This is a genomic window from Burkholderia sp. FL-7-2-10-S1-D7, from assembly GCF_001524185.1.
Classification (GTDB): domain Bacteria; phylum Pseudomonadota; class Gammaproteobacteria; order Burkholderiales; family Burkholderiaceae; genus Burkholderia; species Burkholderia diffusa.
The window spans coordinates 1-57671 of record NZ_LOWY01000070.1; the positions used below are offsets into that span (position 1 = coordinate 1).

The following is a 57671-nucleotide window of genomic DNA, read 5'->3' on the forward strand; positions in this document are numbered from 1 at the left end:
ATCACGCCAAAAGTTAACATCTCAGCGCAGCGTTTACAACCAATCCTTCCCTAAAATAAAAAATGCCGTTCAGCTGCGTAACTGAACGGCATTACGCCTTCCGGCGGGTTTTTTTCCTGGAACAGGCGCTGATTAACGCTTGTTGACGGCGTCCTTGAACGCCTTGCCAGCCGTGAACTTGACCGTCTTGGCTGCCGGGATCTTGATGGTTTCGCCCGTCTTCGGGTTGCGGCCCGTACGTGCTGCGCGCTTGCCCGAACCGAAGCTGCCGAAGCCGATCAGCTGAACCGCATCACCCTTCGACACGGCTTTCTTGATGACTTCGAGCAGCGTGTCCAGCGTTTCGCCGGTTTGAGCCTTGCTGGCGCCCGTTTGGGCGGCGACGGCGTCGATCAGTTCCTGTTTGTTCATTAAGGTTCCTTTTTCAGGTTAGGTTTGACACGAACAGCGCGAACGCGCCGATTATACGTGCGCGAACCGTGCCGTCGAGAGTCAGACTCCGACGGCACAGCGCCGAATCCTGGCCCGCGCGACGTGCCGTCCGGCTTGCCGGTGGCCACCCCGCGGTACGGCGTTGCTATGATAGCGCAGCGCAAACCCAATAACGACAAGGGTTTCAAAGATTTTCATCGGTATTTCGCCGAATGAATCGTCGATTGCCCGTTTTTTGACCTGCGCCAACCGGGCAGGATACGCAGCCGGGTCCGCCGTCGCGCAACGCCGTTGGTTTTTGCCAACGGACCGCCGGACGCCTCCGCGCAATCCCTTGCCGGGCTTGGCTGCCACGTTTTTTGTTTCGCATGCCAGACCGACTCGTTCCCGCCACGCTCGCGTTTCGCGACGACGGCATCCTCGTCTCGCCCGAGTACGGCGACATCTATCACAACGTCGCGGGCGCGCTCGCGCAGGCGCGCCACACGTTCATCGCGGGCAACGCGCTGCCCGCGCGCTGGCAAGGCCGCCGCACGTTCACCATCGTCGAGACCGGGTTCGGCGCGGGCGCCAACTTCCTCGCGACCTGGGCCGCCTGGCGCGACGATCCCGCACGCTGCGAGCGGCTGCATTTCGTGTCGTTCGAGAAACATCCGTTTTCGCGCGACGACCTGCGCCGGGCACTGTCCCATATAGTTGCGAACACAACCATCTCGACAGAAGCGGAAATGCTCGCCGATGCGTGGCCGATGCTCGTTCCAGGTTTTCATCGCCTCGAATTCGACGCCGGCCGGGTCGTGCTCACGCTCGCACTGGGCGACGCGCGCGAGATGCTGCCGAAACTGGTCGCACGCGCCGATGCGTTCTATATGGACGGCTTCGCGCCCGCGAAAAACCCGGATCTCTGGTCGGTCGATGTGTTCCGCGCACTCGCACGCGTCGCCGCCGAAAATGCGACCTTCGCGACGTATTCGAGCGCGGGCGCGGTGAAACAGGCACTCCTCGAAGCGGGTTTCACGTACCGCAAGATCGCCGGGTTGGCCGGCAAGTTTGCGATGCTCGCAGGCGAATATGCCCCGCGCTGGCGGATGCGCCGGCACGAACCGCCACGCGCATTGCCGGTTGCCGCGCGCGATGCGATCGTGATCGGTGCGGGCCTGGCTGGCTGCGCGATCGTCGAACGGCTCGCCGCACGCGGCTGGAACGTCACGCTGATCGAGCGGCACGCGCGGATCGCGAGCGACGCATCGGGCAATCCTGCCGGTGTATTTCATCCCCTGATGACGCGCGACGACAACGTCGCGAGCCGCCTCACACGCAGCGGTTTCCTGCATGCGCTCGCACGCTGGCGCGCACTCGAGCAGGCGGGCCATGCGTTCGCGCGCAGCACGCGCGGGATGATTCACCTCGCGGAATCGGCCGACGATTTCGTGCGCATGCGCGATGCGTTCGACGCGCTCGGCGCACCGTCCGACTATGTGTCGCTGCTCGACACCGACGCCGCGCGCGCGCATCTGAACCTGCCCGTCGCACATGGTGGCCTGCTGTTTCCGCACGGCGGCGCCGTATGGCCGGCAGGGCTCTGCGCCGCGCAAGTCGCGGCGGCAGGTGAGCGCGTGAAACTGCTGGCCGGCACCCAAGTCGATCGACTCGAGCGTGATGGCGACACGTGGCGCGCGGTCGACGCGACAGGCGCAACGCTCGCCGCAGCGCCGGTCGTCGTGCTTGCGAACGCGGGCGATGCCGTGCGTCTCGCCGGCCTGCAGCATGTCTCGCTGCAGCCGGTGCGCGGCCAGTTGACGCTGCTGCCGCCCGGCAGCACGGCACCGCTGCCGTGCCCGGCGATCGGCGACGGCTATGCGGTGCCGCTCGACGACGGCACGCTGCTGATCGGTGCAACGTTCGAACCCGACGACCTCGATCCCGCGATGCGCCCCGCCGGACATATCGAAAATATCGAGCGCGTACGGCATCTGCTGCCCGGCCTGATCGGCGAGCTGCCGGACGTCGGGACGCTGCGTGGGCGCGTCGCGTTTCGCTGGGTCGTCGCCGACCGTGTGCCGGTGATCGGCCCGCTTGCCGACGAAGCGCAGACCCTCGCGAACGCACGCGCACTGAGCGGTGCGAAGGCGCGCGACCTGCCTCGCACCGCGGGCCTCTATGGCGCCTTCGGCTACGGCTCCCGCGGCCTGGTGTGGGCGGCGCTCGGCGCCGAGCTGATCGCGTCGCAACTCGAAGGCGAGCCGCTACCGCTCGAGCGTGAACTCGCCGATGCCGTCGACCCGGCCCGGTTCCTGATCCGCGCGCTGCGCGGCCGCCAGATCGGCTGATCTCGTCAGCCAAATCCTCACAGTGCTTTGATTTTTTCGCGCAAGGTTATCCACTCGATGCTGTGGATAACCGCGCGGAATCCACGCGCGGTTCGTGTGTAATCACAGTGGACGTCAACTGGGCAACTCGGCACAGCCATTGAGCGGCCCGAAAGTTGCTCAACTCAAACCTCTGTGAGCAAACAGCCTGTGCAACGGGTTATGGCTATGCCAACGCTTTGATCTTGTTGCGTAAACCGAAGTTATCCACAGAACTGTGCAAGCCTTGTTAACTTCTACTACGTATATATACAAGTAAACAATTGAAACCAAAAACCTGTGGTGCCTCACAGGGGCGCGAGTCGAGTCGATCGGTTCCGGAGCGAAAAAGCTGTGGCACAATCGGTGTCCTTCGCGTTCGTTCGGCCAGGCGCCGGACATGCTTCAATGGAACGGTCGGCACGATTTCGAATCTGAATCTTCGAGACTGCGCAGTCCGTTCACACACCAGGCCGACAATCCAGATCGGCAGCCTGAACGACAGTTCCGCCGGACGGCGGAAAAAGGCGGATCCCATGTCCCGCCGTCGTCGACCACAACAATCACATTCGGGGCGATACCCGGCCGGCGTGCATCTCTTTTCTGACGCTTGACCCCGCGCCGCTGGCGATTGCTTCCAAAGGAGAAGTCACCACGATGAAGTCGGCGTTCTCATTCCTGCCCAACTGGCCGCTCGCACCGGATGCCGTGTTCTGGGCCGGGCTCGCGTTGTTCGCGGCCGGTCTGTGCGGCGAGCTGTGCTACCGCGCATGGCGGTTGCCGCGCATCACCGGCTATGCGGTGATCGGCCTCGTCGCCGGTTCGTTCGGATTCGGCGTGATCGACGCGAGCACCGACGAAACCTCTCGGCTGCTGATCGACGTCGCGCTCGGCCTGCTGCTGTTCGAGCTCGGCAGCCGTCTCGACCTGAAATGGATTCGCCGCAATCCGTGGCTCATTGCGTCGAGCCTTGCCGAGGCGACGCTGACATTCGTGCTCGTGCTGTTCGTGATGCTCGCGCTCGGCGTGTCGGGCATGGTCGCGCTCGTGCTGTCGGCGATCGCGATCGCGACGTCGCCGTCGATGGTGATCCAGCTCAAGACCGAACTGCGCGCGGAAGGGCAGGTGTCGCAGCGCCTCATCACGCTGACCGCGCTGAACAGCGTGTACGCGATCGTGCTGACCAAGCTCGTCACGAGCTGGCTCCACCAGGAGGCGTACGGGAACGTTTTCGCGACGATCCTGCAGCCCGTCTACCTGATCGCCGGTTCGTTCATCGTCGCGTACCTGGTCGCGCGTGCGTGCAATTACCTGTTCCGCCACATGACCTCGACGATGCGCGACGAGCATTCGTTCGTCGCGCTGTTCGGGCTCGTGATGCTCGCGATCGCGGTGGCGCAGGCGCTGAAGCTGTCGACGCTGCTCACGCTGCTGCTCGCCGGCATCATCGTGAAGAACCTCGAAGCGCGGCCGCAGCTGTGGCCCGAGCATTTCGGCACGGCCGGCTGGCTGCTGACGGTGGTCCTGTTCGTGCTGACGCTCACGTCGTTCACGTGGGGCGACATCGCACTCGGCGGGCTGCTCGCGATCGTGCTGATCGTCACGCGGCTCGTTGCGAAGCTGGCCGGCGTCGTCGCGTTCGCGAAGCCGAGCGGCATCGGGATGAAGCAAGGCATCGCGCTCGGCATCGCGCTCACACCGATGTCTGCGCTGTCGTACCTGCTCGTCGACGACACCTACCAGCTCTATCCGAATTTCGACCCGCACCTGCGTGCGATCGTGATGTGCACGATCGTGATCCTGCAGCTCGTCAGCCCGTTCGTCGTCTACCGCTGCCTGTCGGCGGTCAGCGAACGCAGCGACGGCAACTGATTTCCGGAAACTGCCATGGCACTCGAAACTTTCGTCAATTCCGAACCGTTCACGTTCGGCGTCGAACTGGAGATCCAGGTCGTCAACACGCACAACTACGACCTGACCAAGGCGGCATCCGACCTGATGCGCCTGATCCAGGGCGAGACCTTCCCCGGCAACATCACGCCCGAAATCACCGAGAGCATGATCGAGCTGTCGACCGGCATCTGCCATACGCACGACCAGGCGGTCAGCGAGCTGCACGCGATCCGCGACGTGCTCGTGAAGGCGGCCGACCAGCTCAACGTCGGGCTCGCCGGCGGCGGCACGCACGCGTTCCAGCAGTGGAGCGACCGGCAGATCTACGACGCGCCGCGCTTCCAGTACATCTCCGAGCTGTACGGCTATCTCGCGAAGCAGTTCACCGTGTTCGGCCAGCACGTGCACATCGGCTGCCCCGATCCGGACAGCGCGCTGTTCCTGCTGCACTCGATGTCGCGCTTCATTCCGCACTTCATCGCGCTGTCGGCGTCGTCGCCGTTCGTGCAGAACGTCGACACCGGCTTCCATTCGGCGCGCCTGAATTCGGTGTTCGCGTTCCCGCTGTCGGGCCGCGCGCCATTCGTGCTGACCTGGGACAGCTTCGAGGAGTACTTCACGAAGATGGTCAACACGGGCGTTGTCAACTCGATGAAGGACTTTTACTGGGACATCCGGCCGAAGCCCGGCTTCGGGACGATCGAAGTGCGCGTGATGGACACGCCGCTGTCGGTCGATCGCGCGGCCGCGATTGCCTGCTACATCCAGACGCTCGCGCGCTACCTGCTGACCGACCGGCCGCTGAAGCTGTCGGAGGACGACTATCTCGTCTACACATTCAACCGTTTCGAAGCGTGCCGCTTCGGGCTCGAGGGCACCTGCGTCAATCCTCAGACAGGTGAGCGCCGCACGATCGCGGAAGACATCCTCGACACGCTCGACCGGATCGCGCCGCATGCGGCCGCGCTCGGCTCGCGCGCGGCGCTCGACGAGATCGGCGCGCTCGCGAAGGCGCGCGTGAATGACGCATCGTGGTTGAGAACCGTTTTCAAACAGGAAAAATCGCTGAACGAGACGGTCCGTCAGCAGTGCCTGCGCTGGCGTGAATGAAAAAATGTTTTGCAGATTACAGGCTCGACCGCGCGCCGATTCGCTGAACGCCGTTCGACGCCGATTCGCGCGCAGCGCGTCGCCAGTCGTCCTGAAAATCTGTGGATAACTTGATATTCCGCTTCAAAGTCAATGCTCTGCGGGATGGATAACCCGGTGGATCGGTGCCGTCGGCACGATGGCCGATTCGAACAGGAAAATGTTTGCGCGTTCGGTTGTGGGGTCGGCGGAGATTGCCGGCACAACGAAAAAATCCGGTTATCCAGCGATTTTCCACAGATTGAAGGGGATAACTTAGCTGTGCGATTTTCCGCTCTCGCTTAGAATGTCGGCTTTGCGGACACCGGAATGACCCGTGTCTCACCGGTCGCCGCGAACGCGACCGCCGCGTGTGCCTCGCGACGGCCGTGTCGACGCTCTTCAAAGAGCGTCTGTTTTGAGATAGACATTCGATCTCCACACTACGGCTGCTCGGCGATCCGGGCGGCGGCAAAGCGAAAAGACTATGAGCGAAGGCGTTTACGGGAATCAGGCTTCGGGACGTGTGACCCACAGCTTGCTGCGGTTGAGTACGGCCATGCGAAGCCAGGCATGGGATTGGGCGGAAGGTGCAGGCCTCACGCCGACGCAGGGCGAGATCCTCGTGCTGCTGCTGCAACGCAAGGGCCCGATGCGGCTCGGCGAGATCGCGCGCGAGACGCAGCTTACGGCTGCGACCACCAGCGACGCGGTCAGCACGCTCGAGACGAAGGGGCTCGTCGAGAAGCGTCGCGCACTGGACGACGGCCGCGCGCTCGCCGTGCGCCTGTCGGCCCGCGGCCGCACCGCGGCGAAGAAGGCGCTGCAATGGCCTGAATTCCTGACGAAAGCGGTCGGCAAGCTCGGCGCGGACGAACAGGGCGCGCTGTACCGCGCGCTGCTGAAGACGCTGCGCGAGCTGCAGGTGGCCGGTGCGACGCCGCCGCAGCGCATGTGCCTGACGTGCGCGCATTTCCAGCCGGGCAAGCAGTCGAAGAAGACCGTGCATCATTGCGCGGCGCTCGATCTGTCGATGGCCGACAGCGATCTGCGTCTCGACTGTTCGGTGCACGAAGAAGCCGACGCGGCGACGCAGAAGAAGACCTGGAAGGTGTTTGCCGGCTGACGTCCGTCGATCGACCGGGAGGCCGATGGTGAACGCTGTGATGAACGCTGAAGTGGTGGCGATCCGCCACGTGCATTTCGAGGACCTCGGCAGCTTCGAGCAGGTGCTCGGAGAGCGCGGGCGGCGGGTGCGATACGTCGACGTCGGATCGTCGCGCGTCGAGGCGCTCGACGCGCTCAAGCCGGCGCTGCTCGTGATGCTCGGCGGGCCGCTCAGCGTGTACGAGGACGCGCAGTATCCGTCGATCGCGCCGCTCGCGGCGCTCGTGCGCCAGCGCATCGATGCCGGACTGCCGATCCTCGGCATCTGCCTCGGGGCGCAGTTCATCGCCCGCGCGCTCGGTGCGCGCGTCTATCCGGCTGCGCAGAAGGAACTTGGCTGGGCGCCGCTGACGCTCACCGACGCGGGCCGCGCGTCGCCGCTGCGCCACCTCGACGGCGCGGCGACCTCGATGCTGCACTGGCATGGCGATACGTTCGACCTGCCGGGCGGCGCGATCCATCTTGCATCGACACCGGCGTGCCGCCATCAGGCGTTCGCGTGGGGGCAGCACGTGCTGGCGCTGCAATGTCATCCTGAAATCCGCACCGACCGCTTCGAACCCTGGCTGATCGGCAACGCCGGCGAAATCGCGTCGACGCCCGGCATCGACGCGCGCCAGTTGCGCGCCGACACCCTTCAGCACGGTCCTGTGCTGGAGACGGCCGCGCGACGCATGTTCGGCGAGTGGCTCGACAGCGTCGGGCTTTGATCCCGGGCGAGCGGCACCACGCATGACCGGCCCGCGGGCATTGCGGGTCGGCGCACCGCCGCACGCCGCGTGCGCGCTGCCGCGCGGCCGGCTGCACGCCGGCCCTGCCTGACCATCCGCTTACTGCCGAACCCGCTACGAGCAGGCTTCGAGCCCGCATGCTACGCTGATCCGCTCTTTCCCTTTCCTGGCGAGCGGTATCCATGACTGCGTTGTTTTCTCCTTTCACGCTGCGCGGCGTGACCCTTCCGAACCGGATCGTGATCTCCCCGATGTGCCAATACTCGGCCGAGCGCGGCGAGGCGACCGACTGGCACATGATTCACCTCGGCCATCTCGCGTTGTCCGGTGCGGGCTTGCTCTGCATCGAAGCGACCGCCGTCGAACCCGACGGGCGCATCACGGCCGGCGACCTCGGCCTGTGGGACGACGTGACCGAAGCGGCGCTCAAGCCCGTGCTGGCGGCGATCCGCAAGCATTCGCCGGTCCGTGTCGCGATGCAGCTCTCGCATGCGGGGCGCAAGGCGTCGAGCGAGGTGCCGTGGAAGGGCGGCCAGCTCGTGTCCGTCGCCGATGGCGGCTGGCTGCCGCATGCGCCGTCGGCGTTACCGCACAAGGACGGCGAGACGCCGCCGCTCGCGCTCGATGCGGCCGGTCTGAACCGGATCCGCGAAGCGTTCGCTGCCGCCGCGAAGCGTGCCGCGCGCCTCGGCATCGATGCGATCGAGGTGCACGCGGCGCACGGCTACCTGCTGCATCAGTTCCTGTCGCCGCTTTCGAACCAGCGCACCGACGAATACGGCGGCTCGCGAGAAAACCGGATGCGCTTTCCGCTCGAGATCTTCGAGATCGTGCGCGCGGCGTTTCCGGCGGACCGGCCGGTGGGCGTGCGCGTGTCTGCGACCGACTGGGTCGAGGGCGGCTGGGAGCTCGACGATACGATCGCGTTCGCGCACGAACTGAAGGAGCGCGGCTGCGACTGGATCGACGTGTCGTCCGGCGGCGTGTCGCCGCTGCAGAAGATCCCGCTGTCGCCCGGCTACCAGGTGCCGTTCGCGAAGGCCGTGAAGCGCGCGGTCGGGATGCCGACGATCGCGGTCGGCCTCATCAACGAGCCCGCGCATGCGAACCAGCTGATCGAGGCCGGCGACGCCGATTTCGTCGCGATGGCGCGCGCGATGCTGTACGACCCGCGCTGGCCGTGGCATGCGGCCGCCGAGCTCGGCGCGCAGGTGTCGGCGCCGCCGCAGTACTGGCGTTCGCAGCCGCGCGAGCACAAGGCGTTGTTCGGCGACATCGCATTCGGCCAGCGCTGAGCGGCATGCGCGCGATGTTGAACGAAGCAATCGTGAACGTGTAGGATGCGGGTGATTCGCCGCATGCCCCGACGCGGCACCAACCGGTGCCGCGTTTTCGTTTCGCGCGACGCAGGGCCGCGCACATCGAAAGCGCGGCCGTCCTCCATTCAAGTCGTCTTCAAAGGATTCGTTCGATGAGTTCACGCAGGATCGCGGTGCGCCGCTCGGGAATACACGGCAAGGGCGTGTTCGCGGTGGAGCCGATCAAGGCCGGCGAACGCGTAGTGGAATACAAAGGCGAGCGAATTTCGTGGAAGGAGGCGCTGCGCCGCCATCCGCACGACCCGAACGAGCCGAACCATACGTTCTACTTCGCACTGGAAGAGGGCGGCGTGATCGACGGCAAGATCGACGGCAACAGCGCGCGCTGGATCAACCATTCGTGCGCGCCGAACTGCGAGGCCGAGGAGATCAACGGCCGCGTGTTCATCCATGCGCTGCGCGATATCAGCCCGGAAGAAGAGCTGTTCTACGACTATGGCCTCGTGATCGACGAGAAGCTGACGAAGAAGCTCAAGCGCGAATACGCGTGCCATTGCGGCGCGGACGCGTGTCGCGGCACGCTGCTCGCCACGCCGGACGACGACGGCAAGAAGAAAAAGAAGAAGGACGGGAAGTCGGAGTCCGGCGCGAAGGACAAGAAAAAGAAGAAGTGACCGGCGCGGCCGCGCATCGTGCGCGGCTGCTTCACCTTCGCCAGGACGGCCGCCGCGCGGCCGTCCGTCCTGCCCGATACGGGCCAGCGCGCCTCAGTGCGTCGGCGCGGCGGCCGGCGTCTCGCTCGCCGGCTTCGCGGTGCGCTTGGCGAGCGGCACCCGCACCACGAAACGCGAACCGCCTTCCGCTGCATCCTCGTACGACACCGTGCCGCCGTGCATCGCGATGATGTCGTGCACGATCGCGAGTCCGAGCCCGGCGCCCGTCTCGACGCCGTTGCCGCTCTGCGCATCGCCGCGGAAGAAGCGCTTGAACAGGTCGGCCTGCTGGCTGGCCGGCACGCCCGGGCCGTTGTCCTCGACGACGATCTCGGCGGCTGGCTGGCCGTCCTCGAGTGCGCCGCGTGCGACGTTCACCGTGATCCGCGCGCCGGCCGGCCGTGCGAGCGGCACGTATTTCAGCGCATTGTCGAGCAGGTTCGCGATCACTTCGCGCAGCAGCACGGGGTTGCCGCGCACGTTCAGCGTTTCGTCCTCGCCGGGATCGTCGCTGCGCTGGAAGCCGAGATCGACATGCGATGCGAGCGCGCGCGGCACCCACTCGGCGCCGGTCTCGAACGCCATCGCGGCCAGGTCGACGTCGACGAAACGCGCGGCCTGTTCGCCCGGCTCAGCACGCGCGAGCGACAGCAGCTGGTTCGACAGCCGCACCGCGCGGTCGGCGGCCGCGCGCAATTCGCGTACCGCGGTGTAGGTCTGCTGCGGGTCGCGCGCGACGGCGGCCTGCTCGGCATGCAGTTTCACGGCTGTGAGCGGCGTGCGCAACTGGTGCGCGGCATCGGCGATGAACTTGCGCTGCGCGTCGAGCGCGGTCTTCAGGCGGCCGAGCAGCGCGTTCATCGCGCTCGTCAGCGGCCGGATCTCGAGCGGCACGTCGGTTTCGTCGACCGGCTCCAGCGACGTGTGGGTCTGCCGGTTCAGCGAATCGGCGAGATGCGTGAGCGGGCCGAGCTGCTGGTTCACGACCCGCCACACGATGCCCCAGCCCGCGAGCAGCAACAGCAGCAGCGGCATCATGATCGCGACGAGGAATTCGGCCGCGATCCGGTAACGGTGGCGCACCGGCTGCGCGACCTCGACCACCATCGGCTTGCCGCCCTCGACATTGTCGACACGCACCTGCGCGACGCGCACCGCGCGATTGTCGTACTCGGCCTCGAACACGTACGCGTGATGCATGCGGCGCACGTTGATGCCCCGCAGCGGCAGTTTCGGGTCGCCGGCGAGTTCCTGTTCGCCGTCGCTGATCCGGTAGATCAGCGCCTCCGCCGGATCGGAGAACATCGCCTGAGCGAGCGGCGGCACCGTGAACGGCGCGTCGGGGCCGGCGATCTGGATCTGTTTGGAGATGGCGGTGGCGAGATCGGCGAGCGAGCGGTCGATCACGTGTTGCGTGTATTGCCACGCGAGCCAGTAGGCAATCAGGCCGCTCATCAGCGCGAGCATCGACAGCGGCGCGGCGAGGCGCCGAAGCAGCGAGCGGCGCAGGCTGGTGGTGACAGCCGGATCAGAGGACATTTCGACGGGCAAATGGATAAGCGCCGCTCACGGGGAGCGGCGCGGACGTGCGTCGGTCGGCGACACGGGCAGGGCGGCTTGCCGGCGGCACGGGGCCTGCCGGCGTGCGGCGCCGCTCAGACGCTCGCGGTCTGGCGGATTTCCTGCAGCAGGTAGCCGAAGCCGCGCACCGTGACGATTTCGACACGGCACTGCTCCAGTTTCTTGCGCACCCGGTGCACGTAGACTTCGATCGCGGTGTCGCCGAGATCGCCGCCGAAGTGCGTGAGGTGATCCTGCAGCTGGGCCTTGCTGACCACACGGCCGTGACGCAGCAGCAGCATTTCGAGCACCGCGAATTCGCGCGGCGACAGTTCCAGCGGCTTGTCGTCGTTGAAGATGCGGCGATCGACGCCCGACAGGCGGACGCCGCCGAGCGACACTTCCGGACGCGGCATGTCGCTGTGCGGGCCGCTGCGGCGCATCACCGCGCGGATGCGCGCTTCGAGCTCGGCCGGCTCGAACGGCTTGAGCATGTAATCGTCGGCGCCGGAGTTCAGGCCCTGAATCCGGTCGTTCAATTCGTCGCGCGCGGTCAGCACGATGACCGGCGTGTGGCGATTGGTCTGGCGAAAGCGTGTGAGCAGCGTCATTCCGTCGATGCCCGGCAGGCCGAGGTCGAGGATCACGAGTTCGTGGCGGTTTTGTGCCAGCGCCTGTTCGGCAAAGATGCCGTCGTGCACCATGTCAACGGTGAAGCCAGCCTGCTCGAGGCTGCTCTGGATACCGCGTGCGATGGGGCGGTCGTCTTCGATCAGAAGGAGTCGCATGAAGTTCGCTCAAGTACAATGGGTTGGCGGTTCAGGCACGCGGACAGCACGACGCCGTTTCCACAGGGGCGACGCATCGCCTGACAATCAAGCATGGCGGCCAGCGAACGATTAAATCCAATCATGTCCGATATTTCGATTCACGACCTCGAAGCCGCGATCAATTTCTGGCGCGCCCGCTCGCCGTCGAGCGGCGACGAACTCAAACTCTGCGAAGAGGCCAGCGCGCTCTCCAAGCCGTATGCGCTGCTGATTGTACAGCGCGGAGGCGCGCTGCAACTGGAAGGTTTGGACCCCAAGGCGCGGAAAGCGTACGAGACTTACGTGCGCCTTAAGGATGGCTTGGAAAGCTGAAGGCTTTCGCTGAGTACATCCTAGAAAACGTTCATCGAAATGAAAAGTTGACGTGCCGCGCGTCGAAAGATGCGCGGCGGTAGAGGAAGGTCTCAGGCGGCCGGGTCGGTGTGTGCGCACACCTGGTCGATGAACGTCGCGAGCGCGATGTCGCGTTCGGTCAGGCCGTCCGCGTCGTGGGTCGACAGCGTCACGTCGACGCGGTTGTACACGTTGAACCATTCCGGATGGTGGTTCATTTCCTGCGCCTTGATCGCGACACGCGTCATGAAGCCGAAGGCCTCGTTGAAATCGGCAAAGCGCAGGCTGCGCTGGATCGCGTCGCGGCCCGGCACGGCCGTCCAGTGAGGCAGGCCTTCGAGTCGGGTCTTGCGTTCTTCTGATGTGAGCTTGTGAATCATGGTGCACCTCGTTCGGTAACGGCGCCCGCACGCGGGCAAAGGCCACGCGGCAAAGCCGGTATCGGTCATTGTTTCATAGTTGCGGAACGGCCATCCGGGGACAGCCATCCGGGGGACGGACATCGAGGGGCGGGCGCCGGCGCGCGAATCATGCCGGCGTGGCCCGCGGCCTTACGCGTCGGCGTCGTCCGGCCAGCCTTCGCCCGTGCCGCGATGCAGCACGAGATCGCGGTCGGCCACCGCGCCGGCCGGGAACTCGGGCAGCGCGGCCAGCCGGTCGGCCAGCGCACGGCCATCGACGTCGGCCAGCGCGAACAACTGCGCGAAATCATCGATCACGAAGTAGGTCTTCTGGAACGTGTCGATCCGGTAGCGCGTGCGCATCACGCGCTCGAGATCGAAACCGAGCCGGTTCGGCGCCGCGCTTTCGAGGCTGTACAGACTCTCGCCCTTGCTCGACACGATCCCGGCGCCGTAAATCGACAGTCCGTTCGTGCCGTTTGCGTCGCGGATCAGCCCGAACTCCACCGTATACCAGTAGAGGCGCGCCAGCCGCGCGAGCGCCGCTTCGTCGTCCGCGACCGCGAGCGCGGTGCGGCCGTATGCCTGCATGTAGTCGGCGAACACCGGCTCGATCAGGAGCGGCACGTGGCCGAACAGGTCGTGGAAGCAGTCGGGTTCCTGCAGGTAGTCGAGCTGATCGGGGCGGCGCATCCACCAGGTGACCGGAAACCGCCGGTTCGCAAGGTGCTCGAAGAACACGCGATCGGGCACGAGGCCCGGCACGGCGACGATCTCCCAGCCGGTGGCCGGCTCGAGCTGGCGATTCACGTCGGCGAACGACGGCACGCGATCGGCCGGCAAGTCGATCTTCCCGAGCCCTGCGATGAACGCGCCGCATGCGCGACCGCGCAGCAGCGCCGACTGGCGCGCATAGAGCTGCTGCCACACCGCGTGGTCGACCTGGCCGTAGCGTTCGAGCGGCTGGTCGATGGTGAAATCGGCGCGGGTTTCGAGGCCCGCGTCGAACTGCTCCTGCAGTTTCGCGGTGACGACGGTGGACATGGTGAGGCTCTGCACGCGGTGGTTGGGAACCATGCAAGTGTAGAGCGAGTGACGTGCGGAATGAGCGCAAAGATGGCGTGTATTCGCTTGTTAATGCGATAATTGCGCATCAAAACTGGAATCAATGCGGAGAACGCTCATGCTGGAACTCGATCACTTCGATCTCGCGCTTCTCGACGTGCTGCAGCGCTTCGGCCGTGCGACGCACCAGCAACTCGGCGAGGAGGTGCCGCTGTCGCCGTCGCAGATCGGCCGGCGGCTGCAGCGGCTCGAGGCGGCCGGCGTGATTGAAGGCTACCGCGTGATGCTGCGCCCCGAAAAGCTCGGGCTCGGCGTCACGGCGTTCACGAGCCTGAAGCTCAAGCACCACGGCGATTCGATCATCGAGCAGTTCCAGCAACAGATCGACGTACTGCCCGAAGTGCTCGAATGTCACGCGGTGGTCGGCGACGCCGACTATCTGCTGCGGATCGTCGCGCCGGATCTCAACGCGCTGTCGCAGTTCGTGATGAAGAAGCTGATGCGCGTGCCGGGCGTCGACAGCGTGCGCTCGAACATCGTGCTGACGACCTTCAAGCGCAACGGCGCGCTGCCGCTCGCGCACCTGGCGCCCGGCGCCGCCTGACGCGGCGGCCGGGCCGGCGGCGGGGCGCGAGGCGCCGCCGCGGACAGGGCCGGATCAGGCCGCTTCGGATCGTGCTTCGGCGTTCAGGAGGTCGACGTACGCGACCGCGACGAGATCCTCCTGCGCCACGCCGAGCTTCGCGAACACGTCATGGGCCTCGGCTTCGCCGCCGGCTTCGTCATCGTCGGGACCGAGCACCACTTCCAGCTCGATGAAGTCGCCGAGGCCGTCGACGCGGTCGAGATGGATTCGCGTGCGGCCGACGAGGTACACGTGCCGTTCCTTCGTCACGATTCCGCGCGTGGTGAGCGCGGTCGCGAGCAGCGAGTGCATCGCGTCCGGGTTCGTCACCGGGCTGCGCGTGTAGTACGACGCCTTCGGGCCGTCACGGTCGTCGCGCTGGTAGAAGATCAGTTCGGCGGGCGTGCCGTCCTCGAAGCGGCGCAGCTTCAGCCGGCCGCGCGGCACGTCGTAGAAGAAATCCTGCTGGCGGTAGAAGAGCGGCGCTTCGGCGGCGAGCTTGGCCGCCTGTTCGCGCAGCCGGTCGAATTCGCGGGCGCGGGCTTTGATCTCGATGTTGCGGGCCATGCGGGTCTCCTTCAAACAGGGGTCTCGCGGTGTGCGAAGGCACAATCTAGCAAAAAGCCTGCGATGGTGGCGTGACGCGCAAGCGGGAAGCGGCGACGCGATGCGGGGCAGGCGATTCAAGCCCATTCGCGACAATACCCGTCACCTGCGGGCGTCGATTGGACACCCGCGGCGCGTCGCGCGCCTGCGCCCTGAGCCCGATGCGCGACCGGCCGCACCGGGATCAGCGGCACTCATATTGCCCATTGGGTCTCGATCAGCCGCAGCGCGGCCGCGATCGCCGGCTCGGCGCGCCGCTCGGCGAGCGTCACGAAAGTCAGCTCGGTCGGCACCGTCACGTGTTCGACGATGGTCAGCGCATGCGCGTGCGCTTCGGCCAGCGCGGTCGCGTCGCGCGCGAGCGTCAACCCGATCCCCGATTTCACGAGATCGAGCATCGATTGCTCCTGGTCGACCTCGGCGACCTTCACCGGCTGCGCGCCGGCCGCCGCGAACAGCCGCGACAGCAGCCGGTGATGGGCGGACGCCGGCGGCGTCCAGATCCACGGCAGCGCGGCGAGCGCGCGCCAGTCGTGCGCGCGCTCGCCGCGCTCCTTCCAGCCGGCCGGCGCGAGCACGCGGTACTGGAAACGCGTGAGCGTGATCGTGTGGAACAGCGTGTCGTCGCGCGGATCGTCCTCGTCGGGCCGGCCGATGTAATAGCCGACGTCGAGCGCCTGCGCACGCACCTGTTCGAGCACCCAGCCTGACATCCCGTGCCGCAATGCGGTTTCTATCTGCGGATGGCTTTCGACCAGCGCGCGCAGGAAGCCGCCGAGCCGCAGGAAGCCGGGATCGAGGATCGTGCCGATTCGCAGCCGGCCGCGCACCTCGTGCCGCAGCGCAGCAGCGGCGCGCTGCACGTCGGCGGCCGCGGCCAGCGCGCGCTCGGCGTGCGGCAGCAGGGTCTGGCCGTCGCGCGTGAGCGCAAGCCCGCGCGACGTGCGCGTAAACAGCGTGACGCCGAGCGTTTCCTGCAGATGCTTGATCTGCAGGCTGACGGCCGGCTGCGTCAGGTGCAGCTGCACGGCGGCGCGCGTCAGGTTGCCTTCGCGGGCGACCGTCGCGAACGCGCGGAGCAGGGTGAGATCCATCGTCGTGATATGAGCGCAGCTTATAACGCGGTTCAGCATAACTCATTGGATCGGCGGCGGGCGGCCGGAGTACGCTTCATCGACCGCATCGCCCGCGACGCACTATGCTGAAAACGACGCGCGGAATCGCGCGCGCGGCGCACAACAATTCATGGAGACACTCGTGAGTACTCAACGCACGCTCGAGGGCGAATTCGATTACGTGATCGTCGGCGCGGGCACCGCGGGCTGCGTGCTCGCGAACCGCCTGACCGAGGATCCCGAGATCCGCGTGCTGCTGCTCGAAGCCGGCGGCAAGGACGACTATCACTGGATCCACATCCCGGTCGGCTATTTGTATTGCATCGGCAATCCGCGCACCGACTGGCTGTACAAGACGCAGCCCGAGGCGGCGCTCAACGGCCGCGCGCTGTCGTATCCGCGCGGCCGCGTGCTCGGCGGCTGCTCGTCGATCAACGGGATGATCTACATGCGCGGCCAGCGCGAGGATTACGACAGCTGGGCGCAGGAAACCGGCGATGCCGGCTGGTCGTGGGACAGCGTGCTGCCCATCTTCAAGCGCAGCGAGGATCACCACGCGGGCGCGAGCGATGCACACGGCGCGGGCGGCTACTGGCGTGTCGAGAAGCAGCGGCTGCGCTGGGAGATCCTCGAATCGTTCGCACAGGCAGCGCAGCAGACGGGCATCCCGGCGACCGACGATTTCAACCGCGGCGACAATGCCGGGGTCGGCTATTTCGAGGTGAACCAGAAGCGCGGTGTGCGCTGGAATACGTCGAAGGCGTTCCTGCGGCCGGCGATGACGCGCCCGAATCTGACGGTGATCACCGGCGCGCATGCGCAGCGCGTGATCTTCGACGGGCGGCGCGCGGTCGGCGTCGAGTATCGCGGCGGCGGCACCGACTACGTCGCGCACGCGCGCGCCGAAGTGCTGCTCACCGCCGGCGCGGTGAATTCGCCGCAGCTGCTCGAATTGTCGGGCATCGGTGCGGGCGCGCGGCTGCAGGCGCTCGGCATCGACGTCGTGCAGGATCTGCCGGGTGTCGGCGAGAACCTGCAGGATCACCTGCAGTTGCGGATGGCATTTCGCGTCGAAGGCGTGCGCACGCTGAACACGCTGTCTGCGCACTGGTGGGGCAAGCTGATGATCGGCGCCGAATATGCGCTGCTGCAGCGCGGGCCGATGTCGATGGCGCCGTCGCAGCTCGGCGCGTTCGCGAAGTCTGATCCGGACGATTCCGCGCTCACGCGCCCCGATCTCGAATACCACGTGCAACCGCTGTCGCTGGAGCGTTTCGGCGAGCCGCTGCACAGCTTCAACGCCTTTACGGCGTCCGTCTGCCATCTGCGGCCGAGCTCGCGCGGCAGCGTGCACATCGCGAGCCCCGATGCGGGCGCGGCGCCGTCGATCGCACCGAACTATCTGTCGACCGACCACGATCGTCATGTCGCGGCGAATGCGCTGCGGCTCACGCGGCGCATCGCGTCCGCGCCGGCGCTCGCGCGCTACCAGCCGGAAGAGATCCTGCCGGGCAAGCGGTACCAGACCGAAGCCGAACTGATCGAAGCGGCGGGTGCGGTCGGCACGACGATCTTCCATCCGGTCGGTACGTGCCGGATGGGGCGCACGGACGACGAGCGTGCCGTCGTCGACAGCCGGCTGCGCGTGCGCGGCATCGCCGGGCTGCGGATCGTCGATGCATCGGTGATGCCGTTCATCACGTCGGGCAACACGAATTCGCCGACGCTGATGATCGCCGAGCGCGCGAGCGACATGATCCGCGCCGATCGACGTGCTGCGCACGACGCGACGCAGGTGCGAACGGAAGCGACGATGACGGCTGCATGACGCCACGCTGACACGCACGACAGCGGGCCGTCATGCGGGTGCCCGCTGATTCGCTATGCGAAACAAGCCGGCGTGCGGATCGCAACGGATCGACGACACGCAATGCGATCGCGCCGCAAGCCACGCATTGCGCGCGCGCCTTCTCGTTGCGCGACGACATGACGCGCGGCGTAACGTGCCCGCGTTCGCGCAGGCACGCGTCGTGCAATCGAGCAACCGTCGATGATGCGCGCGTCAAAAAAAACGCGTCGAAATTCGCGCTGTGCCGCGTGCCATATGGCGGCCAGCCCTATAAGTGCAAATCCCGATGATTGCACTGCACCAACGGCGCGACAATGTTGCGCAGTGTGCATACGCGTCGGCGCGGGAGACCACCCTCGAGGCGTAATTCGGCGCACGGGGGGCAGCCCGCTGATCCGCGGACCTGTTCGCGGACGCTTCTCGCGAATCTTCCCGGTGCTTCGCCTGACTTCGTACGGAAGGGAACATGATTCTCGGCGACACGATTCTCGAAACACGCGGACTGACGAAGGAATTCAGGGGCTTCACCGCCGTGAACGGTGTCAACCTGCGTGTGCGGCGCGGTGCGATCCATGCGTTGATCGGGCCGAACGGCGCGGGCAAGACCACCTGCTTCAACCTCCTCACCAAGTTCCTGACACCGACGGCCGGCCAGATCGTCTTCAACGGCATCGACATCACCGACGAGCGGCCCGCGCAGGTTGCACGGCGCGGCATCATCCGCTCGTTCCAGATCTCTGCCGTGTTTCCGCACCTGACGGCGCTGCAGAACGTGCGTATCGGCCTGCAGCGCGCGCTCGGCACCGAATTCCATTTCTGGCGCAGCGAACGCACGCTGAAGCGGCTCGACGACCGCGCGATGGATCTCCTCACGCAGGTCGGTCTCACCGATTTCGCGCAGGTGCCGACCGTCGAGCTCGCGTACGGCCGCAAGCGCGCGCTCGAGATCGCGACCACGCTCGCGATGGAACCCGAACTGATGCTGCTCGACGAGCCCACGCAGGGGATGGGCCACGAGGACGTCGATCGCGTGACCGCGCTGATCAAGAAGGTCGCGAGCGGCCGCACGATCCTGATGGTCGAGCACAACATGAACGTGATCGCGGGCATCTCCGACACGATCACCGTCCTGCAACGCGGCGAGGTGCTGGCCGAAGGCTCGTATGCGGAAGTGTCAAAGAATCCGCTCGTGATCGAAGCCTATATGGGCAGCGCCGATGCGGCGCTCGCGGGGGCGCACGCATGAAGCACAGCGAACGGGAGGAACGCGAATTGAGCGGCGTCGAGAGCGGTACGCCCGCGCTGGAGATCACGGGCCTGGAGGCCTGGTACGGGGAATCCCACATATTGCACGGCGTCGACCTGACGGTGCATCGCGGCGAGGTCGTCACGCTGCTCGGCCGCAACGGCGCGGGCCGCACGACGACGCTGCGCGCGATCATGGGCCTCACGGGCCGCCGCAGCGGGTCGATCAAGGTCGCGGGCAACGAGACGATCGGCCTCGCGACGCACCGCATCGCGCATTTCGGCATCGGCTACTGCCCGGAGGAGCGCGGGATCTTCTCGAGCCTGTCGTGCGAGGAGAACCTGATGCTGCCGCCGCCGATCGGGCCGCGCGACCACGCGATGTCGATCGACGAGATCTACGCGATGTTCCCGAACCTCGCGTCGCGCCGGCAGAGCCAGGGCACACGGCTGTCCGGCGGCGAGCAGCAGATGCTCGCGGTCGCGCGGATCCTGCGCACCGGTGCGAACCTGCTGCTGCTCGACGAGATTTCCGAAGGCCTCGCGCCGGTGATCGTGCAGGCGCTGGCGCGGATGATCGTCGCGCTGAAGGCGCGCGGCTACACGATCGTGATGGTCGAACAGAATTTCCGCTTTGCCGCGCCGCTTGCCGACCGCTTCTACGTGATGGAGCACGGCAGCATCGTCGAACATTTCCAGGCGGCCGAACTGGAAAGCAAGATGCCGACCCTGCACGACCTGCTCGGGGTGTGACGCCGCCCCGTCTCTCTCGCCGCTAGCCGTGGCGGCTTCGAACAACCACAACGCATCAGAAAAACAGGAGACGTCAATGAAAATGAAGACCCTCGCACACGCCTGTCTCGCCCTCGCGACCGCCGCGTTCACCGCCGGCGCCGCGCAGGCCGCGGATACCGTGAAGATCGGCTTCATCACCGACATGTCGGGCCTTTACGCGGACATCGACGGGCAGGGCGGCCTCGAGGCGATCCGCATGGCGGTCGCCGACTTCGGCGGCAAGGTGCTTGGCAAGCCGATCGAGGTCGTCTATGCCGATCACCAGAACAAGGCCGACATCGCCGCGTCGAAGGCGCGCGAGTGGATGGACCGCGGCGGGCTCGACCTCTTGGTCGGCGGCACGAACTCCGCGACCGCGCTGTCGATGAACCAGGTCGCGGCCGAGAAGAAGAAGGTCTACATCAACATCGGCGCGGGCGCCGACACGCTGACCAACGAGCAGTGCACGCCGTACACGGTCCACTACGCATACGACACGATGGCGCTCGCGAAGGGCACCGGCTCGGCGGTGGTGAAGCAGGGCGGCAAGAGCTGGTTCTTCCTGACCGCCGACTACGCGTTCGGCAAGGCGCTCGAGAAGAACACGTCGGATGTCGTGAAGGCGAACGGCGGCCAGGTGCTCGGCACGGTGCGCCACCCGCTGTCGGCGTCGGACTTCTCGTCGTTCCTGCTGCAGGCGCAGTCGTCGAAGGCGCAGATCCTCGGCCTCGCGAACGCGGGCGGCGACACGATCAACTCGATCAAGGCCGCGAAGGAATTCGGCATCACGAAGACGATGAAGATCGCCGCGCTGCTGATGTTCATCAACGACGTGCACAGCCTCGGCCTCGAGACGACGCAGGGCCTCGTGCTGACCGACAGCTGGTACTGGAACCGCGACGCGGCATCGCGCCAGTGGGCGCAGCGCTACTTCGGCAAGATGAAGAAGATGCCGTCGAGCCTGCAGGCGGCCGACTATTCGTCGGTGACGACCTACCTGAAGGCCGTGCAGGCGGCCGGCACGACCGACTCCGACAAGGTGATGGCCGAGCTGAAGAAGATGAAGATCAACGACTTCTACGCGAAGGGCTTCATTCGCCAGGACGGCAGCATGATTCACGACATGTATCTGATGGAAGTGAAGAAGCCGTCGGAATCGAAGGAGCCGTGGGACTACTACAAGGTGCTCGCCACGATTCCGGGCGACCAGGCGTTCGGCACCAAGCAGGAATCGCGCTGCGCGATGTGGAAGTAAGCGCGACATAGCGGCGCGTGGTGGCGGCCGCAGCGATGTGCCCGCTGCGCCGCCCGTACGGGCGACGGCTTGAACGTTGCGCACGCAACGAAACTCATTCTGACGGCTAAGTCGATGGAAATCTTTGGCATTCCGTTGCCGGCGATGCTGAGCCAGTTGCTGCTCGGGCTCGTCAACGGCTCGTTCTACGCGATCCTGAGCCTCGGGCTCGCGGTGATCTTCGGGCTGCTCAACGTGATCAACTTCGCGCACGGCGCGCTGTTCATGCTGGGCGCGATGCTCGCGTGGATGGGGCTGTCGTACTTCGCGTTGCCGTACTGGGCGATGCTCGTGCTCGCGCCGCTGATCGTCGGTGCGTTCGGGATCCTGATCGAGCGTTCGATGCTGCGCTGGCTGTACAAGCTCGATCACCTGTACGGGCTGCTGCTCACGTTCGGGCTCACGCTGGTCGTCGAAGGCGTGTTCCGGTCGATCTACGGATCGTCCGGCCAGCCGTACGACGTGCCGTCGCAGCTGTCCGGCGCGACCAACCTTGGCTTCATGTTCCTGCCGAACTACCGCGCGTGGGTGGTCGTCGCGTCGCTCGCGGTGTGTCTCGCGACCTGGTTCGTGATCGAGAAGACGCGCCTGGGCGCCTATCTGCGCGCCGGCACCGAGAACCCGAAGCTCGTCGAGGCGTTCGGCGTGAACGTGCCGATGATGATCACGCTCACGTACGGCTTCGGCGTCGCGCTCGCGGCGTTCGCGGGCGTGCTCGCGGCGCCGGTGATCCAGGTGTCGCCGCTGATGGGCCAGCCGATGATCATCACCGTGTTCGCGGTGGTCGTGATCGGCGGGATGGGCTCGATCCTCGGCTCGATCATCACCGGCCTGCTGCTCGGCGTGATCGAGGGCTTCACGCGCGTGTTCTATCCCGAAGCGTCGGCCACGGTCGTGTTCGTGATCATGGCGATCGTGCTGCTGTTCCGCCCGGCGGGCCTGTTCGGCAAGGAAAAATGATGCAGAGAAAAGTGCTATACGGCGTGCTGCTCGCCGCACTGCTCGCCGCGCCGTTCATCGGCGCGTATCCGGTGTTCGTGATGAAGGTGCTCACGTTCGCGCTGTTCGCGGCCGCGTTCAACCTGCTGATCGGCTATACGGGGCTGCTGTCGTTCGGTCATGCGATGTTCCTCGCGACCGCCGGCTATGCGACCGGCTATTCGATGCAGACGCTCGGTTTCACGCCGGAGCTCGGCGTGCTGGTCGGCACCGTCGCCGCGACGCTGCTCGGGCTCGTCGTCGGCCTGTTCGCGATCCGCCGGCAGGGCATCTACTTCGCGATGATCACGCTCGCGTTCGCGCAGATGGTCTACTTCATCTACCTGCAGGCGCCGTTCACGCACGGCGAGGATGGCCTGCAGGGCGTGCCGCGCGGGCACCTGTTCGGGGTCGTCGACCTGTCGAACGACGTCGCGCTCTACTACGTCGTAGTCGCGGTGATCGTCGCGGCGTGCGCATTCATCGTGCGGATCGTGCACTCGCCGTTCGGCCAGGTGCTCGTCGCGATCAAGGAGAACGAGGCGCGCGCGATCTCGCTCGGCTACGACACCGATCGCTTCAAGCTGCTCGCGTTCATCCTGTCGGCCGGGCTCGCGGGGCTGGCGGGTTCGCTGAAGGTGCTGGTGCTCGGTTTCGAGACGCTGTCCGACGCGTACTGGACGATGTCGGGCCTCGTCGTGCTGATGACGCTCGTCGGCGGGATGGGTACGCTGTTCGGGCCATTGCTCGGCGCAGCGCTGATCGTCGCGCTGGAGGACCGGCTCGGCGACATCGGCGAATGGCTCGCGTCGGCGACCGGCATCGGCTGGTTCCACTCGCTCGGCGAATCGGCGACGATCGTCACGGGGCTGATCTTCATCGCATGCGTGCTTGCGTTCCGGCGCGGGATCGTCGGCGAGATGGTCGCGCGGGTGAAGATGCTGAGGCCGTCCTGATTGCGTCGCGGCGGCCGTTGCGGCGCGTTGATGCGAAGCACCATCCGGCGCAGCCGGGAAGGGCGTTTCGGCGGCCTCGCGCCGGTGCCGCGCGGCAACGCTGGTGCCCCATTTTCGTGCGGCGATGCACCATAGGGGTAAATGCTAAGTTGTCGCAAGATGAAAGGTACTTTAATCTTCGTTCCAGTTCTGATGCACCGCGAAACGAATTTGCAGGTGGAGAACGAGGAGACAATCGAGGCACAAAGTGCCCGGACCCCAAAAGCGCTGTTGGACGGAATCCAACAGCGCTTTTTCATTTGGTGCGCGAATTTCCGTTGCTGGTGCAAAGGCGTGCCACCACATTCTGCCCGACCACGCGCGCGCCTCATCCCGTCTTCCCCGTTTTCTCCCTCCCTGCCGGTCGATCGCCGCTGGCGCGCAGCCGCGTGCATGGCCGTCCGGGCTTACCCGGTTGGCGTGCGCAAAAAGCGTCCGTTACACTCAGCTTTCGCCGACCGTGCGGTCGGGAAAACGGTCGGCAGTTCTCCTACAAGCAAAATGCAGAAGAGGGAGTGCGGTTGGATGAGAAGCGCGGGACGATGGATCGGGGTGCGAGAGGCGGCTGGCGCCGCTCGTTCGGGGTCGGCGGTGCACGGCTATGCCCCGGCGTTCACGAGCCGTCCTGCGGCCGGCATGCGCGTTCCGGTGCGATTTGCCGGCACGACGGTCTCTGCGGTCGTTGCGTTCGCATCCGACGTGTCGTTCGCGTTCGCATGAACGGCCGATTTTTCGATCCTGCATCGCCCGCTTGTGGAGCCGAACCCGGCCCGGCCGGCCGACCTTCCGATGATCGTTGCGTCCGCATCGATCGCGTCTCGCGCAACGCCGCATTTCTCCACTCGGTTCATCCTGACGACATTACTGCCGCGCATCGTGGCGGTCGCACGACCGTTTCGGAACGCGCCGCGGCGCGTCCGCGCGCGATATCACCGGGGCTCGATGGCGGTGCAGGCGTTTCACGGGAAAACGAGCGTAGGCGCGGGTCGGCGAGATAGTTAAATTATTAACTTGTTTGAGGACCGGGAGCCGCCCGAGCGACCCGCGGATTTTTCGAGCAGCGTTTGGAGACAACGTAAATGAAGATGAATCGATGGATGGAGGTTCTGCTTGCCGCGGGCCTCGTGTGCGCGGCGACCACGGCGTCGGCGCAGGTGAAGATCGGCGTAACGCTGTCGGCCACCGGGCCGGCCGCATCGCTCGGGATTCCGGAAAAGAACACGATCGCGCTGCTGCCGAAGGAAATCGCGGGCAAGAGCGTCCAGTACATCGTGCTCGACGATGCGTCCGACACGAGCCGCGCGGTGCAGAACGTGCGCAAGCTGATCGACGAGGATCACGTCGACGCGATCATCGGTTCGTCCGTCACGCCGAACTCGCTCGCGATGCTCGATCCGATATCGCAGGGCAAAACGCCGACGATCTCGCTCGCGGCGAGTGCGCAGATCATCTCGCCGATGGACGCGAAGCGCGCATGGATGTTCAAGGTGCCGCAGAACGACCAGCTGATGGCGGATGCCATCGCCGGCTACATGGCGAAGCACGGCGTGAAGACGGTCGGCTTCATCGGCTTCGCCGATGCGTACGGCGACAGCTGGTACAACACGTTCAATGCGGCTGCCGCGAAGAACGGGCTGAAGGTCGTGTCGAACGAGCGTTACAACCGCACCGACGCGTCGGTGATGGGGCAGGTGCTGAAGCTGATGGGCTCGAATCCCGATGCGGTGCTGATCGCCGGATCCGGCACACCGGCCGCGCTGCCCGCCAAGACGCTGAAGGAGCGTGGCTACAAGGGCAAGGTGTATCAGACGCACGGCGTCGCGAACAACGACTTCCTGCGCGTGTGCGGCAAGGATTGCGAAGGCGAGATCCTCCCGGCCGGCCCGGTGCTCGTGACCGACCAGCTGCCCGATTCGAACCCGGTGAAGAAGCCGGCGCTCGGCTACAAGGCCGCGTACGAGAAGGCGTACGGCGCGGGGTCGCTGTCGACCTTCGGCGGCCACGCATGGGATGCGGGGCTGTTGCTGCAGCGTGCGATCCCCGAAGCGCTGAAGAAGGGCCAGCCGGGCACCGAGGCGTTCCGCGAGGCGCTGCGCGCATCGCTCGAGAGCGTGAAGGACCTGCCCGTGTCGCACGGCGTGATCAACACGACGCCGACCGATCACAACGGCTTCGACACGCGTGCGCGCGTGATGGTGCAGATCGTCGACGGCAAGTGGAAGCTGCAGGCCGAGTAAGCACCACGTGAAACCGGCGGGCGCGGCGCGAACGGCGCCGTGCGCGCCGTCGGCAGCGGAGCGGGCCCGACGGGCCGCTCCCGTGCCGCATGGAATCACCGGGGCCCGCCGCGTGGCGCCCGACGCGCCGATTTTGCCGTTCGTGCGCCGCGGCCATTCCCGTCTTTCGTTTCTCCGCAGCATTCTCGATACACGAAACGTATGGATCTCTCGATTGCGGCGATCCTCGCGCAAGACGGCATCACGACCGGCGCCATTTATGCATTGCTGTCGCTGGCGCTCGTGCTGGTGTTTTCCGTCACGCGGGTGATCTTCATTCCCCAGGGCGAATTCGTCGCCTACGGTGCGCTCACGCTTGCAGCGCTGCAGGCGCAGAAGTTTCCCGCCACCTGCTGGCTGCTGTTCGTGATGGGCATCGCGTGCTTCCTGCTGGAAGTCGGCGGCCTGATCCGCCATCGCGAACGCCGTCATCAGCTCGGCCGCACGCTCGCGACGCTAGGCAGCCGCTACGTGCTGCTGCCGCTCGCGGTGTTCGCGATTACGCGCGGCTTTGCCGCGCAGCCGATGCCGATGCTTGCACAAATCGCGCTGACGCTCGCGATCGTCGTGCCGATGGGGCCGTTCGTCTACCGGCTCGTCTATCAGCCGATCGCCGAAGGCACGACACTGCTGCTGCTGATCGTGTCCGTCGCCGTCCATTTCGCGATGGTGGGCCTCGGGCTCGTGATGTTCGGGGCGGAAGGCTCGCGCACCAACGGCTTCGCGGATGCGTCGTTGTCGGTCGGCAGCATGACGGTGTCGGTACAGAGCATCCTCGTGGTCGTGACCGCGCTGGTGCTGATCGGCGCGCTCTACGTGTACTTCGGCCGCACGATCGCCGGCAAGGCGCTGCGTGCAACGTCCGTGAACCGGCTCGGCGCGCGGCTCGTCGGCATCGGCACGACCGAAGCAGGGCGGCTCGCGTTCACGCTGGCGGCCGGGCTCGGTGTGCTGTCCGGCATCCTCGTCGGTCCGCTGACGACGATCTATTACGACTCCGGCTTCCTGATCGGCCTGAAGGGTTTCGTCGGCGCGATCATCGGCGGGCTGGTCAGCTATCCGCTTGCGGCCGCCGGCTCGCTGCTGGTCGGCGTGCTCGAATCGTATTCGTCGTTCTGGGCGAGCGCGTACAAGGAAGTGATCGTGTTCACGCTGATCATCCCGGTGCTGCTGTGGCGCAGTTTCGCGACGCCGCACACGGAAGAGGAAGAGGAGTGACGCGATGAAGACGATGGTACGCAACAAGACTTTCTGGGTGTTTCTCGTGGTGCTGTTCGCGCTGCCGGTGCTGCCCGGCGCGCTGCAGGTGCCCGAATACTGGATCACGCTGCTGAACTACATCGGCCTCTACGCGATCGTCGCGATCGGCCTCGTGCTGCTGACGGGCGTCGGCGGGATGACGAGCTTCGGACAGGCCGCATTCGTCGGCATCGGCGCGTATGCGACCGCATTCCTGACGACGCGCTACGGCGTGTCGCCGTGGCTCGCACTGATCGTCGGCGTCGTGCTGACGGCGCTCGTCGCGCTCGTGCTCGGTGCGGTCACGATGCGCCTGTCCGGGCACTTCCTGCCGCTCGGCACGATCGCGTGGGGTCTCGCGCTGTTCTACCTGTTCGGAAACCTCGAACTGCTCGGCAAGTACGACGGGATCAACGGGATTCCGGCACTGAACCTGTTCGGCATCGAGCTCGGAAGCGGCCGAAGCCTGTACTTCCTGATCTGGGCCGTCGTGCTGGCCGCGATCGTGTCGGTGCAGAACCTGCTCAACAGCCGGCCAGGCCGAGCGATCCGCGCATTGCGTGGCGGTGGCGTGATGGCCGAGGCGATGGGCGTGAACACCGCGTGGATGCGCGTCGTGATCTTCATCTACGCGGCCGTTCTCGCCGCGGTTTCGGGCTTCCTGTACGCGCACCTGCAGCGCGCGGTGAACCCGACCCCGTTCGGCCTGAACCACGGGATCGAATTCCTGTTCATGGCCGTGGTCGGCGGCGTGTCGCACGTGTGGGGCGCGGTGCTCGGTGCCGCGATCCTCACCGTGCTTCAGGACTACCTGCAGACGCTGTTGCCGAAGCTGCTCGGCTCGGAGGGCAACTTTGAGATCATCGTGTTCGGCGTGCTGATGGTGCTGCTGCTGCAGTACGCACGCCAAGGCGTGTGGCCGTTCGTCGCGAAGCTGTTTCCGCGCGGGCCGCGCGCGCATGTGCCCGACCATGCCGATCCGCTGCCGCAGCGCGCGAAGCCGGTGGCGGGCGAGCCGCTGCTCGTCGTCGACAACGCGCGCAAGCAGTTCGGTGGCCTGGTGGCCGTCAACGACGTCAGCTTCGACGTGAAGGCGGGACAGATCATCGGCCTGATCGGCCCGAACGGCGCCGGCAAGTCGACCACGTTCAACCTCGTGACCGGCGTGCTGCAGCCGACGGGCGGCACGATCACGTTCCGCGGCGAGCGGATCGACGGGCTCACGTCGCGTCAGATTGTCCGGCGCGGGATCGGTCGCACGTTCCAGCACGTGAAGCTGCTGCCGACGATGACGGTGCTCGAGAATGTCGCGATCGGCGCGCACCTGCGCGGCCATACGGGCGTGTGGCGCAGCATCGCGCGGTTCAATGCGCACGAGGAAGCACAGCTACTGGCCGAGGCGGCGCGACAGATCCGCCGCGTCGGGCTGGAGCGGCATATGTACGACGAAGCCGGCAGCCTCGCGCTCGGCCAGCAGCGGATTCTCGAAATCGCGCGCGCGCTTTGCTGCGATCCGACGCTGCTGCTGCTCGACGAGCCGGCCGCCGGGCTGCGCTACCAGGAGAAGCAGCAGCTCGCCGACCTGCTGCGGCGCCTGAAGGCGGAAGGAATGAGCGTGTTGCTCGTGGAACATGACATGGATTTCGTGATGAACCTCACCGACCGGCTGGTGGTGATGGAATTCGGCACGCGGATCGCGGAAGGACTGCCGCAGGACGTGCAGCAGGACCCGGCGGTGCTCGAAGCGTATCTGGGCGGGGTGGAATGATGGCGGAGACGACGATGCCGATTCTCGACGTGCGCGGTCTGGCGGTGCGGTACGGGAAGGTCGAGGCGTTACACGGAGCGGCGATCAAGGTCGGCGCCGGGCAGATCGTCAGCGTGATCGGCCCGAACGGGGCCGGCAAGTCGACGCTGCTGAACGCAATCATGGGCGCATTGCCGGTGACCGGGCATGCGTCAGGGGCAGTTGTGTACCGTGGCAAGGACGTGGGCGCGCTGCCGGTTGAGCAGCGCGTCGCGCGTGGAATGTGCCTTGTGCCGGAAAAGCGCGAGCTGTTCAGCACGATGACGGTCGAGGATAACCTCGTGCTGGGCGCGTATCGCCGCAAGCTCGCTGGCGAGTCGAACTTCCTCGACCAGCTCGATCACGTGTTTGCGCTGTTTCCGCGGCTCAAGGAGCGGCGCAAGCAGGCAGCCGGCACGCTATCGGGTGGTGAGCGACAGATGCTCGCGGTGGGCCGCGCGCTGATGGGCAAGCCCGATCTGCTGATGCTCGACGAGCCGAGCCTCGGGCTGGCGCCGCTGATCGTGAAGGAGATTTTTCATATCATCAGCGCGTTACGCGGCACAGGCGTCGCGACGCTTCTGATCGAGCAGAACGCTCGGGCTGCGCTGCAGATCTCGGACTACGGCTATGTGCTGGAGACGGGGGAGTTTGCGCTGGAAGGGCCGGCGGCGGAGCTGGCGCAGAATCCGCGCGTGATCGAAACATACCTGGGGTTGGTGAAAAAAACGGCTTGATGGTTGGGGCGGTCGGCGGGAAACGTGCGGCGTGTTTCACGTGAAACACGCCGCTTTTGTTTTCTGGAAGAGGGCGAGGCGTCGGTGAATCGGGCGTGGGGATAAGTGCCGTAGCAACAAACAGAAACCCTGTGACGAGAGTGGAGGGCTCATCGCGCCGGGTTGCGCAGGACAGTGAGCGCTGTACGCGTGACAGTGTTCTATCGACACGAGCCAAACGGCACAGGGGATAAGCCGAGGCAGGTCGATCCGAAATGCTGTGACGGCACAGCGACGGCGGACTTCGCAAACCACTGCCAGATGCGCGATTTTGCACAGTATGACGATGTGCGCTGAGGCTGCAGCAGCGCCGCCGAAGCGGGCCGAACGGCACAGTTCAGCCCGGTCGGGCAAAAAAAGCGGCCAAATGAACCGGCCCTACCATTCGGACGGTCTTCGGGTGAAAAGCGAACCCGCTATAATTCGGCCCATACATTTCTCAGATAGGTTCGTGCGCAATCCTGCGCCCGGAATCCACCATGCTTTTTCCCACAGAATTTGACGTCATCGTCGTCGGTGGCGGGCACGCCGGCACGGAAGCCGCATTGGCATCGGCCCGTATGGGTGCGAAGACGCTGCTGCTGACCCACAACATCGAAACGCTTGGCCAGATGAGCTGCAATCCGTCGATCGGCGGCATTGGCAAGGGCCATCTCGTCAAGGAAGTCGATGCGCTCGGCGGCGCGATGGCCGCCGCGACGGACGAGAGCGGTATTCAGTTCCGGATCCTCAATTCGTCGAAGGGCCCGGCCGTGCGCGCGACGCGTGCGCAGGCCGACCGCATCCTGTACAAGGCTGCGATCCGCCATCGGCTCGAGAACCAGCCGAACCTGTGGCTGTTCCAGCAGGCTGTCGACGACCTGATGGTCGAAGGCGATCGCGTGGTCGGCGCCGTCACGCAGATCGGCATCCGCTTCCGCGCGCGTGCGGTCGTGCTGACGGCCGGTACGTTCCTCGACGGCAAGATTCACGTCGGCCTGAACAACTACACGGGCGGTCGCGCGGGCGATCCGGCGGCCGTGTCGCTGTCGGCGCGCTTGAAGGAGTTGAAGCTGCCGCAGGGCCGCCTGAAGACCGGTACGCCGCCGCGTATCGATGGCCGCTCGATCGACTTTTCGAAGCTGGACGAGCAGCCGGGCGACCTCGATCCGATCCCCGTATTCTCGTTCCTGGGCCGTGCAGAGCAGCATCCGCAGCAGCTGCCTTGCTGGGTTACGCACACGAACGAGCGGACGCACGACATCATTCGCGGCGGCCTCGATCGTTCGCCGATGTATACAGGCGTGATCGAAGGTGTCGGCCCGCGTTACTGCCCGTCAATCGAGGACAAGATCCACCGATTCGCATCGAAGGAATCGCACCAGATCTTCCTCGAGCCGGAAGGGCTGACGACCAACGAGTTCTATCCGAACGGGATTTCGACGAGCCTGCCGTTCGACGTGCAGCTCGAGCTCGTGCACTCGATGCGCGGCCTCGAGAACGCGCACATCCTGCGCCCCGGCTACGCAATCGAATACGACTACTTCGACCCGCGCGCGCTTAAGGCATCGCTTGAGACGAAGGCGATCAACGGGCTGTTCTTTGCGGGCCAGATCAATGGCACGACCGGCTACGAAGAAGCGGCTGCACAAGGGCTGCTGGCCGGTCTGAATGCGGGCCGCTACGTGCAGGAGAAGGACGCATGGTGCCCGCGCCGCGACCAGGCCTATCTTGGCGTGCTGGTCGACGACCTCGTCACACGTGGCGTGGCCGAGCCGTACCGGATGTTCACGAGCCGTGCCGAGTACCGTCTGAGCCTGCGTGAAGACAATGCGGACATGCGCCTGACCGAGATCGGCCGCGAGTTGGGCCTCGTCGACGACGTGCGCTGGGATGCATTCAGCCGGAAACGCGACGCTGTTTCACGTGAAACCGAACGACTGAAGTCGACGTGGGTCACGCCGAAGACGCTGCCGCCTGAAGAGGCGACCGCGTTGCTCGGCAAGGCGATCGATCACGAGTACAGCCTCGCCGAACTGCTGCGCCGCCCCGGTATCAGCTACGACGGTGTGTGCGGCCTGAAGGGCGGTGAATGCGCGCCTGCGGAGCCGCTGGCCGACGATCCGGTGCTGCTTGAGCAGATCAAGGAACAGGTCGAGATCGGCATCAAATATCAGGGCTATATCGAGCGGCAGGCCAGCGAGATCGAGCGCAACGATGCGAACGAGAACACACGCCTGCCGGAAGGTATCGACTACCGCGAGGTGCGTGGCCTGTCGTTCGAGGTGAGCCAGAAGCTGAACGAGTTCCGCCCGGAAACGATCGGCCAGGCATCGCGGATCTCGGGCGTCACGCCGGCTGCGATCTCGCTGCTGATGGTGCACCTGAAACGCCGCGGCCTCGGCCGTCGTAACGGCACCGCCGCAGAGGTGACGGAACAGGGGGGCGGCACCGTCCCGACGCAACAATGACGGCGCGTCGCGCGCCGGCGGTTAATCGGGACGTACTTGAACAGATGCTCGTCGATGGCACGGCCGAGCTCGGCATCACATTGACGGATGCACAACGGAACCAGCTGCTCGACTATGTCGCGCTGCTCGGCAAGTGGAACGCGGTCTACAACCTGACCGCGATCCGCGACCCGAAGCAGATGCTGATCCAGCACATTCTCGATTCGCTTTCCATCGTTCCGCATCTGCGCGACCGTGCATCGGCGCGCGTGCTCGACGTGGGTTCGGGCGGCGGGTTGCCCGGTATCGTGCTGGCGATCATCCAGCCGGACTGGCAGGTCACGCTGAACGATATCGTGCAGAAGAAGTCTGCATTCCAGACGCAGATGCGCGCCGAGCTGAAGCTCGCGAACCTGTCTGTGGTCACCGGGCGTGTCGAATCGCTGCAGCCGGGTATCGAAGTGCCGGAAAAATTCGACATGATCGTATCCCGCGCTTTCGCGGATCTATCCGACTTCGTTAAACTTGCTCGACATCTCGTCGCGCCCGGTGGATCGATCTGGGCAATGAAGGGTGTCCATCCGGACGACGAAATTGCTCGGTTGCCGGAGGGCAGTCATGTAAAGCAGACGATGCGGCTGGCGGTACCGATGCTCGATGCCGAACGGCATCTGATCGAGGTCACCGTCGACGAGGCGAATTGAAGGCGCGCGGTAGCGCGCCGTTTGTTTGAAGGTAAAGGGAACACACCAACGATGGCAAAGATCTTCTGCGTTGCGAACCAGAAGGGGGGCGTCGGCAAGACGACGACATCGGTCAATCTCGCCGCAAGCCTTGCAGCGCAGGAGCAACGAGTCCTGCTGATCGATCTCGACCCGCAGGGCAACGCAACGATGGGTAGTGGGATCGACAAGGCCGCCTGCGAGTCGACCGTGTACGAAGTGCTGGTCGACGGCGTATCGGTGACGGAAGCGCGCGTGCGTCCGGAAGGCGTCACGTACGACGTGCTGCCGGCCAACCGTGAACTGTCCGGTGCCGAGATCGAGCTGATCAGCATCGATAACCGCGAGCGACGGTTGAAGGCCGCGCTCGAACACGTGGCCGACGACTATGACTTCGTGTTGATCGATTGCCCGCCGACGCTGTCGCTGCTGACGCTGAACGGGCTGTGCGCGGCGCATGGCGTCGTGATTCCGATGCAGTGCGAATACTTCGCACTGGAGGGGCTGTCGGATCTCGTCAATACGATCAAGCAGGTTCACGCGAACATGAACCGCGACCTGAAGATCATCGGCTTGCTGCGCGTGATGTTCGATCCGCGCATCACGCTGCAGCAGCAAGTCTCCGATCAATTGAAAGCGCACTTCGGCGACAAGGTGTTCGACGCGGTGATTCCGCGCAACGTGCGCCTGGCGGAAGCGCCAAGTTACGGGTTGCCGGGCGTCGTATTCGACCGCAACTCGCGCGGTGCGCAGGCGTATATCCAGTTTGGTGCCGAGATGATCGATCGCGTGCGCGCGTTCGAGGTGTCGTGATCCGGACATGAGCGAAGCGAGGAAGAAAGACATGAACGCGGTACCAAAGAAGAAGGGCTTGGGACGTGGCCTCGAAGCGCTGCTCGGCGGCAGTGCGGACATCACCGAAGCGGTGAAGATCGAAGGGGCGCCGAACACGCTCGCGCTCGGCAAGCTGCAGGCGGGCAAGTACCAACCGCGGACGCGGATGGACGAAGGCAGCCTGCAGGAGCTGGCGGCCAGCATTCGCGCGCAAGGCGTGATGCAGCCGATCCTGGTACGACCTATTTCGTCTGACAAATACGAAATCATCGCGGGCGAGCGGCGTTTCCGCGCGGCACGCCTGGCCGGCCTCGACGAAGTACCAGTGCTCGTGAAGGACGTGTCCGATCAGGCCGCCGCCGCGATGGCGCTGATCGAGAACATCCAGCGCGAGGATCTGAATCCGCTGGAAGAGGCGCACGGTATCCAGCGCTTGCTCGATGAGTTCGGTTTCACGCACGAACAGGCGGCCGAATCGGTCGGCCGCTCGCGCAGCGCGGTATCGAACCTGCTGCGTCTGCTGAACCTCGCAGCGCCGGTGCAGACGATGCTGCTGGCCGGCGACCTCGACATGGGCCACGCGCGTGCGCTGCTTGCGGTCGATGCCGCGACGCAGATCACGCTCGCGCACCAGGTCGTCAACAAGCGCATGTCGGTGCGCGAGACCGAGAAGCTGGTCGCCCACACGACGAAGGAAGCGCCGGCGGTGAAGGCGCGCGCGAAGGATGACGGCGGCCGCGACACGCGGCGTCTCGAGGAGGAGTTGTCCGACCTGCTTGCGTCGACGGTGAAGATCAAGCTCGGCCGCCGCGGGCGAGGGCAGGTGATGATCGATTTCGGCAACCTCGACGCGCTCGAGGGCATTCTTGCGCGCCTGCGCGGCAACGTCGCGGCCGAAGAATAACGAGGCGCGATCGATGGAAAACACGGGCGCACCGGCGCCGCGCCGGTGGCTTGGCTGGCTTTTGCAGGAACCCGTACTGACGGTGCTGGCGCTTGCGCTGATTGTTCAGCAATGGTTGCGTCCGCAACCAATTGCCGCGCTGGCCGGTCTCGTCGACTGGCAGACCGTCGCGACGCTCGCGGGTCTGCTGATGCTGACCAAGGCGCTCGAGCTGTCCGGGTGCCTGATGTGGCTCGCGCATCGCATCGTGCATCACGTGCATTCCGAGCGCGGGCTTGCGATGCTGCTCGTCGTGTTCGCGGCGGCGCTCGCGATGTGGCTCACCAACGATGTCGCGCTGTTCGTCGTCGTCCCGCTAATGGTATCGCTGCGCACGTTGACGCCGCTGCCGTTCCGGCGGCTCGTGATCGTGGTCGCGCTGGCCGTCAACGCGGGGTCCGTCGCGACCCCGCTCGGCAATCCCCAGAACCTTTTCCTGTGGCAATTGAGCGGCGTGTCGTTTGGCCGCTTCGTCGTCACGCTCGGGCCGCTCGCACTGGCGTTGATGGCGCTGCTGCTCGTGCTGACGGCGTGCGCGTTTCGCGCGAAGCCGCTCGATCTGTCGGGAGACGTCCAGGCCGTTCCCGTGCAGCGCATGCATGCGTTGCTCGCGGCGGTGCTGTTTGGTGCGTTCGTGCTGCTCGCCGATGCGCACAATCCCGTGCCCGGTCTGATCGCCGTCGTGATCGCGCTGCTGGTGGCGAGACGTGACGCGGTCCTGAAGATCGACTGGCTGCTGCTGCTGATCTTCGTGCTGATGTTCGTTGTGCTGCGCAGCGCGGCTGCGCTGCCGGTCGTCCACGATGCGATCGCGCGAACCCATCTCGATTCGCCGCTGCGTGTGTTCGCAGCGGGCGCGGTGGTGTCACAGGGAATCAGCAACGTGCCGGCGGCGATCCTGCTGTCGGAATTCACGCGCGACTGGCGGGCGCTCGCGTTCGGCGTATCGGTCGGCGGCTTCGGTTTCGCGATCGGTTCGCTCGCGAACCTGATCGCGGTGCGCCTTGCGAAGGAGCCTCGTATGTGGCTGCCGTTTCACCTCGTGTCGATTCCGTTCGCGCTCCTGAGTGCGGCGCTGGGTGCGTGGCTGCTCGTTCACGGCTGAGCGATGCGGATCAATGCGGCGTACGCGTGCCGCAAGCCCGGTGAGGAGGGCGCACAGCGTTCCCGGTCGTTGCGAAGACGGTCCTGTTGATAAGTGTTACGCCACCACAGTCGAACGACTGTGGTGGCGTAACAACTGATTGCAGGCATCGGCGTGCTCGCGTTCGAGCGTATTTCGCGCATCGCGCTCGACGTGGCGGCCACAGTGTTTCCTCTCTTGCCCGTCGCCGCGTCGGGTCATTTCCCGTGATCGCGTCACAGCAGAATTCCTGCTGCGATCGCGTCGCGCCGGTGGCGCCCACGCCAGACCACGTTGTCATGTCATTTCGTTGCGACCGCGCTTGTTCGGGCAAGAAATGCCGGCGCAAAAAACCGACCTTACAACTGTCATCGTACGTCGTCGACGCGCACGTTTTTTCACATGATGAGGCGTCGTTTTACGCAGGTTTTTGTCGCGTCTAAAGCCTTGAATCACCTGCAACTATCGCTTACAATCGCCCGGATTTGTTAGCTAGGCACCCCTGAAAGCTTTCAGAAAGCTTGGGGCCGGGTTCAAGGATTTTGCGGAAGATTGCGATGGCGGGTCAGGCGCCGAACGACAGGCACGATGATCACCGAGCGCAACGCACCGCTTCAGCGGCCGGCGAGCGGCGCGAGTCCGATGGCGACGACTGGGATGCCGAGCTGCAAGATAACAACATCGTTCCGCTCACGCGGACGGAAGCCGAGAGGCTGTTCGGTCCGAACGTGAGCAAGCCGCCGCGCGTAACCCCCTACAAGGTGGTGATCGCGCAGGTGGTCTTGTCCCTGGTTGCAACGCTGGCGTGGTGGCTGTTTTCGAAGTCGCCGGGCGCCGCTGCGCAATCCGCGTTTCTGGGCGGGGCGATCGGCTGGGTGCCAAGCGCGTTGTTCGTGGCACGACTGAAGGCAGGTGGTTCGGCCACCGTGATGAGCTGGGTGATGGGCGAAGCCCTGAAGCTCGGCGTGACGATCGGGATGTTCGCCGCAGTGGCGTACGGCTATGCCGGCGTGCATTGGCCGGCGCTCCTCGTCACCTACCTCGTCGTGCTGAAGACGTACTGGATCGCGCTGGCCTGGCGGTAAGCAACAAGCAGCGTGCGGTTTCGACAACGAACCGCACCGGCCCGTTCCCGCAATAGCGTATTGCGGAACGGGGCAAAACGATTTTCGACAATTTGGGTGGCATTAACGATATGGCAGCTAGCGAAGGCACGCGCGGTCCGGATCCGTCCGAGTACATTGCGCACCACTTGCAGAATTTCTCCACCTCGCATCAGACGTCGATTTTCGACATCCACGTCTGGAACCTCGACACGCTGTTCTGGTCGATCGTGTGCGGTATCGTGACGATCGTCCTGCTGCGTCTGGCCGCCCGCAAGGCGACCTCGGGCGTGCCGGGCCGTTTCCAGTGTGCGATCGAGATGCTCGTCGAAATGGTCGAAGATCAATCGAAGGCCATCGTCCACGGCAACCGCACCTTCATCGCTCCGCTCGCCCTCACGGTGTTCGTGTGGGTCGCGCTGATGAACTCCCTCGACTTCCTCCCCGTCGACCTGCCGGGCCGCGTCATCGGCCTGCTCGGTCTGTCGGACGTGATTTCCCACCATCGCATCGTCCCGACGGCCGACCTGAACGGCACGCTCGGCATCGCGCTCGGCGTGTTCGTCCTGATGATCTATTACAGCATCAAGATCAAGGGCGCGGGCGGCTTTGTGCATGAGCTGCTGTCGGCCCCGTTCGGCGCGCACCCGCTGCTGTGGATCCCGAACCTCGCGTTGAACATCGTCGAATATCTCGCAAAGACCGTTTCCCTCGGCATGCGGCTGTTCGGCAACATGTACGCGGGTGAGCTGTTGTTCCTGTTGATCGCCCTGCTCGGCAGCATGTGGAGCTTCGGTGGCGACGCAACGTTCCTCGGCTTCGTTGGTCACGTGATCGCGGGTAGCGTCTGGGCAATCTTCCACATCCTGATTGTTCTGTTGCAGGCATTCATTTTCATGATGCTGACGCTGGTGTATCTCGGCCAGGCGCACGACAAGCACTAAGCGCGGCGTGCAAAAAAGAGTTTCCGTTTTAGTTTTTTAAATCTCAGTTCCAAGTCTTTTCACAAAGGAGTGATCATGCAAGCTTACATCGCCAACATCCAGGGTCTGACCGCCATCGGTATCGGCATCATCATCGGCCTGGGTGCAATCGGCGCCTGTATCGGTATCGCGCTGATGGGTGGCAAGTACATCGAAGCCTGCGCACGTCAGCCGGAACTCATCAACCCGCTGCAAACGAAGATGTTCCTGCTGGCCGGCCTGATCGACGCTGCATTCCTGATCGGCGTTGGTGTCGCAATGCTGTTCGCGTTCGCGAACCCGCTCCTGTCGAAGCTCGCAGGCTAAGGTTCCTCGGAAATATGCGCCCGGCGTGAGCCGGCGCAGGGCGGAACGGAGACTTGGGGCGCTGATCGAATGCAACTCGATGAGCGCCTTACCGTTTCATTTTTCCGGAATAGCAGATAAGGAAACACCGTGAATCTCAACGCAACTCTGTTTGCGCAAATGGTCGTGTTCCTGGTCCTCGCGTGGTTCACGATGAAGTTCGTGTGGCCGCCGTTGATCAACGCCCTCGACGAACGTTCGAAGAAGATCGCCGACGGCCTCGCAGCCGCGGAGAAGGGCAAGGCGGAACTCGACGCAGCGCACAAGCGCGTGGACCAGGAACTCGCGCAGGCCCGCAACGACGGCCAGCAGCGCATCGCCGACGCTGAAAAGCGTGCCCAGGCGGTCGCCGAGGAAATCAAGGCCAACGCCCAGGCTGAAGCCGCCCGCATCGTCGCCCAGGCGAAAGCGGAAGCAGAACAGCAAATCGTGAAGGCGCGCGAAGCGCTGCGTGGCGAAGTCGCCTCGCTGGCCGTGAAGGGCGCCGAGCAGATCCTGAAGCGCGAAGTCGATCAAACGGCCCACGCCCAACTGCTGAATCAACTGAAAGCCGAGCTCTGATCATGGCCGAACTTGCAACCATCGCCCGCCCTTACGCAGAAGCGCTGTTCCGCGTGGCCGAGGGAGGTGACATCGCCGCCTGGTCCACGCTCGTGCAAGAGCTGGCCCAGGTTGCGCGTCTGCCGGAAGTGCTGTCGGTCGCGTCGAGCCCGAAGGTGACGCGCACGCAAGTGGCCGAGCTGCTGCTTGCTGCGGTGAAGTCGCCGCTCGCGGCAGGCGCCGAAGCGAAGAACTTCGTGCAGATGCTGGTCGACAATCATCGCATCGCGCTGCTGCCGGAAATCGCCGAGCAGTTCGAGGCGCTCAAGAACGAACGCGAAGGTGCAGCCGACGCCGAGATCGTGAGCGCGTTCCCGCTGAACGGCGCGGATCTCGAAAGCCTCGTCTCTGGCCTCGAACGCAAGTTCAAGCGCAAGCTGAAGCCGACGGTCGAAGTCGATTCGTCGCTGATCGGCGGCGTGCGCGTGACGGTCGGCGACGAAGTGCTCGACACCTCGGTTCGCGCGCGCCTCGCATCGATGCAGGCTGCCTTGACCGCCTGAGCGCCACGCCGGCACGCAACAGAATTGACTATCAGGAGCGAATAATGCAACTCAATCCCTCTGAGATCAGCGAGCTGATCAAGAGCCGGATCCAGGGCCTTGAAGCGAGCGCAGACGTTCGCAACCAGGGCACCGTGATCTCCGTGACCGACGGTATCGTGCGCATCCACGGCCTGTCGGACGTGATGCAGGGCGAAATGCTCGAGTTTCCGGGCAACACGTTCGGCCTCGCGCTGAACCTCGAGCGCGACTCGGTCGGCGCGGTGATTCTCGGCGAATACGAACACATTTCGGAAGGCGACGTCGTCAAGACGACGGGCCGCATTCTGGAAGTCCCGGTTGGTCCGGAACTCGTCGGCCGCGTGGTCGACGCGCTCGGCAACCCGATCGACGGCAAGGGCCCGGTCAACGCGAAGCTGACCGACGCGATCGAAAAGATCGCCCCGGGCGTGATCTGGCGTAAGTCGGTGTCGCAGCCGGTGCAGACGGGCATCAAGTCGATCGACGCGATGGTGCCGATCGGCCGTGGCCAGCGTGAGCTGATCATCGGCGACCGTCAGTGCGGCAAGACCGCGGTGGCGCTCGACGCGATCATCAACCAGAAGGGCAAGGACCTGATCTGTATCTACGTCGCGATCGGCCAGAAGGCTTCGTCGATCATGAACGTGGTTCGCAAGCTCGAAGAAACGGGCGCGATGGAATACACGATCGTCGTCGCCGCTACGGCGTCGGATTCGGCAGCGATGCAGTACCTCGCACCGTACGCCGGCTGCACGATGGGCGAATACTTCCGCGACCGCGGCCAAGACGCGCTGATCATCTATGACGACTTGACCAAGCAAGCTTGGGCATACCGTCAGATCTCGCTGCTGCTGCGCCGTCCGCCGGGCCGTGAAGCCTATCCGGGTGACGTGTTCTATCTGCACTCGCGTCTGCTCGAGCGTGCTGCGCGCGTGTCGGAAGAGTACGTCGAGAAGTTCACGAACGGCGAAGTGAAGGGCAAGAGCGGCTCGCTGACGGCACTGCCGGTCATCGAAACGCAGGCTGGCGACGTGACCGCGTTCGTTCCGACGAACGTGATCTCGATTACCGACGGCCAGATCTTCCTGGAAACCGACCTGTTCAACGCAGGCATCCGCCCGGCAATCAACGCCGGCGTGTCGGTGTCGCGAGTCGGTGGCGCCGCTCAGACGAAGGTCGTGAAGAAGCTGTCGGGCGGTATCCGTACCGACCTCGCGCAGTACCGTGAACTGGCGGCATTCGCGCAGTTCGCATCGGACCTCGACGAAGCGACCCGCAAGCAGCTCGAGCGCGGCCGCCGCGTGACGGAACTGCTGAAGCAGCCGCAGTACCAGCCGCTGCAGGTGTGGGAACTGGCCGTGTCGCTGTACGCCGCGAACAACGGCTACCTCGACGACCTTGACGTGAAGCAAGTGCTGCCGTTCGAGAAGGGCCTGCGCGACAACCTGAAGACCAGCCACGCTGACCTCATCAAGCGCATCGAAGACACCAAGGATCTCTCGAAGGACGACGAAGGCGCGCTGCGCGCGGCGATCGAATCCTTCAAGAAGTCGGGTGCCTATTGATCCGCGAGTGACACACTGAGGCCGCGCGAGTGCTGATGCGCCCGCGCAGCTTCGGTCAAGGAGCAAGCTATGGCTGGAATGAAGGAAATTCGCGGCAAGATCAAGAGCGTGCAGAACACGCGCAAGATCACGAAGGCGATGGAGATGGTGGCCGCATCGAAGATGCGCCGCGCGCAGGAACGCATGCGCGCCGCTCGTCCGTACGCGGACAAGGTCCGTGCCATCGCCGCGCACATGAGCCGCGCGAACCCGGAGTACCGCCACCCGTTCATGGTGGCAAACGACGGCGCGAACACGGCCGGCATCATCCTCGTCACGACGGACAAGGGTCTGTGCGGCGGGCTGAACACCAACGTGCTGCGTGCGACGGTGCAGAAGTTCAAGGAGCTGGAAGAGAAGGGCCAGAAGGTCGAAGCCACGGCGATCGGCAGCAAGGGCCTCGGGTTCCTGAACCGCTTCGGCGCGAAGGTGATGTCGCAGGTCGTGCACCTCGGCGACACCCCGCATCTGGACAAGCTGATCGGCGCAGTGAAGACGCAGCTCGACCTGTACTCGGAAGGCAAGCTGTCGGCGGTTTATATCGCTTACACGCGCTTCGTCAACACGATGAAGCAGGAAGCCGTGATCGAGCAGCTGCTGCCGCTGTCGTCGGAACACTTCGACGCCGATGACGGGACGCCGGCCACGTCGTGGGACTACATCTACGAGCCGGACGCGCAGGCAGTCGTCGACGAACTGCTCGTGCGTTACGTCGAGGCGCTGGTGTACCAGGCCGTCGCTGAGAACATGGCGTCCGAGCAATCGGCACGCATGGTCGCGATGAAGGCCGCGTCCGACAACGCGAAGACGGTGATCAGCGAACTGCAGCTCGTATACAACAAGAGCCGCCAGGCCGCGATTACGAAAGAACTGTCGGAGATCGTCGGCGGCGCAGCCGCTGTTTAAGCGCGCGCCACGGACGACAACTGCGCCTTTGCGCGAGTAAAGAATCAGGTATTTAAAGGAAAAGCGATGAGTACTGCTGCTTTGGTAGAAGGCAAGATCGTACAGTGCATCGGCGCCGTTATCGACGTGGAATTCCCGCGCGACAGCATGCCGAAGATCTACGACGCGCTCATTCTCGATGGCTCGGAACTGACGCTCGAAGTCCAGCAGCAGCTGGGCGACGGCGTTGTCCGTACCATCTGTCTGGGTGCATCCGACGGCCTGCGCCGCGGCCTGACCGTGAAGAACACGGCAAAGCCGATTTCGGTGCCGGTCGGCAAGCCGACCCTCGGTCGTATCATGGACGTGCTCGGCCGTCCGATCGACGAAGCCGGTCCGATCGAAAGCGAACACACGCGTTCGATCCACCAGAAGGCTCCGGCGTTCGACGAACTGTCGCCGTCGACCGAACTGCTCGAAACGGGTATCAAGGTTATCGACCTGATCTGCCCGTTCGCGAAGGGCGGCAAGGTTGGCCTGTTCGGCGGTGCTGGCGTGGGCAAGACCGTCAACATGATGGAGCTCATCAACAACATCGCGAAGGAACACGGCGGTTACTCCGTGTTCGCGGGCGTGGGCGAGCGTACCCGTGAAGGGAACGACTTCTACCACGAAATGAAGGACTCGAACGTTCTCGACAAGGTCGCGCTGGTGTACGGCCAGATGAACGAGCCGCCGGGCAACCGTCTGCGCGTCGCGCTGACCGGCCTGACGATGGCCGAGCACTTCCGTGACGAAGGCCTCGACGTGCTGTTCTTCGTCGACAACATCTACCGTTTCACGCTGGCCGGTACCGAAGTGTCGGCACTGCTCGGCCGTATGCCGTCGGCAGTGGGCTATCAGCCGACGCTGGCTGAAGAAATGGGCAAGCTGCAAGAGCGCATCACGTCGACCAAGAAGGGCTCGATTACGTCGGTTCAGGCCGTGTACGTCCCTGCGGACGACTTGACCGACCCGTCGCCGGCAACCACCTTCGGCCACCTGGACGCAACCGTCGTTCTGTCGCGTGACATCGCTTCGCTGGGTATCTACCCGGCGGTCGACCCGCTCGACTCGACGTCGCGCCAGATCGACCCGAACGTGATCGGTGAAGAGCACTACTCGATCACCCGTCGCGTTCAGCAGACGCTGCAGCGCTACAAGGAACTGCGCGACATCATCGCGATTCTGGGCATGGACGAACTGTCGCCGGAAGACAAGCTGTCGGTCGCGCGCGCTCGTAAGATCCAGCGTTTCCTGTCGCAGCCGTTCCACGTCGCTGAAGTGTTCACGGGCTCGCCGGGCAAGTACGTGCCGCTGAAGGAAACGATCCGTGGCTTCAAGATGATCGTCGACGGCGAGTGCGACCACCTGCCGGAACAGGCGTTCTACATGGTCGGCACGATCGACGAAGCCTTCGAAAAGGCCAAGAAGATCCAGTAAAGGTCGGGTGTAACGCAGCGGGCGCCCGTGCGTTCGTGAAGGATGTCTCGATGGCATCTTTTCACGGACGGGCGCCCACGTAATACGCTCAACCAGGAGTCGATATGGCAACCATCAAAGTAGACGTCGTCAGCGCGGAAGAGCAGATCTTCTCGGGCGAGGCGAAATTCGTCGCGCTGCCGGGCGAAACGGGTGAGCTGGGTATTCTGCCGGGTCACACGCCGCTGATCACGCGGATTCGTCCGGGTGCGGTGCGCATCGAAGTCGAGGGCGGCAACGACGAATTCGTGTTCGTCGCAGGCGGCATTCTCGAAGTGCAGCCGGGCGCCGTGACGGTGCTCGCCGATACCGCGATCCGCGGCAAGGACCTCGACGCGGCGAAAGCCGAGGAAGCGCGCAAGCGTGCCGAGGAAACGCTGCAGAACGCGAAGTCGGACCTCGACCTCGCAAAGGCGCAATCGGAGCTCGCGACCGCGATGGCGCAGCTCGAAGCGATCCAGCGTCTGGCGAAGATTCGCAGCCGGCACTGAGCCGCGCGCGCGTATCCCGCGAAAGAAAGCAGCCTTCGGGCTGCTTTTTTTTCGTCCGTCGTTTTCGTCTGTTTTTTGCGGGCCGGATCGTATCGTCCGGTCGTGCTATTTCATCCGCCCGCCGCGATTTGATGTCAGAGTGTCGTCAGCAGAACGCGGCATCATCCGCGCAGAGGCAGCCCGCCGCGATCGTGGCGGAGCAGGCGTGCGCGTCAGCCGCGTGCGGAGCCGATCAGACGAAAACGGACGGAGACATCGATGGCAGCAGACCTTGGCAAGGGGGCGCTGATCGCGCCCGAAAACGGACTGTCGTACGTGCGCGGCGCGACCGACGTGCCGCTATCCGAAGCGACGATCAGCCGGTTCCTGCTCGACACGGCGGGCCGCTTTCCCGATCGCCCGGCCGTCGTGTTCCGCGAACAGCAGGTGCGCTGGACCTGGGGCGCGTTCGCGCACGAGATCGACGTGCTCGCGGCCGGTCTCGCCGCGCTCGGGATCGAGAAGGGCGACTGCGTCGGCATCTGGTCGCCGAACCGCAGCGAATGGCTGCTCACGCAATTCGCGACCGCGCGCATCGGCGCGGTCCTCGTCAACATCAACCCGGCCTATCGGCTTGCGGAACTCGAATACGCGCTGAACAAGGTCGGCTGCAAGGCCGTGATCGCGGCCGAGCGCTTCAAGACGTCGGCGTACGTCGAGATGCTGCAGACGATCGCGCCGGAGCTCGCGAGCGCGACGCCGGGCCACCTGCATGCGGCACGCGTGCCGAGCCTGCGCACGATCGTATCGATGGGCGAGGTCGCGCCGGCCGGCATGTTCCGCTTCGCGGACGTGATGGCGCGCGGCCGCGACACGCTCGATGTCGCGCGGCTCGACGCGATCGGCGCGACACTCGCGGCCACCGATCCGATCAACATCCAGTTCACGAGCGGCACGACCGGCAGCCCGAAGGGCGCGACGCTCACGCACCGCAACGTCGTCAACAACGCGCGCTCGATCGCGATGGCGATGCGCTTCACCGAACAGGATTCGCTCTGCATCCCGGTGCCGCTGTATCACTGCTTCGGGATGGTGCTGGCCGTGCTCGCGTGCGTGTCGAAGGGCGCGGCGATGGTGTTCCCCGGCGAGGCGTTCGATCCGGTCGCGACGCTCGCGGCCGTCGCCGACGAGCGCTGTACCGCATTGCACGGCGTGCCGACGATGTTCATCGCGGAACTCGATCATCCGGACTTCGCGAAGTTCGACCTGTCGACGCTGCGTACCGGGATCATGGCCGGCTCGCCGTGCCCGATCGAGACGATGAAGCGCGTCGTGTCGCAGATGCATCTGTCCGAGATCACGATCGCGTACGGCATGACGGAGACGAGCCCCGTGTCGTTCCAGAGCTCGACCGACGACCCGCTCGAGAAGCGCACGACGACGGTCGGGCGCATCCAGCCGCATCTGGAGGTGAAGATCGTTGATCCGAGCGGCGAGATCGTGCCGGTCGGCGCGACGGGCGAGCTGTGCACGAAGGGTTATTCGGTGATGCTCGGCTACTGGGACGACGACGCGAAGACGCGCGAGGTGCTGGTCGACGGCTGGATGCATACGGGCGACCTCGCGACGCTCGACGCTGACGGCTACTGCAACATCGTCGGCCGGCTGAAGGACATGGTGATTCGCGGCGGCGAGAACGTGTATCCGCGCGAGATCGAGGAATTTCTGTTCAGGCATCCGAAGATTCAGAGCGCGCAGGTGTTCGGCGTGCCCGACGCGAAATATGGCGAGGAGCTGTGCGCTTGGATCGTGCTGCGCGCGAACGAGCAGATGACGGAGGACGACGTGCGCGCGTTCTGCACCGGCCAGATCGCGCACTACAAGATTCCGCGCTACATCCGCTTCGTCGACGAGCTGCCGATGACGGTGACGGGCAAGGTGCAGAAATTCGTGATGCGCGAACGCATGATCGACGAACTGAAGCTCGACGTGCAGAAGACCGCTTGATACGACCGAGCGGCCCGGCGGCGGGACGAACGCGGCGGCCTGCGGGCCGTTGCGTTTTCGATGGACGAAAAAAAGCGGGCCTATTAGCCCGCTAAAAACCACACGCTACGGGGTTAGCGCGAGGAGACCAAAGATGAAACCGAGTCCGGCGGGGGCCGGAAACGGCTCCAACAGGGATGCCCCTCGGAAGGGCTTCGGTACGTGACCGACTGGCTCGCAGCGCTTCGCGTCCGCTCACACTTGGCACACGAGACCGCATCCGTGTTGAAACCGTTGAGCCCATTGTGGGCGAATTAACGGCCCCTCGCGGTAACAAAGTGTTTCAGGTTGTAACGCCCGCCAGATAAGGCTTTCCGGGATTTTTTGCTGTTTTCGGGGTCCTGAAAAAGGTCATATTTACTCGTCTTTTCCGCAGAGTTTTCATCGGGTGCGCATAACGCGTTTTTCATGCGTATCGGTGCCGATGAAATGCCGATTTACACGCCGGAATGTGCATCGCCCGGCAGATACCGCACATGACGATTCATTCGTCGGAAAGATTTTGAAACGTGATTGGGGCACGCGATAGTCGGCCATTCGGCCGGTTTTCGCGATTTCACGCCGGCCGTGCGCACGCCGATGTGTAACGGCGGTGTGCGCGGCCGGCGGCGGCAACGGGTCCATGTCGTTATCGGACGCCCGTTGCGCGCGCGATCGTACTCACTTCAGCCACTTGTCGGAGATCGCCTGATATTCGCCGGACGATAGCGCCAGATGCAGCCACTGGTCGACGTACTGCTGAAAGACGACGTCGCCGCGCGGCACCATGTACGCCTTTTCGCCGAACTGGAACGGCTTGTCCGGATGCACGGAGCACAGGCCCGGATTCAGCTTTTGCTGCAACAGCGTCTCGGACGCATCCGTCACCATGACGTCCGCCTTGCCCGCGAGGATCTGCTTGAAGATCGTCACGTTGTCCGGATAAACGCTCAGGTTCGCATGCGTGAAGAACTGCTTCGCGAAGCGCTCGTTGGTGCCGCCCGGGTTCACGATCACGCGGGTCTCGGGCCGGTCGATCTGCGCGACGGTCTGGTACTTGTCGGCGTCCGCGCAGCGCACGATCGGCGTCTTGCCATCGACCACGTACGGTTGCGTGAAGAACACGCGCTTCTGGCGCTCGAGTGTCGTCGACACGCCGCCCACCGCGACATCGCACTTCGCGACGAAGTCGTTGGTGAGGGTCGACCAGCTCGTCTTCACGAATTCGGCCTTCACGCCGAGCGACTTCGCGAGCGACTCGGCCATGTCGATGTCGATGCCCTCGAAGCGGCCGTCCGCCCGGTAGTACGAATACGGCTTGTAGTCGCCCGTCGTGCACACGCGCAGCGTGCCGCGTGCGACCACGTCGTCGAGCCGCGAGCCGACGGCCGCGGTGGTCGGGGCCGCCGTCGTGGTTGTACCCTGCGCGTGCGCGGCGGCGCAGCAAAGCATGGCAGCGGTGAGCGTGGCCAGCGTGGCGAATGTCTTCATCGGTCTCCTCCTTCGGTCGGTCGATATCAGCGTCCGATCATAGCGGAGCCCTCGCACGCGTCATATGGCCGCCATCGCATCGGCATACGCAGCCGTGCGGCCGCGCTCCGGTAAAATGCCGCTTTGCCTTCGCTCGTCGCTCCTACCGTGGCCCATACCCTGCTCAACGACACCTTCCTGCGTGCGCTTCTGCGCGAGCCGACCGACTACACGCCGATCTGGCTGATGCGTCAGGCCGGCCGCTATCTGCCCGAGTACAACGCGACACGCGCGCGCGCCGGCAGCTTCCTCGGCCTCGCGAAGAATCCCGACTACGCGACCGAAGTGACGCTGCAGCCGCTCGAGCGCTTCCCGCTCGACGCCGCGATCCTGTTCTCGGACATCCTGACGATTCCCGACGCGATGGGCCTCGGCCTCGACTTTCAGGTCGGCGAAGGGCCGAAGTTCGCGCATCCGGTGCGCACCGAGGCCGACGTCGCGAAGCTCGCGGTGCCGGACATCGAGGAGACGCTCGGCTACGTGACGGGCGCCGTGCGCGAGATCCGCCGCGCGCTGACCGACGGCCAGGGCCGCCAGCGCGTGCCGCTGATCGGCTTCTCGGGCAGCCCGTGGACGCTCGCGTGCTACATGGTCGAAGGCGGCGGGTCGGACGATTTCCGCACGGTGAAGTCGATGGCGTATTCGCGCCCCGACCTGATGCACCGGATCCTCGACGTGAACGCGCAGGCCGTGGCCGCGTACCTGAACGCGCAGATCGAAGCCGGCGCGCAGGCCGTGATGATCTTCGATACGTGGGGCGGCGCACTCGCGGACGGCGCATACCAGCGCTTCTCGCTGGACTACATCCGTCGCGTGGTCGCGCAGCTGAAGCGCGAGCACGACGGCGAGCGCGTGCCGGTGATCACGTTCACGAAGGGCGGCGGGCTGTGGCTCGAGGAAATCGCGGCGACCGGCGTCGACGCGGTCGGCCTCGACTGGACGGTCAATCTCGGCGCCGCGCGCGAACGCGTCGCCGGGCGCGTCGCGCTGCAGGGCAACCTCGACCCGACGATCCTGTTTGCGCCGCCGGCCGCGGTGCGCGAGCAGGCGCGTGCGGTGCTCGACAGCTATGGCAATCACCCCGGTCACGTATTCAACCTCGGCCACGGCATTTCGCAGTTCACGTCGCCCGACCACGTCGCCGAACTCGTCGACGAAGTGCACACCCACAGCCGCAAGATCCGTAGCGGATCGGTGGGCTAAGCGCAAGCGCTGTCATGCTGCACTGCGGCGTGGCGGCGTTTCGCTGTCGGCGCTAAACAGGGCGCAACCCCGCACCGGTTGCCGATTTAAGGCTTGTCAAGACTTGACTTATACACATTTCCCACGTTGCAGCGCGGTAGAGCCCTGTATCGGTCGAATTGTCTCGCTATGGTTGAGTAATTTGAATAGCAGCCTTATGGAATAAGGCTCCGCGGGGCGCGGCCGACGGCGGCCGAAAACAGCGGGAAGCACGGCCCCGCGCGCTTCGCGGCTGTTGAACGGCGAGTTCTCAACAAAGTTATCCACAGGCTGGTCAGGGTATACGGCGATTCCTAATGCGCATCCAAAACTTAGCGCCGAATCTGAGGTTTTACTTTAAGTTCGCCACCGTGGCGCGGAACCGGGTGCAATTCGCCGGTGTGCCCCGTGCTGTCGCCGGAGCGCGGTGATGGGCGGCACCTACCTCAGGGTCGCCCTCGACCATCCGCTTGCCACCCTGTTCGACTACCGCTGCGACGTCCAGCCGGCGCCTGTGCCCGGCACCCTGGTGCAGGTGCCGTTCGGCAAGCGGCAGGTTGTCGGCCTCGTCTGCGAAGTGACGACTCACACCGACGTGCCGCCGTCCCGGTTGCGGGCGATCGACGCGATCTGTGCCGAGCTGCCGCCGCTCGGGCCGGATTGGCTCGCACTCGTGTCGTTCGCGGCCGACTATTACCAGCGCGGTCGCGGCGAAGTCGCGCTGCCGGCGTTGCCGCAGGCGCTGCGCGACGCGGAGCGCTGGGGCCGGCTGCTGGCGCCCGAGGTGCGCTACCGGCTGACCGAAGCCGGCCGCGCGGCGCTGCCCGACGCACTGCCGGCGCGCGGGGCCGCGCTGCGGCGGCTCGCGCAGGCGCTCGCCGACACCGCTTCGATGACGTTGCCCGATGCGCGTGCGTTGCATCCGAAGGCCGCCGCCACGCTCGACGACTGGGCGGCGCGCGGCTGGGTCGCCATCGAGGAAATCGGCTGGGCCGACGCGCCTGTGCCCAAAGCTGTGGATAACCTGTCGACAACCAGTGGACGAACTGTGCCGCCGGCGCTCACCGACCAGCAGGCGGAGGCGCTCGACGCGATCCGCGCCGCGCAGGGCTTCGCGCCGTTCCTGCTGCATGGCGTGACCGGAAGCGGCAAGACCGAGGTCTATCTGCATGCGCTCGCCGCGCTGCTCGATGCGCGGCCCGACGCGCAGGCGCTCGTGCTCGTGCCCGAAATCAACCTGACGCCGCAGTTCGAGGCCGCGTTCCGCGCCCGCTTCGCGGGCACGCTCGCCGACGACGCGATCGTCACGCTGCACAGCGGGCTCGCCGAGGGCGAGCGTGCGCGCAACTGGCTCGGCGCGCACACGGGCCGCGCGCGGATCGTGCTCGGCACGCGGCTCGCGGTGCTTGCTTCGCTGCCGACGCTCGCACTGATCGTCGTCGACGAGGAGCACGAGCCCGCGTACAAGCAGCAGGAAGGGCTGCGTTATTCGGCGCGCGATCTTGCCGTGTGGCGCGCGAAGCATCTCGGCATTCCGGTCGTGCTCGGTTCGGCGACGCCTTCGCTCGAGAGCTGGTGGCAGGCCGATCAGGGCCGCTACACGCGGCTCACGCTGTCGCGCCGCGCGGTAGCCGACGCGACGCTGCCGACCGTGCGACTGATCGATCTCGAAGAGGAGCGGCGGCGCGGGCGCGCATCGATGGGCGGGCTGTCGGGGCCGCTCGTCGCGGCGTTGAAGGCGCGGCTCGAACGCGGCGAACAGAGCCTCGTGTTCCTGAACCGGCGCGGTTACGCGCCGCAGCTCGCGTGCGACGCGTGCGGCTGGGTCGCCGGTTGCCCGCGCTGCAGCGCCTACGTCGTGCTGCACAAGCCCGAGCATGCGCTGCGATGCCATCACTGCGGCTGGGAAGCGCGCATTCCGCGGTCGTGCCCGGAATGCGGGAACGTCGATATCGCGCCGCTCGGGCGCGGCACGCAGCGCATCGAGGAGGCGCTCGCCGAGGCCGTGCCGGGCGCACGGATTTTGCGGATCGACGCGGACAGCACACGACGCAAGGGCAGCGCGCAGGCGCTGTTCTCGGATGTGCACGCCGGTGAAGTCGACATCCTGGTCGGCACGCAGATGATCGCGAAGGGGCACGACTTCCAGCGCGTGTCGCTCGTCGGCGTGCTCAATGCCGACACCGCGCTGTTCTCGCACGACTTCCGTGCGAGCGAGCGGCTGTTCGCGCAGCTGATGCAGGTGAGCGGCCGCGCGGGGCGCGCCGGACTGCCGGGCGAGGTGCTCGTGCAGACGCGTTACCCGCGTCACGCGCTGTATCACGCGCTCGGCCGGCAGGATTACGTCGGCTTCGCGAATTCGACGCTCGGCGAGCGCCGCGACGCGCACCTGCCGCCGTTCGTCTACCAGGCGCTGCTGCGCGCCGAAGGGCGCACGCTCGATGCGGCGCTCGCGTTCCTGCTGCAGGCCGCGGCCGCGTTGCCGGGGCTGCCGGGCGCCGATCGCGTGACCGTCTACGACGCTGTGCCGATGACGATCGTCAAGGTCGCGAACGTCCACCGCGCGCAGTTGTTGCTCGAAAGCGCGTCGCGGGCGGCACTGCAGCATGCGCTGCGCGCATGGCAGCCGGAACTGCGTGCGCTGAAGGGCGTGCTGCGGTGGAGCGTCGAGGTCGATCCGCTGGATATCTGAGCGGCGCGCGCGGCCGCCGCACCCGCACCGCTCGCCGTTCCCGGGCCGGCCGGAACCGTCGGCCTGCGCGATCCGCCTGCCGGCCCGTCCCACACCCACCTGAATTCCCTGCCACCACGGGCAGTGCAACCCGCTTTTCCCCTCGGTGGTGCACGCCGAGGGTTGCCCATATGCGCCAACGCGTCCCGATCAGGGAAAACACCGATCCGCGGACCACGGGCAACCCCTAGGTTGCAACTTCATAAGTGGCTGATTATATTGAGTAACTTGAAGGTGCAACCAATCCATCAATTCGGTTGCACCTTTTTATTGCGTGCCGTAGGATTTCGCGCATCCTCTCACACCACATCGCCGGGCTCGCACCGGCGCACGAACCCACCATGGCAAGCACGACTCTCGGCGTCAAAGTCGACGACCTTCTCCGCTCGCGCCTGAAAGACGCGGCAGCGCGTCTCGAGCGCACTCCCCACTGGTTGATCAAGCAGGCGATCTTCGCGTACCTCGAGCGGATCGAGCACGGCCAGCTGCCGCCTGAACTGTCGGGCAACAGCGGCGTGACGGAGCTCGCCGACGGCCAGGCGACGGACGGCGACGACGACAACTCGCCGCATCCGTTCCTCGAGTTCGCACAGAACGTGCAGCCGCAATCGGTGCTGCGCGCGGCGATCACGGCCGCGTATCGCCGCCCCGAGCCGGAATGCGTGCCGTTCCTGCTGGGCCAGGCGCGCCTGCCCGCGAACCTGCAGGGCGACGTGCAGGCGCTCGCGACGCAGCTCGTCGAGGCGCTGCGCGAGAAGAGCTCGGGCGGCGGCGTCGAGGGGCTGATTCACGAGTTCTCGCTGTCGAGCCAGGAAGGCGTCGCGCTGATGTGTCTGGCCGAAGCGCTGCTGCGCATTCCCGATCGCGCGACGCGCGATGCGCTGATCCGCGACAAGATCAGCAAGGGCGACTGGCGCTCGCACGTCGGCCACGCGCCGTCGCTGTTCGTGAACGCGGCGACCTGGGGCCTGATGATCACCGGCAAGCTCGTGACGACCAATAGCGAAGCGGGCCTGTCGTCGGCGCTCACGCGCCTGATCGGCCGCGGCGGCGAGCCGCTGATCCGCAAGGGCGTCGACATGGCGATGCGTCTGATGGGCGAGCAGTTCGTCACCGGCGAGACGATTTCCGAAGCGCTCGCGAACAGCCGCAAGTACGAAGCGCGCGGCTTCCGCTACTCGTACGACATGCTCGGCGAAGCGGCGACGACCGAAGAGGACGCGCAGCGCTACTACGCGTCGTACGAGCAGGCGATCCACGCGATCGGCAAGGCCGCCGGCGGCCGCGGCATCTACGAAGGCCCGGGCATCTCGATCAAGCTGTCGGCGCTTCACGCGCGCTACTCGCGCTCGCAGCAGGACCGCACGATGAGCGAGCTGCTGCCGCGCGTGCGTGCGCTCGCGCTGCTCGCGCGCCGCTACGACATCGGCCTGAACATCGACGCGGAAGAAGCCGACCGTCTCGAACTGTCGCTCGACCTGCTCGAGGCGCTGTGCTTCGACCCGGACCTCGCGGGCTGGAACGGCATCGGCTTCGTCGTGCAGGGCTACCAGAAGCGTTGCCCGTTCGTGATCGACTACCTGATCGACCTCGCGCGCCGCAGCCGTCATCGCCTGATGATCCGTCTCGTCAAGGGCGCGTACTGGGATACCGAAATCAAGCGTGCGCAGGTCGACGGCCTCGAAGGCTATCCGGTCTACACGCGCAAGATCTATACGGACGTGTCGTACCTCGCGTGCGCGAAGAAGCTGCTCGCGGCGCCCGACGCCGTCTACCCGCAATTCGCGACGCACAACGCGTACACGCTGGCCGCGATCTATCACCTGGCCGGCCAGAACTACTACCCCGGCCAGTACGAATTCCAGTGCCTGCACGGGATGGGCGAACCGCTGTACGAGGAAGTCACGGGCCGCGACAAGCTGAACCGTCCGTGCCGCGTGTATGCACCGGTCGGCACGCATGAAACGCTGCTCGCGTACCTCGTGCGCCGCCTGCTGGAGAATGGCGCGAACACGTCCTTCGTGAACCGCATCGCCGACAAGACGGTGTCGGTGAAGGAACTGGTCGCCGATCCGGTCGACGAGGCATCGAAGGTCGTGCCGCTCGGCGCGCCGCACGCGAAGATCCCGCTGCCGCGCAACCTGTACGGCGACGAGCGTCCCAACTCGATGGGCCTCGACCTGTCGAACGAACATCGTCTCGCGTCGCTGTCGTCCGCGCTGCTCGCGAGCGCGCACCATCCGTGGCGCGCGGCGCCGATGCTCGCCGACGACGCGCTCGCCGACGCCCCGGCGCGCGACGTGCGCAACCCGGCCGACCACCGCGACCTGGTCGGCACCGTCAGCGAAGCGACGGCCGAACACGTGAGCGCGGCGCTCGCGCACGCGGTGGCTGCCGCGCCGATCTGGCAGGCGACGCCGGTCGATGCGCGCGCCGACTGCCTGGTGCGCGCGGCCGACCTGCTCGAAGCGCAGATGCACACGCTGATGGGCCTGATCGTGCGCGAAGCCGGCAAGTCGCTGCCGAACGCGATCGCCGAAATTCGCGAAGCCGTCGACTTCCTGCGCTACTACGCGGCGCAGATCCGCGACGAATTCTCGAACGACACGCACCGTCCGCTCGGCCCCGTGGTCTGTATCAGCCCGTGGAACTTCCCGCTCGCGATCTTCATGGGCCAGGTGGCGGCCGCGCTCGCGGCCGGCAACACGGTGCTCGCGAAGCCGGCCGAACAGACGCCGCTGATCGCCGCCCAGGCCGTGCGCCTGCTGCGCGAGGCCGGCGTGCCGGCCGGCGCGGTGCAGCTGCTGCCGGGCACCGGCGAGACCGTCGGCGCGGCGCTGGTCGCCGATCCGCGCACGCGCGCGGTGATGTTTACCGGCTCGACCGAAGTCGCGCGCCTGATCAACAAGACGCTCGCCGCGCGCCTCGACCCGGACGGCAAGCCGATTCCGCTGATCGCGGAAACGGGCGGCCAGAACGCGATGATCGTCGACTCGTCGGCGCTCGCGGAGCAGGTCGTCGCGGACGTGATGCAGTCGTCGTTCGACTCGGCCGGTCAACGGTGTTCGGCGCTGCGCGTTCTGTGTCTGCAGGACGACGTCGCGGACCGCACGTTGACGATGCTCAAGGGCGCGATGCACGAGCTGGCGCTCGGCAACCCCGACCGCCTGTCGACCGACGTCGGTCCGGTGATCGACGCCGAAGCGAAGCAGACGATCGACGCGCACGTCGCGGCGATGAAGGAGAAGGGCCACGCGGTCACGCAGCTGTCGTCGCCGGAAGCCTGCGCGCACGGCACGTTCGTGCCGCCGACGCTGATCGAGATCGGCAGCATCGACGAGCTGAAGCGTGAAGTGTTCGGCCCGGTGCTGCACGTCGTGCGCTATCGCCGCAGCCAGCTCGACAAGCTGCTCGAGCAGATCCGCGCGACGGGTTATGGCCTGACGCTCGGCATCCACACGCGGATCGACGAGACGATCGCGCACGTGATCTCGAACGCGCACGTCGGCAACATCTACGTGAACCGCAACGTGATCGGCGCGGTGGTCGGCGTGCAGCCGTTCGGCGGCGAAGGGCTGTCGGGCACGGGCCCGAAGGCCGGCGGCGCGCTGTATCTGCAGCGCCTGCTCGCGACGCGTCCGTCGGGCCTGCCGCGCTCGCTCGCGCAGATGCTGATCGCGGACGGCGCGGTCGAAGGCGATGCACGCGGCAACCCGGCGGCGGCGCTCACGACGCTGCGCGACTGGCTGATCGAGCAGCGCGAGCCGGCGCTGGCCGCACGCTGCGACGGCTATCTGGCGCAGGTGCCGGCCGGTGCGACCGCGGTGCTGACCGGGCCGACGGGCGAGCGAAACACGTATACACTCGGCCCGCGCGGCACGGTGCTGTGTGTCGCGGCCACGCCGGGCGGCGCGCGCGCGCAGTTCGCGGCGGTGCTGGCGACGGGCAACCGCGCGCTGTTCGCCGGCGCGGCGGGCGAGGCGCTGGTCGCCGCGCTGCCGGCGGCGCTGAAGGCGCATGCGGCCGTGCGCAAGCAGGCCGACGCGCCGTTCGACGCGGTGCTGTTCGAAGGCGATAGCGACGAACTGCTGACGCTCGTGAAGGACGTCGCGCAGCGACCGGGCCCGATCGTGTCGGTGCAGGGCGTGTCGGCGGGCGCGTTCGAGAACGGCGACGCGGAAGACTACGCGCTCGAGCGCCTGCTCACCGAGCGCTCGGTGAGCGTGAACACGGCCGCGGCGGGCGGCAATGCGAATTTGATGACGATCGGCTGACCATCCTTGCCGTTCGGATCAAACAAAGGAAGCGGCAAGGCGATCCCGAAGCCGCTCCATTTACCCTGGTACCAAGGAGATGCTATGCAACACACGATGAAAAAGCTGGCAGGCGCGACGTTTGTCGCCGTCATGTCGCTTGCGGGGACGGCCCATGCGGACGACGTGAAGATCGGTTACGCAGGGCCGATGACGGGCGCCCAGGCGCACTACGGCAAGGATATGCAGAACGGGATCGCGCTCGCGCTGGAAGACTTCAACGCGACGAACCCGAAGATCGGCGGCAAGGCGGTGAAGTTCGTGCTCGAGACGCAGGACGACCAGGCTGACCCGCGCACCGGCACGACGGTTGCGCAGAAGCTCGTCGACGACGGCATCAAGGGCATGCTCGGCCACTTCAACTCGGGCACGACGATTCCCGCTTCGCGCATCTACGCAAACGCCGGCATTCCGGAAATTGCGATGGCGACGGCGCCGGAATACACGCAGCAGGGTTACAAGACGACCTTCCGCATGATGACGTCCGACACGCAGCAGGGCTCGGTGGCGGGCACGTTCGCGTCGAAGGATCTCGGCATGAAGAAGATCGCGATCGTCGACGACCGCACGGCCTACGGCCAGGGTCTCGCCGACCAGTTCGAGAAGGCCGCGAAGGCCGGCGGCGCGACGATCGTCGACCGTGAATTCACGAACGACAAGGCCGTCGACTTCAAGGCGATCCTGACGAAGCTGAAGGCAGCGAAGCCGGACCTCGTCTACTACGGCGGCGCGGATTCGCAGGCAGCGCCGATGGTCAAGCAGATGAAGACGCTCGGCATCACCGCACCGCTGATGAGCGGCGAAATGGTGAAGACGCCGACGTTCCTGAAGATCGCGGGCAACGCGGCCGACGGCACGATCGCATCGCTGGCAGGCCTCCCGCTCGAGGAAATGCCGGGCGGCAAGGGCTACGCCGACAAGTACAAGAAGCGTTTCGGCGAAGACGTGCAGACGTACTCGCCGTACGCGTACGACGGCGCGATGGCGATGCTCAACGCGATGAAGAAGGCCGACTCGACCGATCCGGCGAAGTACCTGCCGGTGCTCGCGAAGACCGACATGGCCGGCGTCACGTCGTCGCACGTCGCGTACGACGCGAAGGGCGACCTGAAGAACGGCGGCATCACGATGTACAAGGTCGAGAAGGGCGAGTGGAAGCCGCTGAAGAGCATCGGCGGCAAGTAAGCATGGCGTGAGTCGCCGGCGGCGTCGAAGGGCGCCGCTGGGGGCATCATGTGAAGAAGCCACCGGGCCGTCGGGTCCGGTGGCTTTTTCTTTGGCGTCGGTGGTGGGTCGGCGCTCGTCAGGCCGCGTATGCGCGCTGCAGCAGCGCGGCGACGTCGAGCGCGTGCGGATCGAAGCCGCCCGCGATGCGGCCCCAGTCGGGCGCGGCAAGCCGCGTCGCGATGAACGCGTCGGCGACGGCCGCGGGCGCGTCGCGCCGCAGCAGGCAGGCCTGCGCGACGAGCGCGAGCCGCTGCGCGAACACGCGGGCCGACGCCTCGAGCGTATCGGCCGGTGCCGCGAGCATCGCGCGCAGCGCATCGAGCGCCGCGCGGATGCGTGGCTCGCCCGCGCAGAGGTCGGTCAGCTCGGCGAAGAGCGCCGCGGCCGCGTCGGGTTCGCGCGACACCGCGCGCAGCACGTCGAGGCACATCACGTTGCCGGAGCCTTCCCAGATCGAGTTGACCGGCGCTTCGCGGAACAGCCGCGCGATCGGGCCGTCGTCGACGTAGCCGTTGCCGCCGAACACTTCCATCACCTCGCCGGTCAGCTCGACCGCGCGCTTGCAGACCCAGAATTTCGCGGCGGGCGTGACGATCCGCTTCCACGCGCGCTCGCGCGGCGAGTCGTCGCGCTCGAACGCGTCGGCGAGGCGCATCGCGAGCACGAGCGCGGCTTCGCTTTCGAGCGCGAGATCGGCGAGCACGGTGCGCATCAGCGGCTGCTCGGCGAGCGCGCGGCCGAACGCATGGCGCTGGCGCGTGTACGCGATCGCCTGCACGACGCCCTGGCGCAGCATCGCCGCGCTGCCGAGCACGCAGTTCAGCCGCGTGTACGTGGCCATCTCGATGATGGTCGGAATGCCGCGGCCTTCGTCGCCGAGCATGATGCCCCACGCGTCGTTCAACTCGATCTCGCTGCTCGAGTTGCTGCGGTTGCCGACCTTGTTCTTCAGCCGCTGAATCTCGACCGCGTTCTTCGTCCCGTCCGGCCGCCAGCGCGGCACGTAGAAGCACGACGGGCCGCCGTCTGCGGTGCGCGCGACGACCAGGTGCGCGTCGCA

General features: G+C 65.7%; 47 protein-coding genes (1 of these 47 running past the window's edge). 38 read left to right on the top strand and 9 right to left on the bottom strand.

The annotated features are described in order from the left end of the window. Window positions 1–132: 132 nt before the first annotated feature. A complete protein-coding gene (locus tag WS75_RS20590) occupies window positions 133–411 on the bottom strand; it encodes an HU family DNA-binding protein (protein ID WP_006401505.1) in 279 nt (92 codons plus the stop codon). A 389-nt stretch (window positions 412–800) separates the two neighbouring features. On the opposite strand from WS75_RS20590, the gene mnmC reads away from it, so the two are divergent. The 7 genes from mnmC (at window position 801) to WS75_RS20625 (ending at window position 9692) form a co-directional block, all read left to right on the top strand. Further along, window positions 801–2762: a bifunctional tRNA (5-methylaminomethyl-2-thiouridine)(34)-methyltransferase MnmD/FAD-dependent 5-carboxymethylaminomethyl-2-thiouridine(34) oxidoreductase MnmC gene (gene mnmC / locus WS75_RS20595; RefSeq protein ID WP_059682632.1), complete on the top strand. Its 1962-nt coding sequence runs from the start codon at window positions 801–803 to the stop codon at window positions 2760–2762. Between the two features lie 675 nt (window positions 2763–3437). Then, window positions 3438–4652 carry a cation:proton antiporter gene (locus WS75_RS20600; protein ID WP_059682635.1) on the top strand — a complete coding sequence of 405 codons (1215 nt, stop codon included), beginning with the start codon at window positions 3438–3440 and terminating at the stop codon, window positions 4650–4652. 15 nt (window positions 4653–4667) lie between these two features. Further along, window positions 4668–5783 carry a YbdK family carboxylate-amine ligase gene (locus tag WS75_RS20605; protein WP_059682637.1) on the top strand — a complete coding sequence of 372 codons (1116 nt, stop codon included), beginning with the start codon at window positions 4668–4670 and terminating at the stop codon, window positions 5781–5783. A 505-nt stretch (window positions 5784–6288) separates the two neighbouring features. Continuing rightward, window positions 6289–6927, top strand: a complete 639-nt coding sequence (locus tag WS75_RS20610; RefSeq protein WP_059682639.1) for a MarR family winged helix-turn-helix transcriptional regulator — start codon at window positions 6289–6291, stop codon at window positions 6925–6927. 40 nt (window positions 6928–6967) lie between these two features. Next, on the top strand, window positions 6968–7678 hold the full coding sequence (locus tag WS75_RS20615) for a glutamine amidotransferase (protein WP_059682901.1): 711 nt from the start codon (window positions 6968–6970) through the stop codon (window positions 7676–7678). A 203-nt stretch (window positions 7679–7881) separates the two neighbouring features. Beyond that, complete coding sequence (locus WS75_RS20620) at window positions 7882–8994, top strand: NADH:flavin oxidoreductase/NADH oxidase (protein ID WP_059682641.1); 1113 nt, start codon at window positions 7882–7884, stop codon at window positions 8992–8994. Window positions 8995–9170: 176 nt separating this feature from the next. Further along, window positions 9171–9692: an SET domain-containing protein gene (locus WS75_RS20625; RefSeq protein ID WP_059682643.1), complete on the top strand. Its 522-nt coding sequence runs from the start codon at window positions 9171–9173 to the stop codon at window positions 9690–9692. A gap of 93 nt (window positions 9693–9785) precedes the next feature. Here WS75_RS20625 and WS75_RS20630 read toward each other — a convergent pair whose 3' ends face one another. Together WS75_RS20630 and WS75_RS20635 are read right to left on the bottom strand one after the other, a co-directional pair. Next, window positions 9786–11270, bottom strand: coding sequence for a sensor histidine kinase (locus WS75_RS20630; RefSeq protein ID WP_059682645.1), 1485 nt, complete (start codon window positions 11268–11270; stop codon window positions 9786–9788). A gap of 116 nt (window positions 11271–11386) precedes the next feature. Then, window positions 11387–12079, bottom strand: a complete 693-nt coding sequence (locus WS75_RS20635; RefSeq protein WP_006401494.1) for a response regulator — start codon at window positions 12077–12079, stop codon at window positions 11387–11389. 123 nt (window positions 12080–12202) lie between these two features. Between WS75_RS20635 and WS75_RS20640 the strand changes: the two genes are divergently transcribed. Beyond that, window positions 12203–12433, top strand: coding sequence for a DUF3717 domain-containing protein (locus tag WS75_RS20640; protein WP_059682648.1), 231 nt, complete (start codon window positions 12203–12205; stop codon window positions 12431–12433). 92 nt (window positions 12434–12525) lie between these two features. Here the strand turns inward: WS75_RS20640 and WS75_RS20645 are convergent, their stop codons facing one another. Together WS75_RS20645 and phhA are read right to left on the bottom strand one after the other, a co-directional pair. After that, on the bottom strand, window positions 12526–12903 hold the full coding sequence (locus WS75_RS20645; RefSeq protein WP_257129422.1) for a 4a-hydroxytetrahydrobiopterin dehydratase: 378 nt from the start codon (window positions 12901–12903) through the stop codon (window positions 12526–12528). A gap of 102 nt (window positions 12904–13005) precedes the next feature. Then, the gene (gene phhA / locus WS75_RS20650) at window positions 13006–13932 is read right to left on the bottom strand and encodes a phenylalanine 4-monooxygenase (RefSeq protein ID WP_082729680.1); all 927 of its coding nucleotides are present in this window, start codon (window positions 13930–13932) and stop codon (window positions 13006–13008) included. A gap of 106 nt (window positions 13933–14038) precedes the next feature. On the opposite strand from phhA, the gene WS75_RS20655 reads away from it, so the two are divergent. Then, window positions 14039–14524: an Lrp/AsnC family transcriptional regulator gene (locus WS75_RS20655; RefSeq protein WP_006408082.1), complete on the top strand. Its 486-nt coding sequence runs from the start codon at window positions 14039–14041 to the stop codon at window positions 14522–14524. Window positions 14525–14578: 54 nt separating this feature from the next. On the opposite strand, the gene WS75_RS20660 is transcribed toward WS75_RS20655, so the two are convergent. After that, a complete protein-coding gene (locus WS75_RS20660) occupies window positions 14579–15112 on the bottom strand; it encodes a class IV adenylate cyclase (protein ID WP_059682650.1) in 534 nt (177 codons plus the stop codon). Between the two features lie 233 nt (window positions 15113–15345). Beyond that, window positions 15346–16245 carry a LysR family transcriptional regulator gene (locus WS75_RS20665; protein ID WP_059682651.1) on the bottom strand — a complete coding sequence of 300 codons (900 nt, stop codon included), beginning with the start codon at window positions 16243–16245 and terminating at the stop codon, window positions 15346–15348. Window positions 16246–16408: 163 nt separating this feature from the next. Between WS75_RS20665 and WS75_RS20670 the strand changes: the two genes are divergently transcribed. The 25 genes from WS75_RS20670 to WS75_RS20790 all read left to right on the top strand — a co-directional run bounded on the left by WS75_RS20670 (window position 16409) and on the right by WS75_RS20790 (window position 45571). Then, window positions 16409–18094, top strand: a complete 1686-nt coding sequence (locus WS75_RS20670; protein WP_059682905.1) for a GMC family oxidoreductase — start codon at window positions 16409–16411, stop codon at window positions 18092–18094. 487 nt (window positions 18095–18581) lie between these two features. After that, on the top strand, window positions 18582–19361 hold the full coding sequence (locus WS75_RS20675; RefSeq protein WP_021160426.1) for an ABC transporter ATP-binding protein: 780 nt from the start codon (window positions 18582–18584) through the stop codon (window positions 19359–19361). After that, the gene (locus tag WS75_RS20680) at window positions 19358–20113 is read left to right on the top strand and encodes an ABC transporter ATP-binding protein (protein WP_059682652.1); all 756 of its coding nucleotides are present in this window, start codon (window positions 19358–19360) and stop codon (window positions 20111–20113) included. Before WS75_RS20675 ends, WS75_RS20680 begins: the two co-directional genes overlap by 4 nt. Window positions 20114–20189: 76 nt before the next feature. Further along, window positions 20190–21389 (top strand): ABC transporter substrate-binding protein, encoded by a 1200-nt coding sequence (locus WS75_RS20685; protein ID WP_059682654.1) that lies wholly within the window; start codon window positions 20190–20192, stop codon window positions 21387–21389. Between the two features lie 114 nt (window positions 21390–21503). Beyond that, window positions 21504–22388 (top strand): branched-chain amino acid ABC transporter permease, encoded by an 885-nt coding sequence (locus WS75_RS20690; RefSeq protein ID WP_059602103.1) that lies wholly within the window; start codon window positions 21504–21506, stop codon window positions 22386–22388. After that, window positions 22388–23362 (top strand): branched-chain amino acid ABC transporter permease, encoded by a 975-nt coding sequence (locus WS75_RS20695; protein WP_059682908.1) that lies wholly within the window; start codon window positions 22388–22390, stop codon window positions 23360–23362. The genes WS75_RS20690 and WS75_RS20695 overlap by 1 nt, the downstream gene beginning before the upstream one ends. 1118 nt (window positions 23363–24480) lie before the next feature. Further along, a complete protein-coding gene (locus WS75_RS20700) occupies window positions 24481–25638 on the top strand; it encodes an ABC transporter substrate-binding protein (protein WP_059682656.1) in 1158 nt (385 codons plus the stop codon). A gap of 201 nt (window positions 25639–25839) precedes the next feature. Next, window positions 25840–26895 (top strand): branched-chain amino acid ABC transporter permease, encoded by a 1056-nt coding sequence (locus tag WS75_RS20705; RefSeq protein ID WP_059682658.1) that lies wholly within the window; start codon window positions 25840–25842, stop codon window positions 26893–26895. A gap of 4 nt (window positions 26896–26899) precedes the next feature. Continuing rightward, window positions 26900–28684, top strand: a complete 1785-nt coding sequence (locus tag WS75_RS20710; RefSeq protein ID WP_059682661.1) for a branched-chain amino acid ABC transporter ATP-binding protein/permease — start codon at window positions 26900–26902, stop codon at window positions 28682–28684. After that, on the top strand, window positions 28684–29439 hold the full coding sequence (locus WS75_RS20715; protein WP_059682663.1) for an ABC transporter ATP-binding protein: 756 nt from the start codon (window positions 28684–28686) through the stop codon (window positions 29437–29439). The genes WS75_RS20710 and WS75_RS20715 overlap by 1 nt, the downstream gene beginning before the upstream one ends. Window positions 29440–29957: 518 nt before the next feature. After that, a complete protein-coding gene (mnmG, locus tag WS75_RS20720; protein ID WP_059682665.1) occupies window positions 29958–31928 on the top strand; it encodes a tRNA uridine-5-carboxymethylaminomethyl(34) synthesis enzyme MnmG in 1971 nt (656 codons plus the stop codon). Continuing rightward, on the top strand, window positions 31925–32611 hold the full coding sequence (gene rsmG, locus WS75_RS20725; protein WP_059682668.1) for a 16S rRNA (guanine(527)-N(7))-methyltransferase RsmG: 687 nt from the start codon (window positions 31925–31927) through the stop codon (window positions 32609–32611). The genes mnmG and rsmG overlap by 4 nt, the downstream gene beginning before the upstream one ends. Before the next feature lie 51 nt (window positions 32612–32662). Continuing rightward, window positions 32663–33442: a ParA family protein gene (locus WS75_RS20730; protein ID WP_059682670.1), complete on the top strand. Its 780-nt coding sequence runs from the start codon at window positions 32663–32665 to the stop codon at window positions 33440–33442. 31 nt (window positions 33443–33473) lie between these two features. Continuing rightward, window positions 33474–34367, top strand: coding sequence for a ParB/RepB/Spo0J family partition protein (locus WS75_RS20735; RefSeq protein WP_059682910.1), 894 nt, complete (start codon window positions 33474–33476; stop codon window positions 34365–34367). A 13-nt stretch (window positions 34368–34380) separates the two neighbouring features. After that, entirely contained in the window at window positions 34381–35511 is a 1131-nt protein-coding gene (locus tag WS75_RS20740; RefSeq protein ID WP_059682912.1) for an SLC13 family permease, read from the top strand. A 575-nt stretch (window positions 35512–36086) separates the two neighbouring features. After that, on the top strand, window positions 36087–36614 hold the full coding sequence (locus tag WS75_RS20745) for an ATP synthase subunit I (protein ID WP_059682672.1): 528 nt from the start codon (window positions 36087–36089) through the stop codon (window positions 36612–36614). Window positions 36615–36724: 110 nt separating this feature from the next. Next, window positions 36725–37576 (top strand): F0F1 ATP synthase subunit A, encoded by an 852-nt coding sequence (atpB, locus tag WS75_RS20750; protein ID WP_012492242.1) that lies wholly within the window; start codon window positions 36725–36727, stop codon window positions 37574–37576. A 75-nt stretch (window positions 37577–37651) separates the two neighbouring features. Continuing rightward, complete coding sequence (gene atpE / locus WS75_RS20755) at window positions 37652–37921, top strand: F0F1 ATP synthase subunit C (RefSeq protein WP_006482730.1); 270 nt, start codon at window positions 37652–37654, stop codon at window positions 37919–37921. Between the two features lie 129 nt (window positions 37922–38050). Continuing rightward, entirely contained in the window at window positions 38051–38521 is a 471-nt protein-coding gene (locus WS75_RS20760) for a F0F1 ATP synthase subunit B (RefSeq protein WP_006751767.1), read from the top strand. 2 nt (window positions 38522–38523) lie between these two features. Then, window positions 38524–39063, top strand: a complete 540-nt coding sequence (locus tag WS75_RS20765) for a F0F1 ATP synthase subunit delta (protein WP_040142773.1) — start codon at window positions 38524–38526, stop codon at window positions 39061–39063. Window positions 39064–39107: 44 nt separating this feature from the next. Further along, window positions 39108–40649, top strand: a complete 1542-nt coding sequence (gene atpA / locus WS75_RS20770; protein WP_059602075.1) for a F0F1 ATP synthase subunit alpha — start codon at window positions 39108–39110, stop codon at window positions 40647–40649. Between the two features lie 69 nt (window positions 40650–40718). After that, the gene (gene atpG / locus WS75_RS20775) at window positions 40719–41594 is read left to right on the top strand and encodes a F0F1 ATP synthase subunit gamma (protein WP_059682674.1); all 876 of its coding nucleotides are present in this window, start codon (window positions 40719–40721) and stop codon (window positions 41592–41594) included. A gap of 66 nt (window positions 41595–41660) precedes the next feature. Next, window positions 41661–43055 (top strand): F0F1 ATP synthase subunit beta, encoded by a 1395-nt coding sequence (gene atpD / locus WS75_RS20780; protein ID WP_034188169.1) that lies wholly within the window; start codon window positions 41661–41663, stop codon window positions 43053–43055. A gap of 104 nt (window positions 43056–43159) precedes the next feature. Beyond that, a complete protein-coding gene (locus WS75_RS20785) occupies window positions 43160–43585 on the top strand; it encodes a F0F1 ATP synthase subunit epsilon (protein WP_006477288.1) in 426 nt (141 codons plus the stop codon). 258 nt (window positions 43586–43843) lie between these two features. Next, window positions 43844–45571 (top strand): AMP-binding protein, encoded by a 1728-nt coding sequence (locus WS75_RS20790; protein WP_059682676.1) that lies wholly within the window; start codon window positions 43844–43846, stop codon window positions 45569–45571. Window positions 45572–46270: 699 nt separating this feature from the next. Here the strand turns inward: WS75_RS20790 and WS75_RS20795 are convergent. Further along, entirely contained in the window at window positions 46271–47080 is an 810-nt protein-coding gene (locus WS75_RS20795) for a transporter substrate-binding domain-containing protein (RefSeq protein ID WP_059682678.1), read from the bottom strand. A gap of 147 nt (window positions 47081–47227) precedes the next feature. Here WS75_RS20795 and hemE point away from each other — a divergent pair, with 147 nt between their 5' ends. The 4 genes from hemE (at window position 47228) to WS75_RS20815 (ending at window position 56569) form a co-directional block, all read left to right on the top strand. Further along, complete coding sequence (gene hemE, locus WS75_RS20800) at window positions 47228–48322, top strand: uroporphyrinogen decarboxylase (RefSeq protein ID WP_059682681.1); 1095 nt, start codon at window positions 47228–47230, stop codon at window positions 48320–48322. A gap of 448 nt (window positions 48323–48770) precedes the next feature. Next, the gene (locus WS75_RS20805) at window positions 48771–51032 is read left to right on the top strand and encodes a primosomal protein N' (RefSeq protein WP_059682684.1); all 2262 of its coding nucleotides are present in this window, start codon (window positions 48771–48773) and stop codon (window positions 51030–51032) included. Between the two features lie 380 nt (window positions 51033–51412). Next, on the top strand, window positions 51413–55345 hold the full coding sequence (gene putA, locus WS75_RS20810; protein WP_059682686.1) for a trifunctional transcriptional regulator/proline dehydrogenase/L-glutamate gamma-semialdehyde dehydrogenase: 3933 nt from the start codon (window positions 51413–51415) through the stop codon (window positions 55343–55345). 84 nt (window positions 55346–55429) lie between these two features. Then, the gene (locus tag WS75_RS20815; RefSeq protein ID WP_059682689.1) at window positions 55430–56569 is read left to right on the top strand and encodes a branched-chain amino acid ABC transporter substrate-binding protein; all 1140 of its coding nucleotides are present in this window, start codon (window positions 55430–55432) and stop codon (window positions 56567–56569) included. Window positions 56570–56687: 118 nt separating this feature from the next. On the opposite strand, the gene WS75_RS20820 is transcribed toward WS75_RS20815, so the two are convergent. Then, window positions 56688–57671, bottom strand: the 3' portion of a protein-coding gene (locus WS75_RS20820) for an acyl-CoA dehydrogenase family protein (RefSeq protein ID WP_059682692.1). The gene runs 669 nt beyond the window's last position; only the last 984 of its 1653 coding nucleotides appear in the window; its start codon lies beyond the right edge, outside the window — the gene reads right to left on this strand; the stop codon is at window positions 56688–56690.

Coding starts and splice junctions, on each gene's coding strand:
- WS75_RS20790 (WP_059682676.1), top strand. CDS start 43,844: ATGGCAGCAGACCTTGGCAAGGGGGCGCTGATCGCGCCCGAAAACGGA.
- WS75_RS20710 (WP_059682661.1), top strand. CDS start 26,900: ATGAAGACGATGGTACGCAACAAGACTTTCTGGGTGTTTCTCGTGGTG.
- WS75_RS20590 (WP_006401505.1), bottom strand. CDS start 411: ATGAACAAACAGGAACTGATCGACGCCGTCGCCGCCCAAACGGGCGCC.
- WS75_RS20665 (WP_059682651.1), bottom strand. CDS start 16,245: ATGGATCTCACCCTGCTCCGCGCGTTCGCGACGGTCGCCCGCGAAGGC.
- WS75_RS20745 (WP_059682672.1), top strand. CDS start 36,087: ATGGCGGGTCAGGCGCCGAACGACAGGCACGATGATCACCGAGCGCAA.
- WS75_RS20805 (WP_059682684.1), top strand. CDS start 48,771: ATGGGCGGCACCTACCTCAGGGTCGCCCTCGACCATCCGCTTGCCACC.
- WS75_RS20615 (WP_059682901.1), top strand. CDS start 6,968: ATGAACGCTGAAGTGGTGGCGATCCGCCACGTGCATTTCGAGGACCTC.
- phhA (WP_082729680.1), bottom strand. CDS start 13,932: ATGGTTCCCAACCACCGCGTGCAGAGCCTCACCATGTCCACCGTCGTC.
- WS75_RS20740 (WP_059682912.1), top strand. CDS start 34,381: ATGGAAAACACGGGCGCACCGGCGCCGCGCCGGTGGCTTGGCTGGCTT.
- WS75_RS20705 (WP_059682658.1), top strand. CDS start 25,840: ATGGATCTCTCGATTGCGGCGATCCTCGCGCAAGACGGCATCACGACC.
- WS75_RS20620 (WP_059682641.1), top strand. CDS start 7,882: ATGACTGCGTTGTTTTCTCCTTTCACGCTGCGCGGCGTGACCCTTCCG.
- WS75_RS20690 (WP_059602103.1), top strand. CDS start 21,504: ATGGAAATCTTTGGCATTCCGTTGCCGGCGATGCTGAGCCAGTTGCTG.
- WS75_RS20695 (WP_059682908.1), top strand. CDS start 22,388: ATGCAGAGAAAAGTGCTATACGGCGTGCTGCTCGCCGCACTGCTCGCC.
- WS75_RS20730 (WP_059682670.1), top strand. CDS start 32,663: ATGGCAAAGATCTTCTGCGTTGCGAACCAGAAGGGGGGCGTCGGCAAG.
- WS75_RS20700 (WP_059682656.1), top strand. CDS start 24,481: ATGAAGATGAATCGATGGATGGAGGTTCTGCTTGCCGCGGGCCTCGTG.
- WS75_RS20815 (WP_059682689.1), top strand. CDS start 55,430: ATGCAACACACGATGAAAAAGCTGGCAGGCGCGACGTTTGTCGCCGTC.
- WS75_RS20610 (WP_059682639.1), top strand. CDS start 6,289: ATGAGCGAAGGCGTTTACGGGAATCAGGCTTCGGGACGTGTGACCCAC.
- WS75_RS20675 (WP_021160426.1), top strand. CDS start 18,582: ATGATTCTCGGCGACACGATTCTCGAAACACGCGGACTGACGAAGGAA.
- atpA (WP_059602075.1), top strand. CDS start 39,108: ATGCAACTCAATCCCTCTGAGATCAGCGAGCTGATCAAGAGCCGGATC.
- WS75_RS20655 (WP_006408082.1), top strand. CDS start 14,039: ATGCTGGAACTCGATCACTTCGATCTCGCGCTTCTCGACGTGCTGCAG.
- atpD (WP_034188169.1), top strand. CDS start 41,661: ATGAGTACTGCTGCTTTGGTAGAAGGCAAGATCGTACAGTGCATCGGC.
- WS75_RS20640 (WP_059682648.1), top strand. CDS start 12,203: ATGTCCGATATTTCGATTCACGACCTCGAAGCCGCGATCAATTTCTGG.
- WS75_RS20605 (WP_059682637.1), top strand. CDS start 4,668: ATGGCACTCGAAACTTTCGTCAATTCCGAACCGTTCACGTTCGGCGTC.
- WS75_RS20785 (WP_006477288.1), top strand. CDS start 43,160: ATGGCAACCATCAAAGTAGACGTCGTCAGCGCGGAAGAGCAGATCTTC.
- WS75_RS20625 (WP_059682643.1), top strand. CDS start 9,171: ATGAGTTCACGCAGGATCGCGGTGCGCCGCTCGGGAATACACGGCAAG.
- mnmG (WP_059682665.1), top strand. CDS start 29,958: ATGCTTTTTCCCACAGAATTTGACGTCATCGTCGTCGGTGGCGGGCAC.
- WS75_RS20630 (WP_059682645.1), bottom strand. CDS start 11,270: ATGTCCTCTGATCCGGCTGTCACCACCAGCCTGCGCCGCTCGCTGCTT.
- WS75_RS20735 (WP_059682910.1), top strand. CDS start 33,474: ATGAACGCGGTACCAAAGAAGAAGGGCTTGGGACGTGGCCTCGAAGCG.
- WS75_RS20680 (WP_059682652.1), top strand. CDS start 19,358: ATGAAGCACAGCGAACGGGAGGAACGCGAATTGAGCGGCGTCGAGAGC.
- WS75_RS20635 (WP_006401494.1), bottom strand. CDS start 12,079: ATGCGACTCCTTCTGATCGAAGACGACCGCCCCATCGCACGCGGTATC.
- WS75_RS20600 (WP_059682635.1), top strand. CDS start 3,438: ATGAAGTCGGCGTTCTCATTCCTGCCCAACTGGCCGCTCGCACCGGAT.
- atpB (WP_012492242.1), top strand. CDS start 36,725: ATGGCAGCTAGCGAAGGCACGCGCGGTCCGGATCCGTCCGAGTACATT.
- WS75_RS20715 (WP_059682663.1), top strand. CDS start 28,684: ATGGCGGAGACGACGATGCCGATTCTCGACGTGCGCGGTCTGGCGGTG.
- mnmC (WP_059682632.1), top strand. CDS start 801: ATGCCAGACCGACTCGTTCCCGCCACGCTCGCGTTTCGCGACGACGGC.
- putA (WP_059682686.1), top strand. CDS start 51,413: ATGGCAAGCACGACTCTCGGCGTCAAAGTCGACGACCTTCTCCGCTCG.
- rsmG (WP_059682668.1), top strand. CDS start 31,925: ATGACGGCGCGTCGCGCGCCGGCGGTTAATCGGGACGTACTTGAACAG.
- atpE (WP_006482730.1), top strand. CDS start 37,652: ATGCAAGCTTACATCGCCAACATCCAGGGTCTGACCGCCATCGGTATC.
- WS75_RS20685 (WP_059682654.1), top strand. CDS start 20,190: ATGAAAATGAAGACCCTCGCACACGCCTGTCTCGCCCTCGCGACCGCC.
- WS75_RS20645 (WP_257129422.1), bottom strand. CDS start 12,903: ATGACCGATACCGGCTTTGCCGCGTGGCCTTTGCCCGCGTGCGGGCGC.
- WS75_RS20765 (WP_040142773.1), top strand. CDS start 38,524: ATGGCCGAACTTGCAACCATCGCCCGCCCTTACGCAGAAGCGCTGTTC.
- atpG (WP_059682674.1), top strand. CDS start 40,719: ATGGCTGGAATGAAGGAAATTCGCGGCAAGATCAAGAGCGTGCAGAAC.
- WS75_RS20795 (WP_059682678.1), bottom strand. CDS start 47,080: ATGAAGACATTCGCCACGCTGGCCACGCTCACCGCTGCCATGCTTTGC.
- WS75_RS20660 (WP_059682650.1), bottom strand. CDS start 15,112: ATGGCCCGCAACATCGAGATCAAAGCCCGCGCCCGCGAATTCGACCGG.